The 57,671-nt window shown below is 42.1% G+C and carries 60 protein-coding genes (1 of these 60 running past the window's edge); 23 read left to right on the top strand and 37 right to left on the bottom strand.

Going from position 1 to position 57,671, the window contains the following annotated elements; genetic code table 11:
• Nucleotides 1–168, bottom strand: the start of a protein-coding gene (locus tag PPBDW_RS01260; RefSeq protein ID WP_036789360.1) for a CDP-glycerol--glycerophosphate glycerophosphotransferase. The gene continues 897 nt to the left of window position 1, outside the view; 168 of the gene's 1,065 nt are visible here — the first part of the coding sequence; its start codon is at nucleotides 166–168; the stop codon falls past the left edge of the window.
• A gap of 121 nt (nucleotides 169–289) precedes the next feature.
• Here PPBDW_RS01260 and waaA point away from each other — a divergent pair, with 121 nt between their 5' ends.
• Nucleotides 290–1,573: a lipid IV(A) 3-deoxy-D-manno-octulosonic acid transferase gene (waaA, locus tag PPBDW_RS01255; RefSeq protein WP_036789358.1), complete on the top strand. Its 1,284-nt coding sequence runs from the start codon at nucleotides 290–292 to the stop codon at nucleotides 1,571–1,573.
• Here the strand turns inward: waaA and PPBDW_RS01250 are convergent.
• Nucleotides 1,570–2,298, bottom strand: a complete 729-nt coding sequence (locus PPBDW_RS01250) for a 3-deoxy-D-manno-octulosonic acid kinase (RefSeq protein ID WP_036789670.1) — start codon at nucleotides 2,296–2,298, stop codon at nucleotides 1,570–1,572. The genes waaA and PPBDW_RS01250 overlap by 4 nt on opposite strands.
• Before the next feature lie 89 nt (nucleotides 2,299–2,387).
• Between PPBDW_RS01250 and PPBDW_RS01245 the strand changes: the two genes are divergently transcribed.
• The 3 genes from PPBDW_RS01245 to PPBDW_RS01235 are packed head-to-tail and all read left to right on the top strand — an operon-like array spanning nucleotide 2,388 to nucleotide 4,648.
• Nucleotides 2,388–3,455, top strand: a complete 1,068-nt coding sequence (locus PPBDW_RS01245) for a glycosyltransferase family 9 protein (protein ID WP_036789355.1) — start codon at nucleotides 2,388–2,390, stop codon at nucleotides 3,453–3,455.
• A gap of 10 nt (nucleotides 3,456–3,465) precedes the next feature.
• Nucleotides 3,466–3,948 (top strand): pantetheine-phosphate adenylyltransferase, encoded by a 483-nt coding sequence (coaD, locus tag PPBDW_RS01240; protein WP_036789352.1) that lies wholly within the window; start codon nucleotides 3,466–3,468, stop codon nucleotides 3,946–3,948.
• Nucleotides 3,949–3,961: 13 nt separating this feature from the next.
• Nucleotides 3,962–4,648 (top strand): acyltransferase, encoded by a 687-nt coding sequence (locus PPBDW_RS01235; protein ID WP_036789348.1) that lies wholly within the window; start codon nucleotides 3,962–3,964, stop codon nucleotides 4,646–4,648.
• 43 nt (nucleotides 4,649–4,691) lie between these two features.
• On the opposite strand, the gene PPBDW_RS01230 is transcribed toward PPBDW_RS01235, so the two are convergent.
• From PPBDW_RS01230 to radC, 6 genes are all read right to left on the bottom strand, one after another.
• Complete coding sequence (locus PPBDW_RS01230) at nucleotides 4,692–5,696, bottom strand: NAD-dependent epimerase (RefSeq protein WP_036789346.1); 1,005 nt, start codon at nucleotides 5,694–5,696, stop codon at nucleotides 4,692–4,694.
• Between the two features lie 134 nt (nucleotides 5,697–5,830).
• The gene (gene mutM / locus PPBDW_RS01225) at nucleotides 5,831–6,640 is read right to left on the bottom strand and encodes a bifunctional DNA-formamidopyrimidine glycosylase/DNA-(apurinic or apyrimidinic site) lyase (RefSeq protein ID WP_036789343.1); all 810 of its coding nucleotides are present in this window, start codon (nucleotides 6,638–6,640) and stop codon (nucleotides 5,831–5,833) included.
• 22 nt (nucleotides 6,641–6,662) lie between these two features.
• A complete protein-coding gene (locus tag PPBDW_RS01220; protein WP_036789341.1) occupies nucleotides 6,663–7,160 on the bottom strand; it encodes a hypothetical protein in 498 nt (165 codons plus the stop codon).
• 277 nt (nucleotides 7,161–7,437) lie between these two features.
• Nucleotides 7,438–7,605 (bottom strand): 50S ribosomal protein L33, encoded by a 168-nt coding sequence (rpmG, locus tag PPBDW_RS01215; RefSeq protein ID WP_005371942.1) that lies wholly within the window; start codon nucleotides 7,603–7,605, stop codon nucleotides 7,438–7,440.
• Between the two features lie 13 nt (nucleotides 7,606–7,618).
• On the bottom strand, nucleotides 7,619–7,855 hold the full coding sequence (rpmB, locus tag PPBDW_RS01210; RefSeq protein ID WP_036789338.1) for a 50S ribosomal protein L28: 237 nt from the start codon (nucleotides 7,853–7,855) through the stop codon (nucleotides 7,619–7,621).
• A 171-nt stretch (nucleotides 7,856–8,026) separates the two neighbouring features.
• Nucleotides 8,027–8,701 (bottom strand): RadC family protein, encoded by a 675-nt coding sequence (radC, locus tag PPBDW_RS01205; protein WP_036789337.1) that lies wholly within the window; start codon nucleotides 8,699–8,701, stop codon nucleotides 8,027–8,029.
• A 237-nt stretch (nucleotides 8,702–8,938) separates the two neighbouring features.
• On the opposite strand from radC, the gene coaBC reads away from it, so the two are divergent.
• From coaBC to slmA, 3 genes are all read left to right on the top strand, one after another.
• Nucleotides 8,939–10,153 (top strand): bifunctional phosphopantothenoylcysteine decarboxylase/phosphopantothenate--cysteine ligase CoaBC, encoded by a 1,215-nt coding sequence (gene coaBC / locus PPBDW_RS01200; protein WP_036789335.1) that lies wholly within the window; start codon nucleotides 8,939–8,941, stop codon nucleotides 10,151–10,153.
• A gap of 9 nt (nucleotides 10,154–10,162) precedes the next feature.
• Nucleotides 10,163–10,621 (top strand): dUTP diphosphatase, encoded by a 459-nt coding sequence (gene dut, locus PPBDW_RS01195; RefSeq protein WP_036789333.1) that lies wholly within the window; start codon nucleotides 10,163–10,165, stop codon nucleotides 10,619–10,621.
• Between the two features lie 233 nt (nucleotides 10,622–10,854).
• A complete protein-coding gene (gene slmA, locus PPBDW_RS01190) occupies nucleotides 10,855–11,445 on the top strand; it encodes a nucleoid occlusion factor SlmA (protein ID WP_036789332.1) in 591 nt (196 codons plus the stop codon).
• A 94-nt stretch (nucleotides 11,446–11,539) separates the two neighbouring features.
• On the opposite strand, the gene pyrE is transcribed toward slmA, so the two are convergent.
• The gene (gene pyrE, locus PPBDW_RS01185) at nucleotides 11,540–12,181 is read right to left on the bottom strand and encodes an orotate phosphoribosyltransferase (protein WP_036789331.1); all 642 of its coding nucleotides are present in this window, start codon (nucleotides 12,179–12,181) and stop codon (nucleotides 11,540–11,542) included.
• Between the two features lie 157 nt (nucleotides 12,182–12,338).
• Nucleotides 12,339–13,055, bottom strand: coding sequence for a ribonuclease PH (gene rph / locus PPBDW_RS01180; RefSeq protein WP_036789329.1), 717 nt, complete (start codon nucleotides 13,053–13,055; stop codon nucleotides 12,339–12,341).
• Nucleotides 13,056–13,312: 257 nt separating this feature from the next.
• Here rph and PPBDW_RS01175 point away from each other — a divergent pair, with 257 nt between their 5' ends.
• The 7 genes from PPBDW_RS01175 to PPBDW_RS01145 all read left to right on the top strand — a co-directional run bounded on the left by PPBDW_RS01175 (nucleotide 13,313) and on the right by PPBDW_RS01145 (nucleotide 22,085).
• A complete protein-coding gene (locus PPBDW_RS01175) occupies nucleotides 13,313–14,176 on the top strand; it encodes a YicC/YloC family endoribonuclease (RefSeq protein ID WP_036789327.1) in 864 nt (287 codons plus the stop codon).
• 211 nt (nucleotides 14,177–14,387) lie between these two features.
• The gene (gene gmk / locus PPBDW_RS01170) at nucleotides 14,388–15,014 is read left to right on the top strand and encodes a guanylate kinase (protein WP_036789325.1); all 627 of its coding nucleotides are present in this window, start codon (nucleotides 14,388–14,390) and stop codon (nucleotides 15,012–15,014) included.
• Between the two features lie 51 nt (nucleotides 15,015–15,065).
• A complete protein-coding gene (gene rpoZ, locus PPBDW_RS01165) occupies nucleotides 15,066–15,344 on the top strand; it encodes a DNA-directed RNA polymerase subunit omega (RefSeq protein ID WP_036789323.1) in 279 nt (92 codons plus the stop codon).
• A gap of 17 nt (nucleotides 15,345–15,361) precedes the next feature.
• Complete coding sequence (gene spoT, locus PPBDW_RS01160) at nucleotides 15,362–17,464, top strand: bifunctional GTP diphosphokinase/guanosine-3',5'-bis pyrophosphate 3'-pyrophosphohydrolase (RefSeq protein ID WP_036789321.1); 2,103 nt, start codon at nucleotides 15,362–15,364, stop codon at nucleotides 17,462–17,464.
• A gap of 124 nt (nucleotides 17,465–17,588) precedes the next feature.
• The gene (trmH, locus tag PPBDW_RS01155; RefSeq protein WP_036789319.1) at nucleotides 17,589–18,317 is read left to right on the top strand and encodes a tRNA (guanosine(18)-2'-O)-methyltransferase TrmH; all 729 of its coding nucleotides are present in this window, start codon (nucleotides 17,589–17,591) and stop codon (nucleotides 18,315–18,317) included.
• A 2-nt stretch (nucleotides 18,318–18,319) separates the two neighbouring features.
• Nucleotides 18,320–20,401, top strand: coding sequence for an ATP-dependent DNA helicase RecG (recG, locus tag PPBDW_RS01150; RefSeq protein WP_036789317.1), 2,082 nt, complete (start codon nucleotides 18,320–18,322; stop codon nucleotides 20,399–20,401).
• Nucleotides 20,402–20,675: 274 nt separating this feature from the next.
• On the top strand, nucleotides 20,676–22,085 hold the full coding sequence (locus PPBDW_RS01145; protein ID WP_036789315.1) for a uracil-xanthine permease family protein: 1,410 nt from the start codon (nucleotides 20,676–20,678) through the stop codon (nucleotides 22,083–22,085).
• An 80-nt stretch (nucleotides 22,086–22,165) separates the two neighbouring features.
• Here PPBDW_RS01145 and envZ read toward each other — a convergent pair whose 3' ends face one another.
• Nucleotides 22,166–23,500, bottom strand: coding sequence for a two-component system sensor histidine kinase EnvZ (gene envZ / locus PPBDW_RS01140; protein WP_036789313.1), 1,335 nt, complete (start codon nucleotides 23,498–23,500; stop codon nucleotides 22,166–22,168).
• Between the two features lie 3 nt (nucleotides 23,501–23,503).
• Nucleotides 23,504–24,223: an osmolarity response regulator transcription factor OmpR gene (gene ompR, locus PPBDW_RS01135; RefSeq protein ID WP_036789310.1), complete on the bottom strand. Its 720-nt coding sequence runs from the start codon at nucleotides 24,221–24,223 to the stop codon at nucleotides 23,504–23,506.
• Nucleotides 24,224–24,730: 507 nt separating this feature from the next.
• Between ompR and greB the strand changes: the two genes are divergently transcribed.
• Together greB and PPBDW_RS01125 are read left to right on the top strand one after the other, a co-directional pair.
• The gene (gene greB, locus PPBDW_RS01130) at nucleotides 24,731–25,204 is read left to right on the top strand and encodes a transcription elongation factor GreB (protein ID WP_036789308.1); all 474 of its coding nucleotides are present in this window, start codon (nucleotides 24,731–24,733) and stop codon (nucleotides 25,202–25,204) included.
• A 147-nt stretch (nucleotides 25,205–25,351) separates the two neighbouring features.
• Nucleotides 25,352–27,688 carry a Tex family protein gene (locus PPBDW_RS01125; RefSeq protein WP_036789306.1) on the top strand — a complete coding sequence of 779 codons (2,337 nt, stop codon included), beginning with the start codon at nucleotides 25,352–25,354 and terminating at the stop codon, nucleotides 27,686–27,688.
• 53 nt (nucleotides 27,689–27,741) lie between these two features.
• On the opposite strand, the gene PPBDW_RS01120 is transcribed toward PPBDW_RS01125, so the two are convergent.
• Entirely contained in the window at nucleotides 27,742–28,203 is a 462-nt protein-coding gene (locus tag PPBDW_RS01120; protein WP_237043417.1) for an ATP-dependent Lon protease, read from the bottom strand.
• A gap of 113 nt (nucleotides 28,204–28,316) precedes the next feature.
• Entirely contained in the window at nucleotides 28,317–29,081 is a 765-nt protein-coding gene (gene bioH / locus PPBDW_RS01115; protein ID WP_036789304.1) for a pimeloyl-ACP methyl ester esterase BioH, read from the bottom strand.
• A 35-nt stretch (nucleotides 29,082–29,116) separates the two neighbouring features.
• On the opposite strand from bioH, the gene PPBDW_RS01110 reads away from it, so the two are divergent.
• Both PPBDW_RS01110 and nfuA read left to right on the top strand, forming a co-directional pair.
• Entirely contained in the window at nucleotides 29,117–29,827 is a 711-nt protein-coding gene (locus PPBDW_RS01110) for a ComF family protein (RefSeq protein ID WP_036789302.1), read from the top strand.
• 129 nt (nucleotides 29,828–29,956) lie between these two features.
• Nucleotides 29,957–30,541 (top strand): Fe-S biogenesis protein NfuA, encoded by a 585-nt coding sequence (gene nfuA / locus PPBDW_RS01105; RefSeq protein ID WP_107174181.1) that lies wholly within the window; start codon nucleotides 29,957–29,959, stop codon nucleotides 30,539–30,541.
• A gap of 68 nt (nucleotides 30,542–30,609) precedes the next feature.
• Here nfuA and PPBDW_RS01100 read toward each other — a convergent pair whose 3' ends face one another.
• From PPBDW_RS01100 to PPBDW_RS01075, 6 genes are all read right to left on the bottom strand, one after another.
• A complete protein-coding gene (locus tag PPBDW_RS01100; protein ID WP_036789298.1) occupies nucleotides 30,610–30,999 on the bottom strand; it encodes a 3D domain-containing protein in 390 nt (129 codons plus the stop codon).
• Between the two features lie 115 nt (nucleotides 31,000–31,114).
• A complete protein-coding gene (gene dinF, locus PPBDW_RS01095) occupies nucleotides 31,115–32,452 on the bottom strand; it encodes an MATE family efflux transporter DinF (RefSeq protein WP_036789296.1) in 1,338 nt (445 codons plus the stop codon).
• 83 nt (nucleotides 32,453–32,535) lie between these two features.
• Nucleotides 32,536–33,465: a heme o synthase gene (gene cyoE / locus PPBDW_RS01090; RefSeq protein WP_036789294.1), complete on the bottom strand. Its 930-nt coding sequence runs from the start codon at nucleotides 33,463–33,465 to the stop codon at nucleotides 32,536–32,538.
• On the bottom strand, nucleotides 33,458–34,513 hold the full coding sequence (locus PPBDW_RS01085) for a COX15/CtaA family protein (RefSeq protein ID WP_036789292.1): 1,056 nt from the start codon (nucleotides 34,511–34,513) through the stop codon (nucleotides 33,458–33,460). Before PPBDW_RS01085 ends, cyoE begins: the two co-directional genes overlap by 8 nt.
• 29 nt (nucleotides 34,514–34,542) lie before the next feature.
• A complete protein-coding gene (locus PPBDW_RS01080) occupies nucleotides 34,543–35,076 on the bottom strand; it encodes a hypothetical protein (protein WP_036789290.1) in 534 nt (177 codons plus the stop codon).
• The gene (locus PPBDW_RS01075; protein ID WP_230850440.1) at nucleotides 35,073–35,756 is read right to left on the bottom strand and encodes an SURF1 family protein; all 684 of its coding nucleotides are present in this window, start codon (nucleotides 35,754–35,756) and stop codon (nucleotides 35,073–35,075) included. The genes PPBDW_RS01080 and PPBDW_RS01075 overlap by 4 nt, the downstream gene beginning before the upstream one ends.
• A gap of 70 nt (nucleotides 35,757–35,826) precedes the next feature.
• On the opposite strand from PPBDW_RS01075, the gene PPBDW_RS01070 reads away from it, so the two are divergent.
• A complete protein-coding gene (locus tag PPBDW_RS01070) occupies nucleotides 35,827–36,039 on the top strand; it encodes a DUF2909 family protein (RefSeq protein WP_036789288.1) in 213 nt (70 codons plus the stop codon).
• An 11-nt stretch (nucleotides 36,040–36,050) separates the two neighbouring features.
• On the opposite strand, the gene PPBDW_RS01065 is transcribed toward PPBDW_RS01070, so the two are convergent.
• From PPBDW_RS01065 to lexA, 5 genes are all read right to left on the bottom strand, one after another.
• The gene (locus PPBDW_RS01065) at nucleotides 36,051–36,953 is read right to left on the bottom strand and encodes a cytochrome c oxidase subunit 3 (protein ID WP_036789286.1); all 903 of its coding nucleotides are present in this window, start codon (nucleotides 36,951–36,953) and stop codon (nucleotides 36,051–36,053) included.
• A complete protein-coding gene (locus PPBDW_RS01060; protein WP_036789284.1) occupies nucleotides 36,937–37,515 on the bottom strand; it encodes a cytochrome c oxidase assembly protein in 579 nt (192 codons plus the stop codon). Before PPBDW_RS01060 ends, PPBDW_RS01065 begins: the two co-directional genes overlap by 17 nt.
• A gap of 11 nt (nucleotides 37,516–37,526) precedes the next feature.
• Nucleotides 37,527–39,116 (bottom strand): cytochrome c oxidase subunit I, encoded by a 1,590-nt coding sequence (ctaD, locus tag PPBDW_RS01055; protein WP_036789282.1) that lies wholly within the window; start codon nucleotides 39,114–39,116, stop codon nucleotides 37,527–37,529.
• An 18-nt stretch (nucleotides 39,117–39,134) separates the two neighbouring features.
• On the bottom strand, nucleotides 39,135–40,271 hold the full coding sequence (gene coxB / locus PPBDW_RS01050) for a cytochrome c oxidase subunit II (protein WP_036789280.1): 1,137 nt from the start codon (nucleotides 40,269–40,271) through the stop codon (nucleotides 39,135–39,137).
• Between the two features lie 282 nt (nucleotides 40,272–40,553).
• Entirely contained in the window at nucleotides 40,554–41,174 is a 621-nt protein-coding gene (lexA, locus tag PPBDW_RS01045; protein WP_036789278.1) for a transcriptional repressor LexA, read from the bottom strand.
• 350 nt (nucleotides 41,175–41,524) lie between these two features.
• Here lexA and plsB point away from each other — a divergent pair, with 350 nt between their 5' ends.
• A complete protein-coding gene (gene plsB / locus PPBDW_RS01040) occupies nucleotides 41,525–43,963 on the top strand; it encodes a glycerol-3-phosphate 1-O-acyltransferase PlsB (RefSeq protein WP_036789277.1) in 2,439 nt (812 codons plus the stop codon).
• 54 nt (nucleotides 43,964–44,017) lie between these two features.
• Here plsB and ubiA read toward each other — a convergent pair whose 3' ends face one another.
• Together ubiA and PPBDW_RS01030 are read right to left on the bottom strand one after the other, a co-directional pair.
• A complete protein-coding gene (ubiA, locus tag PPBDW_RS01035) occupies nucleotides 44,018–44,881 on the bottom strand; it encodes a 4-hydroxybenzoate octaprenyltransferase (protein ID WP_036789275.1) in 864 nt (287 codons plus the stop codon).
• Nucleotides 44,875–45,417 (bottom strand): chorismate--pyruvate lyase family protein, encoded by a 543-nt coding sequence (locus PPBDW_RS01030; protein ID WP_036789273.1) that lies wholly within the window; start codon nucleotides 45,415–45,417, stop codon nucleotides 44,875–44,877. The genes ubiA and PPBDW_RS01030 overlap by 7 nt, the downstream gene beginning before the upstream one ends.
• A gap of 172 nt (nucleotides 45,418–45,589) precedes the next feature.
• On the opposite strand from PPBDW_RS01030, the gene PPBDW_RS01025 reads away from it, so the two are divergent.
• Entirely contained in the window at nucleotides 45,590–46,009 is a 420-nt protein-coding gene (locus PPBDW_RS01025; RefSeq protein ID WP_230850441.1) for a flagellar basal body-associated protein FliL, read from the top strand.
• 59 nt (nucleotides 46,010–46,068) lie between these two features.
• Here the strand turns inward: PPBDW_RS01025 and glpD are convergent, their stop codons facing one another.
• The 9 genes from glpD to ftsY form a co-directional block, all read right to left on the bottom strand.
• Nucleotides 46,069–47,601: a glycerol-3-phosphate dehydrogenase gene (glpD, locus tag PPBDW_RS01020; RefSeq protein ID WP_036789269.1), complete on the bottom strand. Its 1,533-nt coding sequence runs from the start codon at nucleotides 47,599–47,601 to the stop codon at nucleotides 46,069–46,071.
• A gap of 230 nt (nucleotides 47,602–47,831) precedes the next feature.
• On the bottom strand, nucleotides 47,832–48,593 hold the full coding sequence (locus PPBDW_RS01015; protein ID WP_036789267.1) for a DeoR/GlpR family transcriptional regulator: 762 nt from the start codon (nucleotides 48,591–48,593) through the stop codon (nucleotides 47,832–47,834).
• Nucleotides 48,594–48,712: 119 nt separating this feature from the next.
• On the bottom strand, nucleotides 48,713–50,083 hold the full coding sequence (glpT, locus tag PPBDW_RS01010; RefSeq protein ID WP_036789265.1) for a glycerol-3-phosphate transporter: 1,371 nt from the start codon (nucleotides 50,081–50,083) through the stop codon (nucleotides 48,713–48,715).
• A 354-nt stretch (nucleotides 50,084–50,437) separates the two neighbouring features.
• Nucleotides 50,438–51,277, bottom strand: a complete 840-nt coding sequence (glpG, locus tag PPBDW_RS01005; RefSeq protein ID WP_036789263.1) for a rhomboid family intramembrane serine protease GlpG — start codon at nucleotides 51,275–51,277, stop codon at nucleotides 50,438–50,440.
• Nucleotides 51,278–51,387: 110 nt separating this feature from the next.
• Nucleotides 51,388–51,708: a thiosulfate sulfurtransferase GlpE gene (glpE, locus tag PPBDW_RS01000; RefSeq protein ID WP_036789261.1), complete on the bottom strand. Its 321-nt coding sequence runs from the start codon at nucleotides 51,706–51,708 to the stop codon at nucleotides 51,388–51,390.
• A gap of 545 nt (nucleotides 51,709–52,253) precedes the next feature.
• On the bottom strand, nucleotides 52,254–53,114 hold the full coding sequence (gene rpoH, locus PPBDW_RS00995) for an RNA polymerase sigma factor RpoH (RefSeq protein ID WP_036789664.1): 861 nt from the start codon (nucleotides 53,112–53,114) through the stop codon (nucleotides 52,254–52,256).
• Nucleotides 53,115–53,292: 178 nt separating this feature from the next.
• Entirely contained in the window at nucleotides 53,293–54,225 is a 933-nt protein-coding gene (gene ftsX, locus PPBDW_RS00990; protein ID WP_036789259.1) for a permease-like cell division protein FtsX, read from the bottom strand.
• Entirely contained in the window at nucleotides 54,215–54,883 is a 669-nt protein-coding gene (ftsE, locus tag PPBDW_RS00985; RefSeq protein ID WP_036789257.1) for a cell division ATP-binding protein FtsE, read from the bottom strand. Before ftsE ends, ftsX begins: the two co-directional genes overlap by 11 nt.
• A gap of 4 nt (nucleotides 54,884–54,887) precedes the next feature.
• Nucleotides 54,888–56,294 carry a signal recognition particle-docking protein FtsY gene (gene ftsY / locus PPBDW_RS00980; RefSeq protein WP_036789255.1) on the bottom strand — a complete coding sequence of 469 codons (1,407 nt, stop codon included), beginning with the start codon at nucleotides 56,292–56,294 and terminating at the stop codon, nucleotides 54,888–54,890.
• A gap of 84 nt (nucleotides 56,295–56,378) precedes the next feature.
• Here ftsY and rsmD point away from each other — a divergent pair, with 84 nt between their 5' ends.
• Both rsmD and PPBDW_RS00970 read left to right on the top strand, forming a co-directional pair.
• Entirely contained in the window at nucleotides 56,379–56,984 is a 606-nt protein-coding gene (gene rsmD, locus PPBDW_RS00975) for a 16S rRNA (guanine(966)-N(2))-methyltransferase RsmD (RefSeq protein WP_036789253.1), read from the top strand.
• The gene (locus tag PPBDW_RS00970) at nucleotides 56,981–57,247 is read left to right on the top strand and encodes a DUF1145 domain-containing protein (protein WP_036789251.1); all 267 of its coding nucleotides are present in this window, start codon (nucleotides 56,981–56,983) and stop codon (nucleotides 57,245–57,247) included. The genes rsmD and PPBDW_RS00970 overlap by 4 nt, the downstream gene beginning before the upstream one ends.
• A gap of 59 nt (nucleotides 57,248–57,306) precedes the next feature.
• On the opposite strand, the gene PPBDW_RS00965 is transcribed toward PPBDW_RS00970, so the two are convergent.
• Nucleotides 57,307–57,624 (bottom strand): putative signal transducing protein, encoded by a 318-nt coding sequence (locus tag PPBDW_RS00965; protein WP_181316360.1) that lies wholly within the window; start codon nucleotides 57,622–57,624, stop codon nucleotides 57,307–57,309.
• Nucleotides 57,625–57,671 lie beyond the last annotated feature (47 nt).

Raw genomic sequence — 57,671 nt, 5'->3', positions numbered from 1 at the left:
TAATCGTTGCTCTTCAGCATGTAAAAAATCGCCATCAACATCATTCCCCTCAAAAAACCAACACACTTGCCCACCTTGTTTCAAGATCGCTTGTTGTAAAGGCCGTAAAATAGCAAAAGAATAATTTTGAGCAATATACATTAAGTACCGCTGAGGTGAATGAGTCATCGTTGTGCTCTTTGTCTATAAAAGATAAAACATTCTACCTGAATTATTCGCTGAATCATCAAGCTGTAAGATTTTTGATTGCTGGTTATAATAGAACTTTATTGTTACAGGTAGAGCAACCATGCTAGTTCGCATTTGTTACACCCTACTATTAGCTTTAGCTGCTCCTATATTATTATGGGGGCTTTACCGCACCAAACCTGGAAAACCCGCCTTTGGTACTCGTTGGAAAGAGCATTTTGGTTTTACACCACCATTACTTACAGCAGAACAACCTATTTGGATTCATGCCGCGTCAGTCGGTGAAGCAATTGCTATTGTACCGGTAATAAAGGCACTCAAAAAAGCTCACCCTAAGCAAACGATTGTAGTAACTACCACTACCAGCACCGGTGCTGAACAAGTAGCAAAATTAGGCGATTTAGTTGAACACCGCTACATGCCAATTGATTTTGCGTGGTGTGTACGTGGATTTCTAAAAGCTATCAAGCCAAAATTATTTCTTATCGTTGAAAAAGAATTATGGCTCAATACCTTAAGCTGTGCTCATCATCAAAAAATTCCAACGATCATTGTTAATGCACGCTTATCAGAACGCTCTGCAAAGCGCTACCAATCGTTTGGCTTTTTCACTCATAAATTGTTAACCAAAATAGATAAAATCTTATGTTTACATGATGATGACGCCCAACGGTTTATTGCCATTGGCGCTAATAAAAATCAAGTCGCAGTGACAGGTTCAATCAAATATGACATCAGTATTACTGACAGTGTTTTTGAACAAGCCCATGATCTTCGTCAGCAACTTGGCGCCCAACGGCCTATTTTCGTTGCTGCGAGCACCCATCAAGGTGAAGATCAACAAGTACTTGATGCTTACCAAATAGTGCAACAACAATATCCTGATGCGATGGTGATTATTGTGCCGCGTCATCCTGAAAGATTTGATACTGTTGCTCAATTAGCTGCAGAGCAATATGGGTTAACGGTTCATCGTCGTACAGATAACACACCAATTTCAGTCACCACTCAGCTCTACCTCGCTGATACTATGGGAGAAATGTTGGTAATGTTAGCCACTGCCGATGTAACGTTTATGGGGGGGAGTTTAGTGGGTGAAAAGGTCGGCGGGCATAATCTATTAGAGCCAGCTGCTGTCGCTAAACCCGCAATAACAGGCCCAAGTTTTTATAATTTTGAAGATATCACCCAGCAATTATTAGCCACTGGCGCGATTGAAATCTGTCAAAATAGTCACCAACTTGCAGAGCAACTGATCATTTTATTTAATGACCCGCAACGCCAACAACAAATGGGCGCACAGGGCCAAAAAATAGTGATTGAAAACCAAGGCGCGGTTAAGAAAACCATCACGAATATTAATCATTACTTAGATGATAATTAACCAATAGTTATACGAAGATTACTTTTATGGGCATAACCATCACACAATGCTGTCCAATTATCTTCATGCCATTTAATCGCACGTTTATCGACTTCTTTCATAAAAGAGCGCTTTAAACGTGCGAGATTATCCACCTTCCAATCATCACCGTCGCGACAACCACATTTATCAAAATCAATCAGCCATGGTTGCTGCTGAGCATCAACTAAAATATTGTGGGCATTCAAATCAGTGTGACAGACTTGCAAATCATGCATTTTACCAATCATTTCACCAATATCACGCCACACTGCCGTGGCTAATGGTTGGGTTTGAAGTAATGCGACTAAATCATTGCTGTTGGCAATTTTCTCAACCAAAATATCTGCTTTATAAACCACGCCTTTTTTAACCGCACGAGCAGCAATTGGTCGCGGTACATTTACGCCACCATCGCGTAATAATTTTAATAATGCTAACTCAGCCCCACTACGGGTTTTATTCCACTCTGTAAACCAATAACTGTCATTATTCACTTTAGCAAACAGCCCGCCACGGTGATAATGTCGTAATGCCATCTCTAATTTTTCATCGGCAACAAACCAAGTCGTACCACGCCCTTCTGCTGAGCCGATAACTGCATCACGCTGACGCCAATACTCAATATCAAAGCAACCATGCGGATCTGCGCTTAGATAATCGCTATCAAACCAAATGGCCTGGTTGTTACTGATAATTTCCTGCACTACAGCCTCTCTCGCATTTATTGTTGAATATTTTACAATTTCAATGGCTAGCGGCATAATTCACTAACCACTTTTAATAAGGTAACTCCATGGCTCTGTTCTCAACGCCACCACGTTCAATTTGTATCTTACGTTTGTCTGCTATTGGTGATGTTTGCCATGCGATTGCTGTTGTTCAAGCTATCCAACGCCACTGGCCAACGACTGAAATCACTTGGGTTGTTGGCAAGGTTGAAGCACAATTAGTGAATGCGTTACCCAATATTAACGTGATCAGTTTTGATAAAAAAGCTGGCTGGCATGGCATTAAATCTGTTTGGCAACAACTTAAATCACACCGTTTTGATGCGCTATTGGATATGCAAGTTGCCTTACGTGCAAGTGTACTATCTTTAGGTATTAAAGCTAAGTATCGTGTTGGATTTAGTAAAAACAGAACCAAAGAAGGGCAATGGCTGTTTACTAATAAACATTTACCCAATACTGACAGCATACATGTACTTGATAATATGGCTGATTTTGCACGTTACATTGGCGTGCCATTTACAACCCCTGTATGGGATATTCCGCTTACGGCGGAAGATAATAGTATCGCTGAACAATATATCCACCAGCCAACATTAGTCATATCACCAGCAGCCAGTAAAGACGAACGTAACTGGTTAGCTGAACATTATGCTGCAATGGCTGATTACGCTGCGACTAAAGGTTTAGCGGTAATATTATGTGGTTCGCCAAGTAAGCGTGAACAACAATTAGGTCAACAAATTAGCAGCTATAGTCAAACGCCGATCACCAACTTGATCGGTAAGACAACCCTATTACAGCTCACCGCATTATTACGTGCGGCGACAGTGGTCATTGCGCCAGATTCAGGGCCAGCACATCTAGCCACGACCCAAAACACGCCAGTGATTGGATTATATGGCCACAGTAATCCAGCCCGTACAGGACCTTATTTATCACAGCCCTATACCGTTAGTGTTTATCAACAAGTCGCCGAACAGCATTATGGTAAATCATTAGGTGAGTTACCATGGGGAGCACGCGTAAAAGGTAGCGATATCATGCCGCAAATTAGTGTTGCCATGGTAAAGGAAAAACTTGATAGTGTACTTAAATCATCGCCTGTAATATCAAACTCACAACCAAAATAAGTAACCCATTATGACAACACGCGTTATCTATCCTGGCACTTTTGATCCAATCACGAATGGCCACCTTGATTTAATCGAGCGAGCGGCAGCTATGTTTGATCATGTGATTGTTGGGGTTGCTTTCAATCCTAGCAAGAAGCCTTTGTTCTCTTTAGAAGAACGGGTTGATCTTGCTCAGCAGATCACCGCCCATTTAACCAATGTTGAGATTGTTGGTTTCTCTGGACTGTTAGTGAATTTTGCCAAAGAACACAATGCCAATGTATTAGTACGTGGCTTACGAGCGGTGTCCGATTTTGAATATGAATTTCAACTTGCGAATATGAATCGCCGTTTAATGCCCGAACTCGAAACGGTCTTTTTAACGCCAGCAGAAGAGAATTCATTTATTTCTTCTACGATAGTCAAAGAAGTCGCGCTGCATAAAGGCGATGTAAGTCAATTTGTTGATCCGATTATACGATCTGCATTAATAATCAAATTTAAACCCTAGAAATCGTAGATAAATGCATACTTATATAAAATTTATCCAATCACTATTTTGTTCATCCATTGTTTTAATATCTAAGTTTAAAAATAATACGGTTATTTTAGGTAAACATAAAAAATCAGTTATTAAAATTCGCTTTAAAGGCAATAAAAACAATCGAGTTCAAATTGCAGATGGCTTTAGAGGAAAACTGACTATTAATTTTAGTGGTAGTCATAATAATGTAACTATTGGAAAAAATGTCACACTTGGTGGTTCATCAATTAATATTACTCAAAACAATAGCCAATTAATAATTGGAAATGACGTAACTATTGGACATAGTAATAAAATTAGCATTAATGACTGTATGGGTACCCCTAACATAAAAATTAATAACGACTGTATGATTTCATCCAATGTTGAAATTCGAACTTATGACTCTCATCCTATTTATAGCCTCAATAATAAAATTATTAATGCTAATAATAGAGATATTGTTATTAACCAACATGTCTGGATAGGACAAGACGCTAAGATAATGAAGAATGTAACAATTGGGCAAGGATCTATCATAGGTGCTGGCAGTATTGTAACGAAAATCATACCTCGTAACAGTGTGGCTGTCGGCATACCAGCAAAAGTAGTTAGAAAAAATGATTTTTATTGGTCAAGAGAACCAGAAGAAAAGCATAGAAAAAAAGCAAGAGAATTATCCTATTAAAGTCAGTCACATTGAACCATAAGCAACTGACTTTAAATTATTTTTACTTATTGTAATACTCACGGTACCAATCAACAAAAGCCTGCACACCCTCTTTGACTTTAACTTCAGGCTTATAACCCGTTGCAGCAAATAAATCATCGGTATCAGCATAAGTCATATACACATCACCCGGCTGCATTGGCATAAAGTTCTTCTTGGCTTCAACGCCTAATGATGCTTCTAGAGCTTCAACATAATCCATTAATTTAACTGGGCTGCCATGGCCAATGTTATAAATACGATACGGTGCAGAGCTGGTTGCGGGTGAGCCAGTTTCGACAGTCCAATCAGGATTAGGCAGTGGAATCACATCCTGAATTCGAATAACACCTTCAACAATATCATCGATATAGGTGAAATCACGGCTCATATCACCATTGTTATAAATATCAATTTCTTTGCCTTCCATAATCGCATTGGTAAATTTAAACAATGCCATGTCTGGACGACCCCACGGGCCATAAACAGTAAAGAAACGTAGGCCTGTAGTGGGAACACCGTAAAGATGCGAATAACTGTGGGCCATGAGTTCATTGGCTTTTTTAGCCGCCGCATACAATGACACCGGATGATCAACACTATCTTCGGTATCAAACGGCATTTTTTGATTTAAGCCATAAACTGAACTTGAAGAGGCATACACTAAATGCTCAACGTTGGTATGGCGGCAACCTTCAAGAATAGTCAAATAGCCAATTAAATTACTATCACCATATGCCATTGGATTATCAATTGAATAGCGCACACCAGCTTGACCCGCTAAATGGATCACTCGATTAAATTTTTGCTCAGCAAACAAATTGGCAATCGCTTCTCGATCCGCAAGATCCATTTCAATAAAACTAAAGTTTTTATGCTCAATACGATCTAAACGCGCATGTTTAAGTGCCACTTCATAATAATCATTAAGATTATCAATACCAACCACTTGATGACCTTGTGCGCATAAACGTTCTGTGACAGCACTACCAATAAAACCAGCTACGCCAGTCACTAAGTATTTCATTATTCAGCCCTTAATATGTTTATAAAACACTATCTATCTTTTATAAATTATCTCAGCATGGTATCAACATTTATGACTCTTGTTGCTCAAAAAAAATGAACCCATGATTAATAAAAATCGAATAAACAACTCACTCAATGCTGACAATTAGCACAAAAAACTGTAGCTCGTTGACCAAGTTTAATTTCAATTAAAACTTCACCACAGCGAGGACATGGTTGACCGCCCTTGCCGTATACCTGTAATTCTTGCGCAAAATAGCCGGGTTTACCGTCAGCATTTTTAAAATCTTTTAATGTGGTGCCGCCTTGAGCAATCGCTTTTTTAAGCACCGCTTTAATTTCACTGACTAACAACTGTAATTTTTGGAACGAGACTTTTCCAGCGGGACATTGAGGATCAATACCAGCGGCAAATAACGATTCATTGGCATAAATATTACCCACACCAACCACAACATGATTATCCATAATCAGTAATTTAATCGCTTTACGTTTGCCCGTCGCTTTCGCCACTAAATAATCACTATTAAAATCGTCGCTAAGCGGCTCTGGACCCATTTTATCAAGCACACTATGGTTCTCACCAGCCTGTTGCCATAACCACGCTCCAAAGCGGCGAGGATCGTTATAACGTAAGATTTCACCACTGGCTAACACCACATCAACATGATCATGTTTTTCAACCACCGCACCTGCGGGTAAAATACGTAAACTACCAGACATACCAAGATGAACAATTGCGTAACCGATATCAGTTTCTAATAATAAATATTTTGCACGGCGAACAACGTTGCGAATCACCTGCCCTTCAATATTTTTAATCGCATCTGGAATTGGCCAGCGTAATCTTGAATTACGAATAACAATTTTAGTCACCGTTTGCCCGACGACATGTGGCGTGATCCCCATTCTAGTCACTTCAACTTCAGGTAATTCAGGCATTTTTATCTTACTCCAATAACGATTATAATTTTGCAACTAATGATGGAAATAAAAAATCACTCGCTACCGTCACGGCCAACCACTCTCCAGCACCATTATTAAACAACCAAAAATGAGATAATTGATAAACAGTGATCCGTTGCGGTTGAGAATGACCAACAAACCACGCCTCAACCGTGTTTGGAACAAGTAATTGGTTTTTTAATCCTAACAACTGCTGTTCAGTAACTTTTGTGCCCTTCAATGTTTGCCAACGAGCAATAAAAGTTGCGATATCAAACGCCACCGACGGTTGGCTATTCCATCCCGTTAGTGAGTGCTGAAAAGTCATCTTAGGTAACAACAACTGCTGAATCACACGATCAGGGGCGAATAATGGTATGACGGTCGACGACGGTGCTACTGACGTTGTTGTCGTTGCTAAACGAGCTCGAAGAAGCTCTGGTAGCTGTATCACAGCGATAAAAGCCAAAACCCCAATGATGATTACGTTATTCCATCCTCGTCGCGTTAACCGCATTCTCAGGCGCTCCTATGCGCATTTATTAATACTGATTAAGATAGCACTGCTACGATCAACAGCAATAGCCAATTACACCCTTGCGCAATGACAACCAATCACTTAACCAAGTTACAGAATATTTAGAAAGCAAAAAAGCAGGAAAGCAGGAAAGCAGGAAAGCAGGAAAGCAGGAAAGCAGGAAAGCAGGAAAGCAGGAAAGCAGGAAAATAATGCGGAATTTTGAATATAAAAAAACCCAGCTAGGCTGGGTTTTTATCAAAGAGTTAAAAATCAATTACTTGATTTTAGCTTCTTTGTAAAGCACGTGCTGGCGAACTACTGGATCAAATTTCTTGATCTCAAATTTGCCTGGCATGTTGCGCTTGTTCTTGTCGGTAGTGTAGAAGTGGCCTGTACCAGCTGATGATACTAGACGGATCTTCTCACGAATGCCTTTAGCCATTGTTCAAATTCCTCTAAACGTTCTCGCCGCGGACACGCATCTCTGCAAGAACGACATCAATGCCTTTCTTATCAATGATACGCATACCTTTAGCAGTAAGACGTAGTTTAACGAAGCGTTTTTCGCTTTCTACCCAGAAACGATGAGTTTGCAGGTTCGGCAGAAAACGACGCTTGGTGGCATTACGTGCATGTGAACGGTTGTTACCCGTTACAGGACGCTTACCAGTTACTTGGCATACTCGGGACATTACTGTCTTCTCCAAATCGTTTCGCTCGATATCTACCATGGAAATTTAATGTAAAATTCAATTTTACATATAACCACAGCTATCAAAGGTCGCGCATTATACTAAGTCAAAACCAGTTGCTCAAGTCCCGAGCAGATCCTTTCTCACTTTTTTTACCGAAAATTGTCTATTTTATAGCCAACCGCGCTCGGCAAAGGAAATAACATCCCCTTCACCGACAACAAAATGATCCAGAACACGAATACCCACTAAAGCCAGCGAATCACTGATCTTGCGGGTTATTCGATGGTCAGCTTGACTAGGTTCAGCAACGCCTGATGGGTGATTATGCGCTAAAATTAACGCCGCTGCATTAAGTTCTAACGATCTTTTTACAACTTCACGTGGATAAACGCTCGCACAATCAAGTGTTCCTTCAAATAATATCTCCCCGGTAATGACTCGGTGCTGATTGTCTAGGAATAGGATATAAAAGGCTTCGCGCTGTTTATGACGCAATTTTTTGACTAGATATTGACGAGTATTTTGTGGGTTTGTGAGCGCGCTATCTTTTTTTAAAATTTCTTCTAAATATCGCTCTCCCATGGCTAAAACAGCCTGTAAAAGTGCAAATTTTGCCGGACCTAAACCTTTTACCTGACAAAATGTTTCTTTATCTGCCCCAAGCAAGGCACGCAATGAACCAAATTCTTGTAATAAATACGTCGCCAGTTCCAACGCATTCATTCCTTTAATCCCAGTACGTAAAAAAATGGCTAATAATTCAGCATCAGTGAGTGCTTCACTACCATGAGAGAGTAACTTTTCTCGCGGACGCGATGCTAATGGCAATTGCTTAAGCGACATATTGTCTCCTTGTTTGTATACCACTAGCAAAACAGTCGTCACTTTTTACACAACCAACACGAGGTTATTTTTTGAAAACATCGACATTTTTTGTGTTTGAAATTGCTGTTTACAATAATAAAACCTCGACACGATCACTGATAAATGCCCTTAACATTCATTGCAGCCAATGACCGTTTATACGTTTGATGCTATCGTGTCAGCAAAATTTATTGGCTTCTAGACACAGGCAAAACCATGCAAACACTGGCAGGAAAAAAAATCCTTCTCGGCATTAGTGGCGGTATCGCTGCCTATAAATGCGCAGAACTTACTCGTCGTTTAATTGAACGCGGCGCACAAGTCCAAGTCGTAATGACCACAGCAGCACAAGAATTTATTACGCCATTAACCATGCAGGCTGTATCAGGCAATCCCGTTTCAAGTAGCCTATTAGACCCTTCTGCAGAAGCATCAATGGGTCATATTGAATTAGCTAAATGGGCAGATCTGGTTTTATTAGCCCCAGCAACGGCAGATTTAATTGCCCGTATCAGTGCAGGAATGGGGAATGATTTACTTACGACACTGTGTTTAGCTACTAATGCACCAATTGCCGTCGCGCCAGCAATGAATCAACAGATGTACCGCAATATTGCGACTCAAGAAAACCTTGCCACTCTACAACGTCGAGGATTCACCTTATGGGGACCGGCAAGCGGTGAGCAAGCATGTGGCGATGTTGGTCCAGGACGAATGCTGGAACCAATGCAGTTAGTCCACCATTGTGAAGATTTTTTTCAAACGCCAGATCTTAGTAATCTAAATATTATGGTCACCGCCGGACCTACCCGTGAGGCAATTGATCCTGTGCGCTATTTAAGTAATTACAGCTCAGGAAAAATGGGCTTTGCGATTGCAGCAGCGGCGGCTAAACGTGGCGCTAAGGTGACTTTAATCAGTGGTCCGGTTAATCTTGCCACTCCTGCAGGCGTGACCCGAATTGATATAAATAGTGCTATCGAAATGCAACAAGCAGCGTTAACTCACGCGGTAAAGAATCAGATATTTATCGCTTGTGCCGCAGTGGCTGATTTTCGTCCAGCACAAATCGCTGCACAAAAAATGAAAAAACAGCCCGGTAATGAAGAGATGGCAATTCAATTGGTAAAAAACCCTGATATTGTCGCCAATGTTGCGGCACTAACCAATAAGCGCCCATTCACGGTTGGCTTTGCTGCTGAAACTCAAAACGTAGAGCATTATGCACGTGGTAAACTCGCCGCTAAAAATCTTGACCTTATTTGTGCTAATGACGTCTCAGTACAAGGGCAAGGCTTTAATAGCGACACTAACGCACTGCATTTATACTGGCCTAATGGTGATAAAGCATTACCATTAACCACTAAAGCCGATCTTGGTCAGCAGTTAGTTACCGAAATTGTTGCCCTTTATCAACATGCCACGCACTAGAGCATTATTATGAATACTATCGATCTTAAAATTCTTGACCCCCGTGTTGGAACAGAGTTCCCATTACCCGCTTATGCAACCACAGGTTCGGCAGGGCTTGATTTACGTGCGTGTCTTGATCAAGCATTAACCGTTGCGCCGGGGGAAACTCATCTCATACCCACAGGGTTAGCAATTCATATTGGTGATCCTAATCTGGCAGCAACTATTTTACCGCGCTCAGGTCTTGGTCATAAACATGGGATTGTCTTAGGTAACCTTGTCGGTTTAATCGATTCAGATTATCAAGGACAATTGATGGTATCAGTATGGAACCGGGGCAATAGCACCTTTACTATCGAACCGGGTGATCGTATTGCCCAGTTAGTTTTCTTACCTGTGGTACAAGCGCAATTTAATATTGTGACTGATTTTGATAATGCTAGTCATCGTGGTGAAGGTGGTTTTGGCCACTCAGGTCGTCAATAAGTTTATTATTATTGATAAATACAGTTTATGCTTTTGGCGTATGAATTTATTTTGATGCTAAAATAGCCGATAACGATCAAACACAAAGCGCAACTATTAAGGGTTGCGCTTTTTTTACTGATAAACTGCATACATTTATCATCCAGCGCTTTTCACGACGCAATGGCATCGCTAAGATAAGCGGGTTTCATGCTGTCCATGGACAGTCTCATTTTGCAAAGGAACGATAATTCATGGCTGGCACCAAAAAAAGCAATCGCCGCGAAGAGATACTCCAGTGTCTTGCTCATATGTTGGAATCAAATCAAGGAAGCCAACGTATTACCACCAAAATGCTGGCGGCTAATGTTGGGGTCTCGGAAGCCGCACTCTATCGCCACTTCCCAAGTAAAGCACGGATGTTTGAAGGCCTGATTGAATTTATCGAAGATTCAATTACTACCCGTATTAACCGTATTCTTGATGATGAAAAAGATACCCTTACACGCCTGCGGATGGTGCTACAGCTCATTTTAATGTTTGGTGAACGTAATCCTGGTCTGAGTCGCATCATGACAGGTCATGCGCTAATGTTTGAACAAGATCGCTTACAGTCTCGCATTAATCAGTTATTTGAGCGTATCGAATCGCAATTACGTCAAATCCTTAAAGAGCGAAAATTGCGTGAAGGTAAAGGCTTTCCTGTTGATGAATCTATTTTAGCCGCGCAATTACTCGGTCAAGTTGAAGGCAGCTTAAGCCGTTATGTTCGCTCAAGCTTTAAATATAAGCCTACTGAAAACTTTGATGATTATTGGCAACTGCTTAGCGGTCAGTTAGGTTAACCACACCGATACCCAAAGCAGCATAAAAAAGACCCAAAAAAGCGAGTGTCAATTGACGCTCGCTTTTTATTATCACTTACTCATTAAACGACAATTACACGCCGTATTGAGCACGATACGCAGTTACAGCCACTAAATGTTGTTCCATATCGGCTTGCTCGCTTAAATAGGTCACAACATCACCTAGCGAGACAATTGAAATCACTGCACAACCAAAATCACGTTCAACTTCTTGAATTGCTGATAACTCACTTTGGCCTTTTTCTTGACGATCAATTGCCACTAATACGCCCGCTAAATCGGCACCGTTAGCTTTAATGATTTCCATTGACTCACGAATTGCCGTGCCAGCGGTGATCACATCATCAACCAACATGATGCGTCCTTCAAGTTCACTACCAACTAAGTTGCCACCCTCACCGTGATTTTTAGCTTCTTTACGGTTAAAGCAGTATGGCGTATCAATATCATGGTGATCAGCCAGTGCTACTGCGGTCGTGGTTGCAATAGGAATCCCTTTATATGCTGGGCCAAACAACACATCAAACTCAATCTTAGCGTCTACCAATGCAGCAGCATAAAAGCGGCCTAGACGCGCAAGATCGCGACCAGTATTAAATAATCCCGCGTTAAAGAAATACGGGCTGATACGGCCAGATTTCAATGTAAACTCACCAAATTTCAAAACGCCTTTCTCTAGGGCAAATTCGATGAACTGACGCTGATATGCTTTCATTGTGGCTCCTTAAACGACTATCGTGTTTTACAATGTTGAAATGGAAGCAACCTTTACCATAACGTCGGTAAAACTGTTGCTGCTGAAATTAATGATTATCCCTCTAACCAATAAATTTCAGATAAAAAAAAGCGGCTCCAATAGGAACCGCTAACAATTAATTTTCTAAAGCTTGTTTCTGCATCGAAATAATATCGGTTATACCGTCTTTCGCCAGCGCTAGCATTGCTAACAACTCTTCATGACTGAATGCCTCACCTTCGGCAGTACCTTGAATCTCAATCATCTTGCCGTCTTCGGTCATCACTACATTCATATCGGTTTCAGCGGCTGAATCTTCAAGATACTCGAGATCGCAAATTGGCTCGCCTTTATAGATACCAACAGATACTGCAGCAACCATGCCTTTAAGCGGGCTTTTCTTAATCATACCTTTTTCAAGCATATAATTAATCGCATCGACCAATGCCACCATTGCACCCGTGATAGACGCTGTACGTGTGCCGCCGTCGGCTTGAATAACATCACAGTCAACCGTGATCATTTGCTCACCAAGCACTTTCAAATCAACTGCTGCGCGTAAACTACGGGCAATCAGACGTTGAATTTCCATGGTACGGCCGCCTTGCTTACCACTGGCAGCTTCACGACGATTGCGAGTATGCGTTGCACGTGGCAACATGCCATATTCTGCAGTCACCCAACCTTGGCCTTTACCTTTAAGCCAACGCGGCACATTTTCTTCAACACTAGCAGTACAAATTACTTTGGTGTTGCCAAATTCAACCAATACTGAACCTTCAGCGTGGGCTGTATAGTTACGAGTAATAGTGATTGGACGTACCTGAGTGGCACTTCTTCCGCTTGGACGCATCGGGATTTCCCTTTGGCTGGATGATATTAACCGGCGATTATAACGACATCTCAATCCCAGTGCACGAGAAAACCTGCGTTTAAACGATAGATTCAACCTTGTTTTGCATTTACAGCAGTAGCCCACAATGCGTGATCTCGCATATAATGATAGAACTCGGTTACGACGCACCTCTATCGTTATTAAAAGACCAGACTTACCGTTGAATACGCTAAGTTTAGCCGTCGCAACCATCATAACAAAAGGGCCACAAGCCAATGATCCATAGTATGACTGCTTATGCCCGTCGCGAAATAAAAGGCGACTGGGGCACTGCTGTGTGGGAAATCCGCTCAGTAAACCAACGTTATCTTGAAACTTATATTCGTATGCCAGAGCAATTCCGTAGCCTTGAGCCGGTATTGCGTGAGCGTTTCCGTAAACGTCTAGCACGCGGTAAAGTCGAATGTAATCTTCGCTATGAAGCTAACATTGCTGGCAATACTGAATTAACCATCAATGAAGCATTAGCAAAACAAGTCATTCATGCAGCACGCTGGGTAACAGAAACTGCCGGTGAAGGTAATATTGGTCCATTCCAAGTGCTTAACTGGCCTGGCGTAATGGAAGCACCCGAACAAGATTTAGATGTGATAAATAAAGATCTATTAACTGGCTTTGAGCTGGCAATGGATGATTTTATTGCGGCACGTGCTAGCGAAGGCGACAACATGAAACAGTTGATCGACCAGCGTTTAGCGGCAATTTCAACAGAAGCCATCAAAGTACGTACCCTAATGCCACAAATTATGGTTTGGCAACGTGAGCGCATCATGTCACGTCTTGATGAAGCAAAAGTTGATCTTGATAACAACCGTCTTGAGCAAGAGCTGATCATGTTGGCACAAAAAAGTGATGTTGCCGAAGAACTTGATCGCCTAGATTCTCATGTAAAAGAAACCAATAAGATTCTAGCTAAAGGTGGCGCATGTGGTCGTCGTCTTGATTTTATGATGCAAGAATTTAACCGTGAATCAAATACATTAGCATCAAAATCAATCAATACTGAAGTCACTGCATCAGCGGTTGAACTGAAAGTATTAATTGAACAAATGCGTGAACAGATTCAAAACATCGAGTAAATAATCTTTACTTAATCTTTCCAAGGTGACGTTATTCACCTTGGAAAATTGTTTGCAAATTTAACCTTATTATGAAATATCATCAAAGCCAACTAGGCTTAAGTTATATTGACTCCGTAAAAAAGATGAATTTTCAAGCAATCAGCTAATTTCAATTATGCGCAGATCGTGATAATCTTCGCGCCCTTCTATCACTGAGTGAAAATAGGCAATGAGCAAAGGTACTCTATACATCGTGTCGGCCCCAAGTGGTGCTGGTAAATCAAGTTTGATTAATGCCCTTCTTGAAACTAACCCGACCTATGACATGAAAGTATCCGTGTCCCATACGACTCGTGGCATGCGCCCGGGCGAGGAAAACGGCGTTCATTACAATTTCGTTAGCGTGGAAGAATTTACCGACTTGGTAGAACAAGGTGCATTCCTTGAGCATGCCGAAGTGTTTAGCAATTACTATGGTACTTCTCGTCCTTGGATTGAGCAGCAATTGAATAAAGGCATTGATGTCTTTTTAGATATCGATTGGCAAGGTGCGCGTCAAATTCGCAAACTGATGCCAGCCGCCAAAAGCTTATTTATCCTACCTCCGTCAAAAGAGGAACTGGAGCGTCGACTTAATACCCGTGGTCAAGACAGCGAAGCCGTTATTGCCCGTCGTATGGAAGAAGCACGTTCAGAGATCTCACACTATAACGAATACGATTATGTAATCGTTAATGACGATTTTGATGTCGCATTAATTGACTTTAAAGCAATTATTCGCGCAGAACGATTGAAGCAAGACAAGCAAACTGCTAAATATAGAAGCATGTTGACTGCGCTACTAGCAGATCAGTAAGTTATTTTGTACAATTTTCTATTCCTAATTTAATAACCACTGGAGTCCTCCATGGCACGCGTAACCGTTCAAGACGCTGTTGATAAAATTGGCAACCGTTTCGATCTGATCCAAATTGCTGCTCGCCGCGCACGTCAAATGCAAACCGGCGGTAAGGATCCATTGGTTCCTGAAGAAAACGACAAATACACAGTAATTGCACTTCGTGAAATCGAAGAAGGCCTAATTACTAAAGATATCCTAGATGCTCGTGAGCGTCAGGAACTGCAAGAGCAAGAAGCAGCTGAATTAGCTGCGGTAAGTGCTATTGCTGGCGACCATCACCGTTAATCAGGGAACCAGGCGAATTGTATCTTTTTGATAGCCTGAAAGAAGTCGCAACCAAGTACCTGTCGGAGCCTCAAATTGAGGTGCTTCGGCAGGCTTATCTTGTTGCTCGCGACGCCCATGAAGGCCAAACTCGTTCAACAGGCGAGCCTTATATAATCCATCCAGTTGCGGTTGCCCGTATTCTGGCAGAAATGCGTCTTGATATTGAAACACTGATGGCAGCACTGCTGCATGATGTGATTGAAGATACCGAGGTCACTAAAGAGGATTTAGCCTGCCGTTTTGGCGATACAGTTGCCGAATTGGTTGATGGCGTCTCTAAACTTGATAAACTGAAATTCCGCGATCGCAAAGAAGCCCAAGCCGAGAATTTCCGTAAAATGATCATGGCCATGGCGCACGATATTCGCGTTATCCTGATTAAACTTGCCGATCGTACTCACAACATGCGCACGTTAGGTGCTTTACGCCCTGATAAACGTCGCCGCATTGCGCGTGAAACCCTTGAAATATTCTCTCCGCTTGCCCACCGTCTTGGTATTCATAACATCAAATCTGAACTTGAAGAGCTTGGTTTTGAAGCGTTATATCCCAACCGCTACCGCGTCCTAAAACAAGTCGTCGCAGCAGCCCGTGGCAATCGCAAAGAAATGATTAATAAAATTCACGCTGAAATTGAGGGTCGCCTTAATGATGCGGGAATAACAGCAGAAGTATCTGGTCGCGAAAAGAATTTATACTCCATCTATAACAAGATGAAGAACAAAGAACAACGCTTCCATTCGATCATGGATATCTACGCTTTTCGCGTATTAGTTAATGATCTTGATACTTGCTACCGCGTATTGGGTCAGGTACATAACCTGTATAAACCCCGCCCAAGCCGTATGAAAGATTATATCGCTATTCCAAAAGCCAATGGCTATCAGTCGCTACATACTTCCCTAGTTGGCCCTCACGGGGTGCCTGTCGAAGTACAAATTCGCACTGAAGACATGGATCAAATGGCAGATAAAGGTGTCGCAGCCCATTGGACTTACAAAGACGGTGAAACCCCAGGGACCACCGCCCAAGTTAAAGCTCAACGTTGGATGCAAAGCCTATTAGAACTTCAACAAAGTGCCGGTAGCTCATTTGAGTTTATCGAAAACGTTAAATCTGATCTTTTCCCTGATGAAATTTACGTTTTCACCCCTAAAGGTCGTATTGTTGAACTGCCCGTTGGCGCTACCGCGGTTGATTTTGCCTATGCCGTTCATACGGATATCGGTAATACTTGTGTCGGTTCTCGTGTCGATCGCCAGCCTTACCCATTAAGTAAGCCACTGAAAAATGGACAAACTATCGACATTATCAGCGCCCCAGGTGCTCGACCTAATGCCGCATGGCTTAACTATGTAGTCACTTCACGCGCCCGTACTAAAATTCGTCAAGTATTAAAAACCATGCGCCGTGATGAATCGATTACCCTTGGCCGTCGGTTACTGAATCATGCCTTAGGCAGTGTCAGTATGCAGACCATCGCTGCCGAAAACATCGCTAAAGTACTCAGTGATCTTAAACTTGAAACCGTCGATGATTTACTGACGGAAATTGGTTTGGGTGAACTAATGAGTGTAGTTATTGCACGTCGATTATTAGGTAGCACTGACGAACTAACGACTAAAAACGGTGATCGCCGCTTACCGATTCAAGGTGCTGATGGTATTTTGCTAACCTTTGCTAATTGCTGTCATCCGATTCATGGTGATCCGATTGTGGCTCATGTCAGTCCGGGCAAAGGCTTAGTTATTCACCGTGAGGAATGTGCCAATATTCGTGGTTACCGTAAGGAGCCCGATAAGTACATGGCGGTTGAATGGAGTGAAGACATTGAGCAAGAGTTTGTGACTAATCTCAAAGTCGACATGCAAAATCACCAAGGCGCATTAGCTGATTTAACCAACACTATTGCTGCGACAGGCTCTAATATTCAAGGTTTAGCGACCGAAGAAAAAGATGGCCGTCTGTATACTATTACCGTACGCCTGACCACCAAGAGCCGTGTGCACTTGGCCAATATCATGCGTCGTATTCGTATCATGCCAGATGTAGTGCGGGTTGCTCGCCAGAAAAATTAACACTATTCGCTTAATGTAGTGCTAATAATCTTAATAAAACGCCCGCTTGCGGGCGTTTTGTGTATTTGGCTGCCAATCCATATTATTATGGGGTTATTCTTATTATCGCAAATAGCATAACAGTATGACTCCTGATCGCTTTCAACGTATTCATCAAGTATTAGCCACCCGCCAGCCCGATCTCACCGTCTGTATGGAAGAAGTTCACAAACCGAATAATGTCTCCGCTATTATTCGTACCGCAGATGCAGTTGGTGTCCATAAAGTGCATGCGGTGTGGCCCAAAGAGGCGATGAAAGTACTGAGTCATACTTCAGCTGGTGCCCGTAACTGGGTCGAACTTGAGACTCACGACACCATGGTTGAGGCTATCAGTGCCCTAAAAGCGCAAGGCATGCAGGTACTCGCAACTAATTTATCAGCCTCTGCGGTTGATTTTCGTGAGGTCGATTACACCAAACCAACGGCAATTATTCTCGGTGGTGAAAAAAATGGTATCACCGCTGAAGCATTAGCGCTCGCAGATCAAGATATCATTATTCCAATGGTTGGCATGGTGCAATCTCTCAATGTTTCTGTCGCCAGTGCATTAATTCTCTACGAAGCCCAACGCCAACGTCAAAATGCAGGTATGTATGATCGCACCACGACCTTACTTGATGATACTGTGGTAAATCGAATTCTATTTGAACGTGGGCATCCGGTATTAGCCAATGTAGCTAAACAAAAAAATTTACCGTACCCGCAATTAGATGATCAAGGCCAGATTGTTGCCGACGAGCAATGGTGGGCAGCGATGCAAGCTAAAAAAATCAAACGCCCTGTCGCGACTAGCGTAATTAACAAGGACTAACCATGAGCGGACAACTCCTCAACACTATCGCCCTCACTGAACTTGCCGGTGTTGGCGCCAAAATGGCAGAAAAATTGCATAAAATTGGACTTAATAACGTTCAAGATGTGCTGTTTCATTTGCCACTTCGTTATGAGGATCGCACCCGCATTTGGCCAATTAATCGCGTTGCTCCTGGTCAATTTCTAACGGTTCAAGGTGAAGTCAGCCATTGCAGCATTCAATTTGGCAAACGCAAAATGCTGACGGTAAAAATTGGTGATACCACCGGCTCAGTTACGCTGAAGTTTTTTAACTTTAATGCTGCCATGAAAAATAATTTCAGTAACGGCAAACAAGTAAAAGCCTATGGAGAGATCAAAGGCAGCCAATTTGGATTAGAAATTATTCATCCCGATTACCGCATTTTTTCTGAACCAACTGAACTTAGCGTTGAAGAAACACTGACCCCGGTTTACCCCACCACTGATGGTTTACGCCAAGCAACATTGCGTAATTTGACCGATCAGGCCTTAAACTTACTTGAAAAATCAGCCGTTACTGAGTTACTACCAACAGGGCTCTATGATCAACAAATGACCCTCGCGCAAGCCTTGCAAGTTATGCACCGTCCGACAGCCGATATTTCATTAGAACAATTTGACGCCGGTAAACATCCAGCCCAAAAACGCCTCATTTTAGAAGAATTATTAGCCCAAAATTTATCAATGCTGGCGCTACGCAGTAAAGGTCAACAGCACCAAAGTTGGTCATTAGCTCCCCAAGATAGTCTCAAGCTGCAACTCCTCGCAAGCTTACCGTTTACCCCTACTGGTGCTCAGCAACGGGTGGTAGCTGATATTGAAGCCGATCTTGCTAAATCGCAGCCTATGATGCGTTTAGTACAAGGGGATGTTGGCTCAGGTAAAACCTTAGTGGCAGCGCTTGCCGCCTTACGTGCAATTGAGCATGGTTATCAAGTGGCATTAATGGCACCTACAGAATTACTGGCGGAACAACATGCGCTTAACTTTGCTCAGTGGCTCAACCCAATGGGCATTGAGGTCGGCTGGATGGCAGGGAAACTTAAAGGTAAAGCGCGCGAAAAAGAACTGATCCGGATTGCTAATGGTGATGCCAAAATGGTGGTAGGCACTCATGCCTTGTTTCAAGACCAGGTGGTATTTAATAACCTTGCCCTGATTATTATCGACGAACAACACCGTTTTGGTGTTCATCAACGGCTTGATCTACGTGAAAAAGGGGCTGCTAGTGGCTATTATCCACATCAGTTAGTGATGACCGCAACCCCGATTCCTCGCACCTTAGCCATGACAGCTTATGCTGATATGGATACTTCAGTGATCGATGAACTACCACCAGGTCGAACACCCATTCAAACCGTTGCGCTACCTGATAGCCGTCGCCCACAAATTATTGAACGCATTCGTGCAGCATGTCAGCAAGAAGGTCGCCAAACCTATTGGGTATGTACACTGATTGATGAGTCAGAAGTGCTTGAAGCACAAGCTGCATCAGATACAGCTGATGAGTTAACGCGCTTATTACCAGAGCTTAGCGTTGGTTTAGTTCATGGCCGCATGAAGCCCAAAGAGAAACAAGCCATTATGGCAAGCTTCAAAGCCGGTGAAATTGACTTACTGGTAGCAACCACAGTAATTGAAGTCGGGGTTGATGTCCCCAATGCCAGTTTAATGGTGATTGAAAACCCAGAGCGGCTTGGATTGGCTCAATTACACCAGTTACGGGGTCGAGTCGGTCGTGGCGAAATCGCTAGTCATTGTGTATTGCTCTATCATGCGCCGCTAACTAAAACCGCCCAGAAACGCTTAGCGGTATTACGTGAAAGCAGCGATGGTTTTGTGATAGCCCAGCGGGATCTTGAGATTCGAGGTCCAGGTGAATTACTGGGTACTAAGCAAACCGGTATTGCTGATTTTAAAGTTGCTGATTTAATTCGCGATCAATACTTAATTCCTCAAGTCCAAAAATTAGCCCGTTATATTCACGATCAATATCCAGATAACGCAACCGCTATTATCGATCGCTGGATAGGCCAACGAGAAAATTACTCTAACGCCTAACTCTGGTTTGATTACGTTTATTGGCACCTAAGACAATAAACGTAATGGCTGCCGAGGTTAAATAAACCCCACGATCAATAAATACCTCAAAAATAAAGCAAACGATTGCTATTTATAAAAAGATAACTACAATAGCGGCAAATTTTCGCCACTTTAATCTCTGCCAGTGTTGATTTGGTTCTGAGTAACAGCAATCACAGAGCATCGCCAACCACACAATCATTCGCCCACTCAGCGCGAATAATGGATTCCAGAGAGTCGGTTAGGATCATCTATGACCCAGCATCACACTAACGCAACGCCAAAAAACTCTGATCTTATTTATCGCTTAGATGATAGACCACCACTACCACAAACCTTATTTGCAGCGACCCAACATTTATTGGCAATGTTTGTCGCGGTAATTACGCCATCACTGATTATTTGCCAATCACTGGGCTTACCCGCAAGTGATACTAATACCATTGTCAGTATGTCACTACTGGCATCTGGCATCGCTTCATTTATCCAAATTAGAACCTTTGGTCCAATTGGCTCAGGCTTACTGTCTATTCAAGGCACCAGTTTTAACTTCTTAGGCCCAATTATTGGTGCAGGCTTAGCCCTCAAAGCTGGCGGTGCTGATATTCAAACCATGATGGCGGCTATTTTTGGCACCATTATTTTTGCCGCTTTCACAGAAGTGTTTATTTCCCGTATTTTGCAACATGCTCAACGTATTATTACTCCACTAGTGTCAGGAATTGTGGTGACATTAATCGGTTTGACCTTAATTCAAATTGGCCTGACATCCATTGGCGGCGGCTATAGTGCGATTGCCGACGGTAGCTTTGGCAGCCTCGATAATTTGCTGCTTGCAGGTACTGTATTAGGGTTTATTGTATTGCTTAACCGCGTTAAAAATCCTTATTTACGAGTATCATCAATTGTTATCGCCATGGCAGCAGGTACATTGCTAGCATGGTTGCTAGGGATGCTAAATACCGACATTGCCCGCTCTAATACATTAATTGCGATTCCGATGCCTATGCAATATGGGCTGAGTTTTGATTGGGGCTTATTAGTGCCATTAATGATAGTGTTTGCTGTGACCTCATTGGAAGCTATTGGCGATATTACTGCGACCTCTGAGACCTCCGAACAACCCGTCAAAGGGCCGTTATACATGAAGCGCATTAAGGGGGGCGTGTTAGCAGATGGGCTTAACTCTGCAATGGCGGCAGTATTTAATAGCTTTCCCAACTCAACCTTTAGTCAAAACAACGGCATCATCCAACTAACAGGGGTTGCCAGCCGTTACATCGGTTATTTTGTGGCGGGTATGCTGGTGCTATTAGGCTTATTTCCTGATGTGGCAAATTTAGTACAGCTGATCCCTGAACCGGTATTAGGTGGCGCAACGATTGTCATGTTTGGCACCATTGCAGCTTCAGGTATTCGAATTATTTCTCGCTGTCATCTCGACCGCCGTGCAATTTTAATCATGGCACTGTCTTTTTCTATGGGTTTAGGCATTGCGCAAAAGCCAGAGATTCTGCAGTTCTTACCTGAGATTGTGAAAAGTATTTTATCTTCAGGCATGGCGGCCGGTGGTATCACTGCCATTTTATTAAATATCATTTTACCTGACGATAATGCAGCTGAACACGACCTAATTGATGATGCAAAGGTCGCTGAACACTAATTATTACGCCAATTAAAAAAGCCCGCCTCAAATGAGAGCGGGCTTTTTATTAGACGTTTTTTAAGCGTGCGCTTAAACCATTACTGTTTTAGTTTATGTAATGGCAAACTAATCTCAACTCTCAGGCCACCTTCACTGCGATTACGCACCGAAATTGCCCCTTCATTTTGATCAATAATTCGCTTCACAATCGCCAACCCAAGTCCTGTACCTTCGGTTTCATTACCTCGTGCAGAATCACCGCGAGTAAGAGGTTGAAACATCTTCGTGACTTGATCCGGTGCAATGCCTGGACCATCATCCTCAACACAAAACCATGCTGATTTACGATCAACCGATGCGCCACTGGATAATTTAACCCAGCCATTACCGTAACGTTGAGCATTAATCACCAAGTTGGCAACGGCGCGTTTAAGTGCCACAGCATTGGCTAACACTGTACCTGGAATCGGAGTGAATTGCTGTTCAATAACGTTGCCATAACTACCTTCAGTATGGGCGACATCTTCTAACAACAGATTAAGATCAATATCTTCTACATCTTGTTTTTTAGTCGATTTTAAATAATCCATAAACTGACTAATAATCGCGTTACATTCTTCAGTATCAATGATCATTGAATCGGCTAAATAACTGTCTTCAGGCGACATCATTTCAGTGGCTAATCGAATTCGCGTTAATGGGGTACGTAAGTCATGACTGACCCCCGCCATTAATAAAGCCCGATCATCTTCAAGCTGCTTAATACCTTGTGACATTTGATTAAATGCCTTGGTAACCGATCGAATCTCAGATGCCCCTTGTTCCGGTAACTGTGGTGGTGTTTCACCGCGTCCAACCTGCAAAGCCGCTTGTTCCAGCTCAACCAAAGGCCGATTTTGAATGCGAATAAACAACCAACCGCCAGCAATCACTAAAAAAGCAATAATTAAGCTATAACGAAATAATGGTGCAAAGTCATCTTCTTGCAGTTCTGATAACGGAATCCGCATTAGAAAGTTTGGCATCGCATCGGTTTTCATCCATAGCACGTAACTATGAGCGCCAAGCAATAACCGCACGTCTGTTGGTGAATGTAATTCACGCGACATTTCCTCACTCAAATAACTAATATGAGTGGCATCATTAAATTCTTCGGCTCCGGGAGAATTAGGAGCATGTAAGGTCACGCCTAACTCTTCAAGCAACTTACGTCGAATAGGTCGATTAAGATAAATAGTTTGGCCATCAGCCATTTTAATATCTTCTTTCAACATCAACTTTACTTCGTAAGCTAAAATTCGATTAAACTGCTGAATACTTGGAAGAAGCGCGTAATTCACTATTGTTAGATACGAAAAAATCTGGCTTGCGATTAACAAGCCAGCTAACAAGATCAGTGTTCGCGCAAAGGTACTTTTGGGCGATAACCGCATGACTTATGACTCACGACCATCGGGTACGAATACATAACCTAAACCCCATACCGTTTGAATATAACGCGGGCGGCTAGGATCTTCTTCTACCATACGGCGTAAGCGTGAAATCTGCACATCAATTGAACGTTCCATGGCTGAATATTCGCGGCCACGAGCCATATTCATTAGCTTGTCACGAGACATTGGTTCACGCGCATTGGTAACTAATGCTTTTAATACCGCAAACTCACCGGATGTTAGTGGCATAGGAGCATCACCGCGGAACATTTCACGAGTACCAAGATTTAGACGGAACTCACCAAACTCAATCACTTTACTAGAGACACTCGGTGCACCCGGTGCTTCAATCGTTTGACGACGTAATACCGCTCGAATACGCGCTAGTAATTCGCGAGGATTAAACGGTTTTGGCAAATAATCATCGGCGCCGACTTCAAGACCAACAATACGATCAACTTCATCGCCTTTGGCTGTTAGCATTAAAATAGGCAGCATGTTGTTAGCATTACGTAAGCGACGGCAGATAGACAAACCATCTTCACCAGGTAACATTAAATCCAATACCATCAGGTGAAAAGTTTCACGTGCAAGTAAACGATCCATTTGCTCGCCATTAGCAACACTACGTACCTGAAATCCTTGCTCAGAAAGATAACGCTCCAGCAACGCACGTAAACGCATGTCGTCATCGACCACTAATATCTTATAATTTTCCTGCATTTTTCACCTTCATCGATCACGATAGCGTATTGTTACTAAGTGTACGCGAGTCGTAAAAACTAACGCTTAATTTGACTGTGAGCGCCCTTTTCTAAATAGCCATTGGATAAAAATATCGCCAATTTACTACATCGAAATGATCGTTATCATCACCGCCGATATTGATTGTAGGGTAGCAATAATCACAACACACAATAATCACTGCAAGCTATAAATTATACCATGCTAATTACTATCATGATTGTGTTATTAAGATTCCAACAACATTCACTAACCACCCATTCAGTATGCCTTTATAGCATGGCGATTCATATCTGAACACCACTTTACCTGAGAGATTAATTTACCACGCGAACAAGATTACATTTCACATATTTTGCTATATTTTACCATTAATTCCCTTAGTGAATAATGACCGACTTAATCATCACAATTTATCGGAATGCTACTTTCTATTTTGTGCTGGCGATGATAGAACAATGCCAAACCTATCGTTTGAGAATAATGATGAGAACCAATTTAATTACCCGTGAAGGTTTTAATAAATTAGAACAAGAATTAAATTATTTATGGCGTGAAGAACGTCCAGAAGTCACTAAGAAAGTCACCTGGGCAGCAAGTTTAGGTGATCGCAGTGAAAACGCAGATTATCAGTATAATAAGAAACGGCTGCGTGAAATTGATCGACGGGTACGTTTTTTACGTAAACGGTTAGAAGCCGTTAAAGTCATTGATTATTCACCACAACAAGCTGGCAAAGTATTCTTTGGGGCTTGGGTCGATATTGAAAATGACGCTGGTGAGCAAAAAACGTTTCGAATCGTTGGCCCTGATGAAATTTATGGTCGTAACGATTACATCTCGATCGACTCCCCAATGGCGCGGGCTTTGTTGAGCAAACAAGTAGATGATGAGGCTATAGTGACGACCCCATTAGGTAAAAAAATGTGGTTTATTAATAATATTCGTTATCACGACTAAACAATTTATTATGTCTAAACCAGCATCTCGACCAACCAAAATCAACGGGTTAGATCTGGCCTGACACACTCTTCACCGCGGTTGACTTGCCAGACCAAGATTCGGCCGTAGAATGGAAGCTTAACGATCAACAAGAGATATCAACGGATGAGCAACGCTATCAACCAACAGATCGCCACCGAACTGAATGTGCGCACTGAACAAGTGAATGCGGCAGTCACCCTTCTTGATGACGGTAATACGGTGCCCTTTATTGCCCGTTACCGTAAAGAAGTCACTGGCGAACTGGATGACACCCAACTACGTAATTTAGAGTCACGCTTAGGCTACCTGCGTGAACTCGATAGCCGCCGTCAGGTGATTCTAAAATCAATCACAGACCAAGGTAAACTGACCCCAGCATTGGCCGCTGAAATTAATAGTGCTGACAGTAAAACCCGCCTTGAAGATCTCTACCTGCCTTATAAACAAAAACGCCGCACTAAAGGTCAAATTGCAATCGAAGCAGGGATTGAACCATTGGCTGAATTGTTATGGAGCCAACCTCAACATACGCCAGAGCTTGCTGCAGAACAATATCTTAACCCTGAGCAAGGTTTTGCCGATAGCAAAGCGGTACTTGATGGTGCACGAGCAATTCTAATGGAGCGCTTTGCAGAAGATGCAGCGTTACTAGAAAAAATCCGCCGTCAATTAAATACTCATGCTGAACTCACCTCACGCATCATTGAAGGCAAAGAGCATGACGGCGCAAAGTTTAAAGATTACTTTGACTATAATGAGCCTGTAAAAAACATTCCCTCCCATCGTGCATTAGCCTTATTCCGTGGTCGAAATGAAGGCTTTCTACAACTATCACTTAATGCTGATCCTAATAAGGATGAAGCAGTCCGTAGCTCATATTGTGAAGTCATTATTGCTGAACATTATAACGTTAGCTTAGGAACCCAAGCCGCTGACACATGGCGCAAGCAAGTAATAAGTTGGGCATGGCGTATTAAAATTTTAATGCACATGGAAACCGAACTAATGGGTATTTTACGTGAAAAAGCCGAAGACGGTGCGATTCAAGTTTTTGCCGATAATCTGCATGATTTATTAATGGCTGCCCCTGCAGGACCACGAGTAACGCTCGCACTAGATCCCGGCTTACGCACCGGTAGTAAGATTGCCGTCGTTGATGAAACAGGCAAGGTACTAGATACCGCGACTATCTACCCTCACCAACCACACAACAAAATTGCCGAATCAACCAAAACTGTTGTAGCACTGATTAACAAGCATAACGTTAATCTAATTGCGATTGGTAATGGCACTGCTTCACGTGAAACAGATGCGTTTGTAGCTAAACTTATCAAAGACAATCAGCTTAAAGTACAGAGCGTAATGGTCAGTGAAGCTGGTGCATCAGTTTACTCAGCATCAGAACTGGCTGCGAAAGAATTTCCAAACCTTGATGTATCTATTCGTGGTGCGGTTTCCATTGGACGTCGCTTGCAAGACCCATTGGCAGAGCTAGTTAAAATCGATCCAAAATCAATCGGTGTTGGCCAATACCAACATGATGTTAGCCAAAGCATGCTCGCTAAACGCTTGGATGTCGTCGTCGAAGACTGTGTAAACGCCGTTGGCGTAGATGTTAATACCGCTTCAGCCGCCTTACTAACGCGCGTTGCAGGGTTAAACACCACTATTGCGCACAACATTGTAAATTATCGCGATGAAAATGGCCGCTTTGATGCTCGCACTGCACTGAAGAAAGTGCCGCGTTTAGGGCCAAAAGCGTTTGAACAATGTGCCGGATTCTTACGGATCATGAATGGTAAAAACCCACTTGATGGCTCTGCTGTTCACCCTGAATCTTATGCGGTAGTTAAAGCTATCTCTACAGCAAACAACAAGCCAATTGATGCCATTATTGGTAACAGTGACTTTTTACGTAACCTTAAAGCTATTGATTATACCGATGCGCATTTTGGTTTACCGACAGTTAATGACATCATTAGCGAGCTAGATAAACCAGGTCGAGATCCTCGTCCAGAATTTAAAACTGCGACCTTTGCTGATGGTGTTAATGAAGTAAAAGATTTAATACCGGGCATGGTATTAGAAGGCGTGATCACTAACGTGACCAACTTCGGTGCTTTTGTTGATGTCGGTGTTCATCAAGATGGCTTGATCCATATCTCTGCCCTGTCTGATAAATTCATTTCAGACCCTCGTGAAGTCGTTAAAGCTGGAGATGTGGTAAAAGTTAAAGTGATGGAAGTTGATATTCAGCGGAAACGTATTGCAATGACGATGCGTTTAAGTGATGAGCCGGGCCAAGAAAAACCTAGTCGTCAATCCACTAGCTCTACAGCACCTCGTCAGCAACCGTCACATCAACAAACTCGTCAAAATAGCACCCCAGCACCGCAAAAAAACACCCCACCAATGGGGGGGGCTTTTGCCGCTGCATTTGCCAATGCTAAGAAAAAATAATCATTAGTAATCGGGTTATAAAGATCAACAGTCAGACTTCTGGTCTGACTGTTTTAAATGATTTCTAAATATTGAGCTGGAGGATTGGGTAATATTGCTTGCGCGTAATGATGACTCACCACCCCTTTAGTTCGCTCGCTGGCACTGATCAAAGCTAATTGCTCAAGTAATTCACGTGGTAATTCAATGTGCATTGAATAACCTAATTCGTGCTCAGGAGTGACGTAATTATCAAGCGATAATACGCGTACTATTTGTGCAAGTTGCTGTTGATAACTTTCAAAAAAATTAGCTTTTGATTGACTATACTCAGGGTGTTCACTCGGATCCCAACTGGGCTTATTACGTTGTTTCTCCTCTGCAGTAAGAGCATTTTCCGCAGCGGCGGCACGACTTTCAACAACAGGCACAATCTTGTCTCGAACACGATTATCCCGCGCAACTTGATCCGTTAATGGATTCATCGTTGTCGCAAATACTGCAGTATTTGATTGTAATGGAGCAATCACCATCATTAAAATCCGCCGTTGCTATGCCAAAATAGCGTTATAACGCCCTACTCACTATATCGACCACCAGCTACAATTATTTACCTAAAACTGCGGTTATTAATCCAGCCAAAAATAACTCAATCAATAAAATCAGTCACCACTGCAATAAAATCATCTAAGTGAGAAATAAACGGCGCATGGGATGCATTGGTAAAAACATAACTCTGTGATTGTGGATATAACGTACTTAATAGCGGTTCTGTTTTAATCGGTACTAATGCGTCCAAGCGACCATATACACGTAACCATGGTTGAGATAATGCAGCCAATGACGGTCGTAGATCGACATTTTCTAATAACTCTAACCCTAGTGTTAATGCTGCCAATTGAGGTTGTGACCTTGATAATACTGCCGCCTTTAATTGTCGAATATCCTCTTTAGCAGTCTTACTTCCTAAAGCTTGTAATGCCAAAAAACGTTCAATCGTCACTGCAAAATCAGCCACTAATTGAGTTTGAAAATGAGTCAATACCTGCGGTTGAATACCTGTCCAATCAGCGCGAGACATAAAACATGGCGAGCTCGCAACCGTAATTAACTGTGTCACCCGCTGTGGCGCAACCAAAGCGACTTTAGTTGCAATAACCCCGCCTAATGACCATCCGAGCCAGCTAGCGGCTGCCGGAGCTTGAGCTAATAACAGCTCCACGATGTCATCCAATGACATCGCAGTAACATTAGCGTTATCACCATAACCTGGAAGATCACACCAGTGAACACAATAGTTCTCACTCAGCATCGGGATCACATCTTGCCACACTCCCGCATTCATTCCCCATCCATGAATGAGAACCAGATCAGGTCCTTGGCCTTCACTATGCCAATTAAGCTGTGGTGTCATTTATGCTTCCTCTCATCAATTCTTCATGAGTAATAATGATGCCAAACAAAGTGCTATCATGGCGAGATAATTTATACCATCAACTGCTGTTTCGACATTGCTCGCTATGCCAACTTCCCTTGACTCAAATCGAACGCTATTGGTGCAGCCATTGTATAACCAACTTTCCAACGCCCCCTTATTGCCAACATTGCGGCACCACCACACTGAGTACTGTCGCTCATTGTGGTCGTTGTTTAAGTACCCCACCACTATGGCAGCGCCTCTATCGTTTAGGCGAATATCGTCCCCCTTTACAACAACTGGTACATCAGCTTAAGTTCTACGGTAAATTTTGGTTAGCTCAACCACTGGCACAACAACTAGCACGTCAAATTACCCAGCCGGCGCCACTATTATTGCCGGTTCCTTTACATTGGCGACGTTACTGCCAACGAGGTTTTAATCAAAGTCATCAACTCGCATTGGCACTCGCTACGATTTTTAATAGCCGTGTTAATCATTCTGCTTTTCAACGTCTACGTCATACTCCCTCTCAACAACAATTAACGAAGACTCAACGACGTCGCAATCTTCAGCAGGCTTTTACATTACGTCAACGGGTCCTACCAAACCATGTGGCAATTATTGACGATGTCGTCACTACTGGCGCAACCGTACATCAATTAACTCAACTATTGATTCATCACGGTGTTAAACATGTTGATATCTATACGCTATGTCATACTGAACAACCACTTAATTAATATTGAACAAAAAAGACGCGCATTAATTAATAAAACGTGGTCAAATAAAAAATGTCGCTTTAGAGATGCGACAATGACTCACAAAGAGTAGAATAAATAAAACTTACTAAATAAGTCAGGTATTACATCGTGTCCATGATCACTATTACTGAAAGCGCTCAGCAGCACTTCGGCAAACTTCTTGCCCAGCAGCCTGAGGGTACTAATATCCGTGTTTTTGTTGTAAACCCAGGCACTCAAAGTGCTGAATGTGGCGTATCCTACTGCCCACCAGAAGCGGTTGAAGCAAGTGATACGGAAATGAAGCTTGAGCTATTTTCTGCTTTTATCGACGAATTAAGTCTTCCTTTCCTTGATGATGCTGAAATTGATTTTGTCACTGATAAAATGGGTTCACAGCTAACATTAAAAGCACCTAACGCTAAAGTGCGTAAAGTGGCTGATGATGCATCATTGATTGAACGTGTTGATTACGTACTTCAAACTCAGATTAACCCACAACTTGCAGGCCATGGCGGTAATGTATCCCTGTCTGAAATCACTGAAGATGGCGTTGCTATTCTACAATTCGGTGGTGGTTGTAACGGTTGTTCAATGGTTGATGTGACGCTAAAAGAAGGCATTGAGAAAGAGCTACTAGCCCAATTTGAAGGCGAATTAACCGGTGCTCGTGATATTACTGATCACGCCCGTGGCGATCATTCTTACTATTAAGTATTGCGAGCCATTAGTACAAATAGCAAAAAGCCGCGTTCTAATGCGGCTTTTTTATTATGGTTCGCTTATGAATGAACAACGGTAATAGTTACCCGTCGTTTACCCCAATTCTTAGCAGCTCTAACATCTTTACCCATATAGATATCAATTTTACGACTCCAGCGATGATGCATTTTATCAAGCACAACATATTCGCCAGGTAAGCCTGAAATCTTCACTTTAGAGCCTCGCTTTAAACCCATTTTAAGTAAGTCACGGGAAACTGCGATAGCTTTCATCCCTGGTTTTAAACGATCTCCCCAGGCTGCAATATTTGGACTAGAATCTGTTTGCGCTCGAACTGAATTATATGCTGTTGCTGTTACATTCAATTTTTTAAAACTGCTGGCATAACTATGAACACTGAAGGTTAAACTCAGTACCAACAATAAATAACCAATAATCTTGTTTGTCATTCGCACCACCTGGATAAGAAGTGAACGCATTTAAGCAAATCACAATCATGATTGAAAGTGTTTTTTGTACAAAAAATCACCAATACTATTCAGTGCAATGATAAGTAGTTGTTTATTAAGTGTGCGGTAAAAATATATTTTTTCGCCATTGAGAAATAAAGATCAGCGCTAATATTCCCCCTCGCAAAGCCATAAAACCAATCATTGCCGCCCACAAAGCATGATTGCCATAACTGCTCATCAACCACCAAATAACAAAAAATCCGCTGGTTGCTAAGAACATACTATTACGCATATCTTTGCCTCGCGTGGCACCAATAAACACCCCATCTAACAAAAAACACCACATCGCCACTAAAGGCACCGCGGTTAACCATGGTAGATAAATATCAGCTTGTTGTTGCACTGCTGGTATATCTGAAATGATCCCAATAATCTGGGTGCCAAAGAAAGCAAATATTGCAGTCAAAGCTAGCGCAATCAATAAACTCCAAAACGTTGTACCCACTAAATAACGTTCTAATTGACCTTTATTTCTCGCACCAACGGCTTTCCCCACTAACGCTTCCATCGCATAAGCAAAGCCATCCATCGCATAAGATACCAGCATTAAGAAACTCATTAAGACGGCATTAGCTGCGACCACATTATCGCCTAAATGTGCTCCTTGAAAGGTCATAAAAGTAAATGTCGCTTGTAAACATAAACTGCGTAAAAATATATCGCGATTAAGCTTAAGTAGCCGTCCCATACCATGACGTACACTGCTCAATTTTTGTTTTAACGGCGGTAAACCTAACTGTAGCCATTGTTGAGCCACAAACCATAATCCCAGCATCATACCGCTGTAATCGGCAATCACTGACGCTGCAGCTGCACCTTGTACTTTCCAACCAAGACCGAGGACAAATATCAAATCAAGCGCTATATTGACGACGTTAGTCACAATTAATAACCACATCGGTAATTTGGCGTTTTGCATCCCGAGTAACCAACCCATGATCACAAAATTGGCTAAAGCCGCAGGTGCCCCCCAAATACGGATCGAGAAATATTGCGCTGCGTACAGTTTTACTTCATTACCTGCACTACTAAAGTGAAAAATAACTTGGCTCACAGGCTGGTGTAGTGCGACTAACACTGCCCCAAATAGCCACGCTAATGCCATGCCTTGAACAAAAATAAGAGCTTGAGCATCTTTGTTAGCACTTCCTTGCGCTTGGGCTGTGATGCCGGTGGTTGCCATCCGTAAAAATCCGAGTAACCAAAAGGTCACATTAATCATGGTGCCGCCAACAGCTACACCGCCTAAATACCATGATTGATCTAGATGACCGATAACGGCTGCATCAACCAACCCCAGTAATGGCACCGTAATATTAGATAACACCATCGGCAGTGCTAACGCGAAAACTTGATAATGTAGTGATTTATCTTTTAATGCGGCTAGCACACTTATCCCTTACCTAATGTATAAATAAGGCAACAGTTTACCATCAGAGGGAAAGACAATAGACTGATAGCTATAACAAAATATCAATCGATACCATTTAGGGCTGCTGTTAACCACCAGTGATCGACTAACAACACCACAAACAAAGCTAATAAATGCCAGATTGAATACCTAAATGTTGCCCATGCATGGCCAGTAGTATCAAAATATTTAAGCTTAATTGCATAACCAATAAAACCAAAATTCAACACGCTACTACCGATTAGATAAATGCCACCACTCATACCGGTTAACCACGGTAATAACCCGACCGCAAACAGCAATAAGGTATAAAACAACACCATGGTTTTTGTGTATTCAATACCATGAGTAACTGGCAACATCGGAATCCCCGCCTTCGCATAATCATCACGACGATGGATTGCTAATGCCCAAAAATGTGGTGGGGTCCACGCAAACACTAACATCACTAATAACAATGCATGTGGATCTACACTACCTGTCACCGCCGTCCACCCGAGTAATGGCGGCGCAGCCCCTGCTAAGCCTCCTATCACAATATTTTGTGGTGTCGCATGCTTGAGCCATACCGTATAAACCACGGCATAACCGACTAAACTCGCCATTGTCAGCCATGCGGTTAATGGATTCAACAGCCACAATAGACCAAAACCTAATACCATTAATAAACACGCAAACACTACTGCTTTTGAGGTTGGGATCCGCCCTTTTGCTAAGGGTCGATGATAGGTTCGCGCCATTTGAGCATCAAAGTGACGATCAAGTATATGATTAAAAACGGCGGCGGCAGCAGCTTGTAAACCAATCCCCGCTAATCCAAGTAGCATTACTCTCGCTGAAGGAATAGTGGGAACAGCAAGGCACATACCAACTAACGCAGTAAGCAATAACATCGCCACAACTTTAGGCTTGGTCATGGTTAAGTAATCTTGCCATACTGCCGTAGCGACGAGTGACACGCCGATACGATCAAGCCATTGTAATTTATCCATGTGGCTGCTCCTTCTTTAATGGTTGATATACCTCCCTCGGCAACCGCAAACCGACACCAACACGATAGCTAACCGTCACCATCGCAAGTAATAACCCTAGACCTGTGACGTTATGAGCTACCGCTACTGCTAATGGTAAACTGGCCACAACATTGGTCACACCCAATGCGATTTGAATAATCAGTAATAGTACTAACCCTAAGCTATAACGGCGTAATAATGGCTGTAACCAACATAACCATGCCAGTGCTAATACTGCTACCGTGGTTATCATCGCCCCGATTCTATGCACAACATGAATAGATACCCGTTGGCCATAATCAAGCACGCCATACTGGTAACTATCATGCTGAGGTTGCAGCAACAAAAAGGCTTTCGCATCAAACAACTGTCGCCAATCGGCCTCACAAATAGGTAATTGACTACAGACTAATGCTGCATAATTAGCCGCAGTCCAACCGCCTAATGCAATCTGGGAAATAACCACCACCACACTGAAAATTGCCGCTATTCGCAACCAATATAAGGTTTTTAGTGTCATATTAGTTATTATTGATAATGGTAATTGAAGCTGTAACCGTAACAGCCACAATAAACTCACAATACTAAAGCCACCCAATAAATGCGCCATCACGACGACAGGCATTAATACCAAGGTTACGGTCCACATACCTAATAAGGCTTGGATGAAGACCATAACTAATAACAATACAGGTAATAACTTAGGTCGTGATGGTTGTCGCCACGCCATAATATTAATAACAACAACAAATAAACCTAACATACCGGCAATATACCGATGCAGCATTTCATTCCATGCTTTTTGGGGCTCTAATGGGGTTTGAGGAAAAAATGCTGCTGCGGTTTGTTGTTCAAATTCAGTTTCGGGAACGGTTAAAAAACCATAGCAACCAGGCCAATCAGGACAACCAAGTCCCGCTTCAGTGAGACGAGTAAAAGCACCTAATGCCACGACGGCCAGTGACAACACAAAACTAAAACTGACTAAATAAAAGAAGTAGCGATCATTATTATTGATAGTAATCATTCGTTATCCTCCCTAATAGCAGTAATGAATTAGCCAATTTTTGAAACTTTCAACAATCGTTTCAAATCACGTAACACATCCTTACCTTGCATTAAAATAGCTTCTTCTCCAGCAACTAAGGGATAAGCCATCAACATATTACCGTGAGGATCGGCAATATATATCGTGGTTAAACCGTATTCTAATTGGGTTAACTGTTGCTGTAATGATGCATCCACCTTGCGCTGATCTAACCCTTGTAACAATGCCGCCGGAATCGTACTTTGATTAGCGACTAGCACTAAACTATGTAATCGTTGACTATCAGCACCAACAGCTTGAGGAACTTGACGCAAATTAAATAGCGCTCCTTGGCAACGTTCATCACAAGTTGGTGGTAGCCAATAAATTAATTGCCATGTTTGCGGCATCGCAAACTCAGTAACGGTTACTGCTGGCTGTAATAATTGGCCTCGATTAGTCACTCCGCCTTGATACCACTGCTGATGTAGCAGCAGTTTCGCAATGATGATAGGTAACGCAAACACTGCTGCGACCACTAACAATAATTGATATTTTTTCATGCTGTCCGCTCCCTGCGTAACCACCATAAACAAAGCAAAACTACCGCGATGGCTAATAAAAACCACTGCATCGCATAGCCATAATGTTTTTTAGGCCCCATAACTACTGGCTGCCATGTTTGAATTAATGCAATTGGACTTGATGCGGATATTTGAATAACCCACGGTAACAACGGCTGTTGTAGTTGTTGAGTAAGCCAATCTAAACCAATATTTTGTACTCGTAATGGCCACTGTCCGTCAGCAGCATCCGGCTTAAATTGTAATAATTGCTGCGCGGGAGCAATCACTCCGTGAATAATCTGGTGACCATTAAGTTGCGGTAAGGTCGGCAATATTTCACGGTATGGCGGTGCTGCAATCCAACCAATATTGACTAATACTCGCTGCTGCTGACTCATAAAAGGTAAGTAAAGGTGGTAACCCGGTCGCCCACGATAGAGCTGATTATCCAATAAGATCGGATGTTGATTATCAAACTCACCTTCAAGAGTAATGCTATGCCATAACGGCTCAATCGGCAGTTGGGCTAAATCAGTGATCACAGTTTGTTGACGATGGTGAATTTGTGATTGTAACCGTTGTTTTTCATCAGCACGGTTTATCTGCCACCAACTCAATTTGAGTAACAACGCCACCACTGCAATTGAAAAGATAATAAAAGCGACACTTCGCATCATTACATATCCTTTTTATCGCTCACCGTTAAAACCAGCTATGCTTTAAACAATCCCCAAAGGAGTACTTACCATGCTAATTAAGTCTTTATTTATCATATTATTACTATTAATGGTGATTAGCTTATTTCGCGCTTTACCCCCCATATTAAAAGGCCAATCATCATTACCTTTATCGCATTATTTTGGGCGCCGATTACTGATTGCGGTGATCTTATTTAGCCTATTAATCGTTGCTTTATTAACTGGGGTTATTCAACCAAATCCAACCCCTTATACTCTCTAGCCTAACGACCACTATAAAATATAAACAAACACAAATAAGCATAACCACACCACATCCACAAAATGCCAATACCAAGCACCAGCCTGAAACGCGAAATGATGCTCGGGAGTAAAATGGCCGATTAAAACTCGGCACCACACCACCAATAATAAAATCGCGCCTAACGTGACATGCACGCCATGAAACCCAGTTAACATAAAGAACGTATTACCATAAACACCGCTGTCCAAACGGAGGTTTAACTCATGATAAGCATGGATATATTCCACTGCTTGGAGATACACAAATATGCCACCAAGTAACACAGTAACTAATAAAAATAAGCTTAATCGGCGTCGTTGATTATTTTCTAATGCAAGATGGGCAATATGGAGTGTTACGGACGAGGTCAGAAGAATAATGGTGTTATATAAAGGTAATCCAATCGGCCCCATTGCTTGAGTTTCAGTACCATCAGGGGTTAATACTAATGGCCAATCAGCAACAAAATCAGGCCATAACACAATATTAGTCATTGCATTATTACTTGCCCCTCCCAACCACGGCACCGCAATCATTCGAATATAAAATAACGCGCCAAAAAACGCCCCAAAGAACATCACTTCAGAAAAAATAAACCAGCTCATTCCTTGCCGAAATGAACGATCCATCTGGGTACTGTATAACCCCCCCATAGACTCGGTGATCACATCTCGAAACCACCCTGTCAGCATCAATAAGATTAATCCCACCCCAGTTAATAAAATCCACGGCCCCTGTCCCGCAAGTAAATTACCCACCGTAGCTCCAGCACCTAAGGCAATTAAAAATAATGCTATCGCTCCTAAAATAGGCCAACCGCTAGCCGCTGGAACATAATATTCATCAGAATTCGCTACTGCTGGTTGGTTAGGGTCATCATAAGAGTTCGACATTTTTCACCTCATTATCTAGCTCATCAGGTTGAGTAAGGGGCGTTAAATCAGGCGTCACGTCATAAAGGGTATATGCCAATGTGAGTACCTTAATATCACGTGGCAAATCAGGATCGACATAAAACACCAAGGGTAATTCGGCTTGCTGACCCGCCGCTAATGGTTGATGGTTAAAGCAAAAACATTCAATTTTATTAAAGTATTGTGCCGCTATCCCTGGGGTTACCGAAGGGACGGCTTGTCCAATAGATGCTTGATGATGAAGATTTTTAGCATCATATTTGATTATTTTCGTCTCCCCAGGGTGAACATCTACTTGCGTCACCTGGGGGGTAAATTGCCACTTCACATCAGGGTTAATATAAGCAACAAATTCGACGGTCACGGTACGACTACGATCAATCTTATCGCTAGCCGTGGTTGGCGTTGTTGCCGTTTTGCCATTGATACCGGTAAGGTCACAAAACACGTCATATAACGGCACTAACGCAAACGCAAATCCAAACATTGCTACGGCTGCAAACACCAATGCAATAACCGAGCGTCTTGATTGTGGCTCCATATCAACCTCCGCTAATCAATTTTAGGCGGAGTTGAAAAGGTGTGATATGGCGCAGGAGATGACACAGTCCATTCTAAACCCTCCGCCCCTTCCCAAGGTTTTGAGGCTGCTTTTTCGCCCCCTCGAATACATTTCACCACCACCACGACAAATAACAATTGTGATAAGCCAAATAAAAAGCCACCAATACTGACCACTGCATTAATGTCGGCAAACTGCAGTGCATAATCAGGGATTCGACGTGGCATACCCGCTAAGCCAAGAAAATGCATGGGGAAAAATAGAATATTGACTGAAATTAATGAACACCAAAAATGCCACTGTGCTAACCGTTCATTAAACATATGCCCGGTCCATTTAGGTAACCAGTAATAAGCCGCTGCCATAATTGAAAAAATAGCACCAGATACCAGTACATAATGAAAGTGTGCCACCACAAAATAGGTATCATGATATTGAAAATCAGCCGGCGTGATCGCCAACATCAATCCAGAAAATCCACCAATGGTAAATAGCACAATAAACGCAATCGCAAACAGCATTGGTACTTCAAAGGTCAGTGAACCCCGCCACATAGTTGCAACCCAATTAAACACTTTTACGCCTGTCGGCACCGAGATCAACATGGTGCAATACATAAAGAAAAGTTCAGCCGCAACAGGCATTCCAGTGGTAAACATATGGTGGGCCCAGACTAAGAAACTCAACCCTGCAATCGAGGCTGTGGCATACACCATCGAGCTATAGCCAAAGAGTCTCTTCCGTGAAAACGTAGGGATAATTGCCGAAATAATACCGAAACTCGGCAAAATCATAATATAAACTTCAGGATGTCCAAAAAACCAAAAGATATGTTGAAACATCACCGGATCACCACCACCAGCGGCATCAAAGAAACTGGTAGCAAAATATTTATCGGTTAGCACCATGGTTACTGCACCAGCCAAAACGGGCATTACCGCAATTAATAAGAAAGCAGTAATTAACCATGTCCATACAAATAATGGCATCTTCATATAAGTCATACCGGGGGCACGCATATTAATAATAGTGACCACGACATTAATCGCCCCCATGATCGAACTAATCCCCATTATATGAATCGCAAACACGAACAATCCGGTACTAGCAGGGCTATAAGTGGTCGACAATGGGGCATAGAATGTCCAGCCAAAATTAGGCCCACCACCTTCCATAAACAGCGATGCCAATAACAAACTGAAAGCGAATGGTAGAATCCAAAAGCTCCAATTATTCATTCGGGGCAATGCCATATCTGGCGCGCCAATCATTAATGGAATCATCCAATTAGCCAAACCAGTAAAAGCTGGCATCACCGCACCAAAAACCATGATCAAACCGTGAACCGTGGTCATTTGATTAAAGAAATTCGGTTCAACTAATTGTAAACCTGGCTGAAATAACTCTGCTCGAATCACCATCGCCATTGCGCCGCCAATAAAAAACATCGACAAACTAAACAACAAATACAACGTACCAATATCTTTATGATTAGTGGTAAATAGCCACCGCTTAATCCCTGCTGGCGGGTGATGGTCGTGGTGATCAATTGTTGGTTGTTGGCGCAATATATCCGTCATGCTTATCATTCCTTATAACTACTGGCCATTTTTAATAGCTGCTACATCCGCGGCTTGTACGGTTTCTCCGGTATTATTTCCCCAAGCATTACGCTCATAGGTAATTACGGCAGCTAATTCTTTAAGGCTTAATTGCGGACCAAAAGCTTGCATTGCGGTACCTGTATTACCATGTACCACAATCTTGATATGTTCATTTCGGCGTTGAGGATCAATCGAAACCCCTTCAGCAGCAAGTGCAGGAAAAGCACCAGGGATCCCTTTACCATTGGTCTGATGACACATAGCACAACGGTTGTTATAGGTTTTCTCGCCAAGAGTCATCAGTTCATCCATCGGCATCGTCATCGCTAACAGTTGTTGTTCTTGTTCACGTGCTTGGCGCTGACTCGCTTGGGTTTGTTGTAGCCATTGATCGTATTCAGCTTGCGGTTTAGCAATCACCACTATCGGCATAAAACCATGATCTTTGCCGCACAGTTCTGCACATTGGCCGCGGTAAATTCCGGGCTTATCAATACGCGTCCATGCTTCATTAATAAAACCAGGATTCGCATCTTTCTTAACCGCAAACGCAGGTACCCACCAAGAATGGATCACATCTTGCGAAGTAATTAAGAAACGGATTTTTTTGCCGATGGGCACCACTAATGGATAATCAACTTCTAATAAATAATTGGCTCTTTTAGGACGCTGGTTATCTATTTGAGCGGCACTGGTGGCAAGGTGTGAATAAAATTCAACCTCTTGATCAAAATAGCGATAATGCCATTTCCACTGTGAACCTGTGACTTGAATAGTAAGATCAGATTTAGACGGGTCTTCCATTGCCAGTAAGGTTTTAGTGGCTGGAATTGCCATCGCAATCAAAATAAGAAATGGGATCAGAGTCCAAATTATTTCAACTTTAGTGCTTTCATGAAAAGAAGCAGCAACAGCACCTTTAGACTTGCGATGATGAAAAATAGACCAAAACATGGCCCCAAAAACCACCACCCCGATAGCAATGCAGATATAAAGGATCGTCATATGTAGCCCAAATACATCTTGGCTTATTGCAGTAACGCCAGGCGTCATATTGAGTTGCATTGTCTCACCCACGAGTGGTGATGAAAATACGATTAATCCACTACTACCGATCAGTTTACGTATCATCGTTCTGACCTCCTTTGTCGGCTACATCTCGCCTTCCTTAGCATATGCAGCGACAAATTTCATCCACCCGCAGCAAAGCTAAAATAACATTCCTCTATGTTTAACTTAGGCACTAAATGGTAATAGCGCAAAAAAATACCAACAAAAAACTACTAACAACTCACTAGATAAGCTTATGATATACGAGATAAAATATTAAAAATCATTTTACGAGGCAAAAAAAAAGCGCAGCTTAGGCGCTACGCTTCTGTGGTGTCTACTCAATCTGTCGTTAGCTGATATTTACATCCAATCAGCGTTACGGATCACGCCAACAGCAATACCTTCAATGGTTAAATTCTGATGTTCTAAATCAACTTCAATTGGCGAAAATTCTTCATTTTCAGCATGAAGCAGGACTTTCACACCTTGCTTATCCAGTCGTTTAACCGTTACTTCGTCATCAACACGAGCAACAACAACTTGGCCATTGTGCACATCTTGAGTTTTATGTACCGCAAGTAAATCACCGTCCATAATGCCGATGTTCTTCATGCTCATACCATTAACGCGCAATAAGAAATCTGCTCGTGGTTTAAACAAGGTTGGATCAACCTCATAATGAGCTTCAACATGCTCTTGGGCTAAAATCGGCTCACCTGCGGCTACGCGGCCAATTAAAGGTAAGCCTTTTTCTTCTGTTGCATCATCCGCAATTAATAAGCGAATTCCACGTGATGCACCTGGAATAATTTCTAACACACCTTTACGGGCTAAGGCTTTTAAATGTTCTTCTGCAGCATTGGCTGAACGGAAACCAAGTTCACGGGCGATTTCTGCTCGTGTTGGTGGCATTCCACAGTCATCTATCTTTGCTTTGATTAAATCAAAGACTTGTTGTTGTCGCGGCGTTAACGGCTTCATGAGTCACCTGTCTTTTTATACAGTTGCTGTGAGTATATCCAGTGTTCAGAGACAATAAAAGCCAATTGTTTACGAAAACAGCAATTTGAGTAGGAATTCAAAGCCATTCAGTAACTTGGATTGAAAAAATATAATGCTATTGTTTATGGCAATAATTCCAACAGAATCAATCATCTTTCATTAACTGGTCATGCCAGATCGATTTTTAATCCAAAAGTTGTCATAAAAATAAACCATAACCTAGTCAAAAAAGTGGTATTTTAACGTTTATTTACCGCATATCTCCTGCATGAAAGTTGCATTTTTCTGCAACTGTGCGGCGTATTAAGATTCAGAGGCTAATTATATCTATGTCAAGTGGGCAGAAAATCTATCAACAATTATTAAAATTGCCACTTTCTTTGTTGGTAAAACCTCATTCGATTCCATCTGATCCAGTTGCTGACCTAGAACTCGATTTAGCACGCCCAATCGTCTATATATTGCCGTACCGTTCTAATACTGATCTATTAACTCTACGTAGCAGTGCACTAGCATCAGGATTACCTGATCCATTATCGACATTAGAAATTAATGGTAAATCATTTCCACGCTTTGTTTGTGTCGCAGAAAGCCCGAGTGTGTTCGGTAATAAGAATGGCCTGCCGCAAGATTCAATCACGCTATTTAGTGAACTGTTAGAGTTACATAAACAAGACAGCGAATTAAATATTCAATTGATCCCTGCTTCTATTTTATGGGGTCGAGCGCCGGGTAAAGAGTCAAAAACTAAGCCTATTTTACGTCCTTTAAATGGCCCCAAAAAAACCTGGGCTATTTTAGGTCATGGTCGAGATTGCTTAGTGCGTTTGAGTACCCCGGTGTCTTTACGCTATATGGCGGATAATCACGGCACTGATGATGCAATTGCACAAAAGTTAGCGCGAGTGGCTAAGATTCACTTTTCGCGTCAATTATTAGCAACCTCTGGCCCTCGATTACCTGATCGCAAACTATTATTCAAACGCCTGTTAGCGTCAAAAGCAATTGATAAAGTAGTACAAGAGGAAGCATTAAGCCGTCAAGTGCCGGTTGAAAAAGTCCGCCGTGAAGCGATTGCAATGATGGAAGAGATCGCCGCTGATTTCTCTTACCCACTGATTAAACATGGTGAGCGTTTCTTAGGTTGGTTGTGGAATAAGCTCTATCAAGGACTTAATATTACCAATGCGCAACGTATCCGTCGGTTAGCACAAGATGGGCATGAAATTGTCTATGTTCCTTGCCATCGCAGTCATATGGACTATTTATTACTGTCTTATGTGCTGTATCAAGAAGGCTTAGTACCACCGCATATTGCCGCCGGTATTAACCTAAATTTCTTTCCTGCCGGACCTATATTCCGCCGAGGTGGCGCGTTCTTTATTCGCCGCAGCTTTAAAGGTGATCGTCTTTATTCGACGGTTTTCCGTGAATACTTAGCAGAATTGTTTGCTAAAGGCTATTCAGTTGAATACTTCAGTGAAGGTGGACGTTCTCGTACCGGGCGCTTACTGCCAGCCAAAACAGGCATGTTATCCATGACCATCCAAGCAATGTTACGTGGCTTAAATCGCCCAGTAACTTTAGTGCCGGTTTACATTGGTTATGAGCACGTGATGGAAGTGGGCACCTATGCCAAAGAGCTTCAAGGTAAACGTAAAGAAAAAGAAAATGTCGGCCAAGTACTGCGTACATTGCGTAAATTACGTAATTTCGGCAAAGGTTACGTTAACTTTGGTGAGCCATTATCACTCAATCAATATTTAAATGATAACGTACCGGGTTGGCACAAAGATATCAATCCGATAGAGCCACAGCGTCCGAATTGGCTCTCTCCGACGGTGAATGATTTAGCGGTTAAGATGATGACTCACATTAATGATGCCGCCGCGACTAACGCCCTAACCTTATGTGCATTGGCGCTATTATCATCACGTCAACGGGCATTAAGCCGTAGTTCATTAGAACAACAAATTGAATGTTACCTTGAACTACTGCGTAATGTGCCATATTCAAACCATTGTACGACACCAAAAGACAATGCTACCCAAATGGTCGATCATGCAATTACGATGGATAAATTCTTGGTTGAACGTGACGTATTAGGTGAAATCATTTCCCTTGATCGTCAACAATCAATCTTAATGACCTACTACCGTAACAACATTATTCACTTGTTTGCGTTGCCGTCATTAATTGCTCATATTGTGGTACAACAACAGTGCTTAACTCGCACTGATATTCATCAACAAGTCGAGTTACTGTATCCGTTCTTAAAAGCTGAGTTGTTCTTACGCTTTGATGACCAACAGTTACCGCTAGAAATAGATCGCTTAATTGCCGAGCTAGTACGTCAACGATTATTGCTCATTAATGATGACACCATTGCGATTAATAATGCCCGTATTGGTCCATTGCAGTTATTAGCACGTACCATTACTGAAACACTGCAACGTTATGCGATTGCACTGACACTACTTAATGCAGAGCCGCAATTACCTAAAACTGACTTGGAACAACAAAGCCAAGTCCTTGCTCAACGTTTAAGTCGATTACATGGCATTAATGCACCAGAGTTTTTCGATAAAGGGGTGTTTAGTACGCTGGTAAAAACCCTTCGTAGTGAAGGCTATCTCAATGATGAATGCCATGCAGTCACTCATCCAGTCGAGAAACTGGCAAGCTTATTAACCTCATTAATTTCACCTGAAGTGAGATTAACTATTCAAGCGGTGATGCACCCTGATGAAGAATTAGGCAACGACTAATTATTAATCATAAAAAAAGCGCCAATAGGCGCTTTTTTTATCATTCAATAACAGTTATTGCCACAACACACTCAAGCTGATGCCAATAAAGATCACCATGCCAACGTAATTATTATTTAAAAACGCTTTAAAACATTGCTCACGCTGACGACCTTGAATGAGCATTTGTTGATACACAAACAATGCTGACGCCAACAATAACGCCCAATAATACCACTGGTTAAGCTGTAAAATACCACCAATAGCAATCAATAACATAATCGTTGCTAACTGCAATATTCCAATAATTAATTTATCAAACCTACCAAAAAGAATCGCCGTCGATTTAATTCCTACTTTAAGATCATCATCGCGATCAACCATCGCATACAAAGTATCGTAAGCTATAGTCCACAAAATATTAGCCACAAATAATAACCATGCCACCATAGGTAACGTACCTGATTGGGCGGCATAAGCCATTGGAATTGACCACCCAAATGCGGCACCCAATACCAATTGTGGTAGATGGGTATAACGCTTCATAAATGGATAAGCTGCAGCAAGAATCACCGCCACCACAGACAGCATAATGGTGAGATTATTCATGGTTAGTACCAGTAAAAAAGACACTAATACCAATAAACTAAATAACCCTAATGCTTCACGTTCTGATACTTTTCCTGATGGCATGGGCCGATTAGCGGTGCGTTTGACATGACCATCGACGTTGCGATCCGCAAAATCATTGATCACACACCCCGCAGCACGCATAAATACCACTCCGAGCACGAACACGAGTAAGACGTCTAATTTAGGTAGACCATCCCCAGCTAAAAATAACGCCCATAAAGTTGGCCACAATAATAACAAACTGCCAATCGGGCGATCAAAGCGGGCTAACTGCCAAAAAGCTCTGGCCTTGGTTATTTCTAACATCCTTTTTCCTTAGCATATACTGGTGATTGGCTTAAAAACAACTCTGCCACCAGCATTGGCTTGTCATTGATCCATAATCGCGACCGACGCGCCCATCGAGGTTGCTGCTGAGTACCAAGATTAGCAACTTCTAATGCATCTCGACGCGAATTTTTATCATTAAAAACACGATAACCTAACGGACTATTGCCAAGATCAACGAGGTCTTGTTCCTTACCACTGAGGGTTGTCATTGGAATTAATGTTCGTGCAAAGACCCATGGCTGTTGATCACCATAAAGTATCACTTCTCGTTCTAAACAATCACTATCACCTACACGTTGCCGTTCCATTACTGACAAATTATCGTTACTGATAATAGTCTGCGCTAACACCGCCACTGTAAAATGTTGGCAATATTGTGCTAAGCGACGCGACAGCGATTCGGACTCTAGCAACCAGGCTCCATGTGATGTTTGCTCTAATGCCCATGACTGTACCGAGTACCATTTAGCACTCTGAAGCATAGGACTATACAACTGCTTGAATTCCGACATTTTTTATACTACAAAATTAACAAACACGTGATTAAAACACTTGGTTGAAAGCGGTTAATTTATTACCATATTGATCTGCTATTGTAGCAAGAGGTAACGAGTTCGAATATCGTTAACCATGGTAGATTACACCTTGTTAAGCCTAAATGTCCCTAACTGCATGAGTATAATGATGAAAAAAACTGTTTTTGTAGCGAGTTTATTGATGGCGATAACATTAATCTCGCCAACCACTTATGCAAAACAGCCACCCAGTACCCCTACCCCGTCAAATATTACCTATTACACCTTAGCACCTGATATCACCACCAACTATGTTACCACCAGTAACCGACTGGGATATATTCGGCTTCAAGTCGACTTAATGATCACCGATAACAGTCAGCTCATCAATATTGAACATCATGCGCCATTGATCCGCGATACCATTATTAGCATCATCAGCCAACAATCAGAACAACAGATAAAATCATTAGCTGGCCGTGAAAAAATTCGCCAATTAAGCAAACAAAAAATCAATCAGCTGTTACTCACCGAAACGGGCCACCCTGCGGTCAATGAGCTGTTATTTACTAAATATCTGTATCAATAATTACAGTCATAAAAAAAGCGCCCATCGGCGCTTTTTAGTAAATAGGGTTATCATCAATATTATGCTGCAGCAATTTCTTGTGCTTGATGATCTGTAATATAGTCACCAATTAGCTGTTGCTGTGCAGCCGTTAAATATAAGCCTAGCTTACTTCGACGCCATAAAGCATCAGTCGCTGTTTGCACAAATTCATGGCTAATTAAGTAATCAAGCTCACACTGATACACCCCTTCACCAAAGTGCTGTCCCATATCAGTTTCACTATTAATATCAGCAAATAGTATTTCTACACATGAGCCATAATTATGTGCCATACGCTGACAACTAAATGGGGTTAGCCATGGATATTGTTGCTGTAACTGCGCCGCTAACTTATCACCATCAAAATTAGCACTACCGCCAGGTAAGTAACTATCCTTGGTCCAAGTTGGCCCCATCTTGGCATAAAATGGCGCCAGTTTTGCCAATGCTGATTCTGCTAGCTTACGGTATGTGGTTAACTTACCCCCAAAGACGGATAGTAATGGCGCTTCATCCGCTTGTTGTTCTAACTCTAAGGTATAATCACGGGTTACAGCTTGCGGCGAATCTGATTCATCATCGCATAAAGGCCTCACACCACTCCAATTCCACACTACATCTTCACGCTGACATTGATGGATAAAATGGCTGTTATAGACCTTAAGTAAATAATCAATTTCCTGATCATCAATTGCCACATCACGCGGATCGCCATGATATTCAACATCTGTAGTGCCAATAACGGAGAAACGATCTAAATAAGGGATCACAAACACAATTCGATTATCTTCATTCTGAAGGATATAAGCTTGAGGTTGATCGTGTACTCGTGGCACTACAATATGTGAGCCTTTAATTAACCGAATATTACGTGGTGAGACTAAATCAGTACTGTGATCATAAAATGATTTTACCCATGGACCAGTCGCATTTACGAGCCCGTGAGCACAGCGTTGGAATGTTATTCCAGTTAGCATATCTTTAATCGTCACTCGCCAAATATCGCCTTCACGAACCGCTTTCTCAACCCGGCAACGATTACGAACTTCTGCGCCATGTTTTACCGCTTCCATGGCATTTAAAATCACTAACCGCGCATCATCGACCCAGCAATCAGAATATTCAAAGCCTTTTTTAATCGTTGGTACCAGTACTGAATCAGCGCCAAACGACAATCCTTGGCTAGCGGGTAAAGTAGTACGTTTACCGAGGTGATCATACAAAAACAATCCCGCACGAATCATCCATGCTGGACGTAAATGTGGCTGATGCGGCAGACGAAAACGCATCGGCTTAGCAATATGAGGCGCTTTTTTTAGTAACACTTCACGCTCTGCCAAAGCTTCGGCTACTAATCGAAACTCATAATGCTCAAGATAACGCAAACCACCATGAATTAATTTTGAGCTCGCTGATGAAGTCGCAGATGCAAAGTCGTCAGCCTCATAAAGACCAACACTCAATCCTCGACCTGCTGCATCTGCCGCAATACCAGTACCATTAATGCCGCCCCCAATCACAATGAGATCCAGCAGTTGATTATTTTCGAGGCCGCTTAATGCTACTGTCATAATGTTCACACCCATCCGTATAAATATAACAAAACGAACCAATAATGCTCGTTCGAAACCAATTGAATGATAATAGCGTATATATTGATCTAATCCAGCATTGGTTGATATTGTTGTGACATAAGTTTGATCATTAGCGCAAATTGGGTTTTTATCACGATTACCAATAAAAAAAACGGGCTTCTTATAAAGAAGCCCGTTATTTGAAATCTAGCTCTCGCGATAATGGCTTACACCACCACCTCAAAATGAATCTCGTTTTCTTGCAACCGCTTCATCAAGCTTGAGGGCGGCAACTGATCAGTAAACAGCATATCAACTTGACTAATATCGCCTAAATTCACCATCGCATTACGGCCAAATTTAGTATGATCCACCCCCAACATTACACAGCGACTATTTTCAATAATCGCCTGTTTAACTCGAACTTCATGATAGTCAAAATCAAGTAATGAACCATCAAGATCAATACCACTGATCCCTAAAATACCAAAATCTAATCGAAACTGTGACACAAAATCGAGAGTGGCTTCACCGACAATACCACCATCACGATTACGTACCTCACCACCGGCTAAAATAACTCGAAAGTCTTCTTTAGCCATTAGCAAGCTCGCAACATTGAGGTTATTAGTCACAATGCGTAAATCGTTATGATTCATTAATGCGCGCGCAACCGCTTCTGGAGTGGTACCGATATCAATAAATAATGTTGCACCATCGGGAATATGGCTCACCAATGCTTGGGCTATACGATCTTTTTGCTCTAATTGTAATACTTGGCGAGTGGTATAAGCGGTATTAACCGAACTGGAAGGAATCGTTGCACCACCATGATGACGACGAATTTTATTTTCATCCGCCAGCTCATTCAGATCTCGACGAATAGTTTGTGGGCTAACGTTAAACCGCGCCACAAGATCGTCAGTACTGACGTATCCCTGGCTCATAACTAAATCAATAATTTCTTGATGACGTTTACTTTGCTTCACGGCTGGAAAGCTCCTATCTATACCTGCCATATTCAGCAATGAAAGGTAATAAAAACAAGGCTTCGCCAATGCGAAGCCTTTTTATATTACTCACAGCGCTACTAAGAAGCCAAACTTAATCAACCATTTTGTTGTTGTATCTCAAGTTGCTGCTGTCGATAGGCCTTCTTTTCACCAACCATAGTGATAATAAAAAAGAAAATAGCTAATACACAAGAACCAGTTAAAACAATAAAACCACCATCCCAACCAAAGTGATCAACGGTGTAGCCTAACAATGCGTTGGCAGCCACTGCCCCACCTAAATAGCCAAAAAGACCGGTTAAGCCTGCCGCTGTACCAGCCGCTTTTTTAGGCGCTAACTCTAACGCATATAAACCAATTAACATCACTGGGCCATAAATTAGAAAACCAATCGCCACCAGCGCCATCATATCGATACTCGGATTACCAGGAGGGTTAAGCCAATACACTAATACCGCGACCGTCACTAATGCCATAAACAAAATACCAGCAGGAGCACGACGACCTTTAAACAACTTATCGGATATCCAACCACATAATAACGTACCTGGAATACCCGCCCACTCATAAAGGAAATATGCCCACGATGATTTATCAACCGTAAACCCTTTCGCTTCCCCTAAATACACCGGTGCCCAGTCTAATACGCCATAACGAATCAAATAAACAAACGCATTCGCAATCGCAATAAACCACAATAATTTATTATTAAAAATGTACTTAAAGAAAATTTCTTTGGCGGTCATTTCGGTTTCAAAAGACTTATCATAGCTTTCAGGATAATCATCTTTGTATTCTTCAATCGGTGGTAAACCACAAGATTGTGGCGTATCACGCATTACCAATAGAGTAAAACCTGCAACTAATAACGCAAAAAAAGCGGGCACATAAAATGCCGAACGCCAATCATCATTAAACGCCCACAAACCAAATAAGAACAATGGCCCAATTAAACCACCGCCAACGTTATGCGCAACATTCCATACTGAAACCAAGCCACCCCGTTCTTTATGCGACCACCAATGCACCATGGTGCGCCCACAAGCAGGCCACCCCATGCCTTGAAACCAACCGTTTAAAAATAACAGCACAAACATCGCGGTAATGCTGCCTGTCGCCCATGGCATAAAACCAAAGCACAACATGACTATTGATGAAAGTATCAATCCAGAGGCTAAAAAGAAGCGAGGATTAGATCGATCCGATACATTCCCCATTAAAAATTTAGATAAGCCATAAGCAATTGATACTGCAGCTAGTGCAACCCCTAACTCCCCTCGACTATAACCATACTCTTCAATCAAATAGGGCATCGCTAAGGAAAAGTTTTTTCTAACTAGATAGTAGCCAGCATAACCAAAAAAAATACCGACAAACAATTGCCACCGCAACCGCTTATAAACCGGATCGATACTTCCATCTGGTAAGCGCTGTTTATGCGCTACTGGGGTAAATAAACCAAACATAGATGTTCCTTTCTGTTATCTCGTTACTGTAGTGCCATTACCGTATAACAATACGTTGATAGCATCTTATTAATGATGATTGTTAATATTCCACTCAATAAATAACCATATTGTTTTCGAAGTCGCTCAAAACGATGCGAATTATTGCGCGAATGATTAATTAAAAATGTGAAAACAGTCAAAGACAGACAGATAAATATGAATAGATATGAAAATTAGCAGGATTTATATCAACTATGGACTCACTATCAACTAATCAACAGATTTAGTTAATATCAATAGCGTGTTCACTACCGTAATAATGCCGTCAAGCTAAACATCATTACGGTAGTTCACCAATAAACAGCGGGGAGATTAATGTTTCGGGGTCAGTAATTTGGCATCAACTAACGCGATACCACAACCCGTTAATAAACCAAATAGGTGGGCCATATTCGCAATTGAAAGGCCAGCAGGTTCAGCAAAACCAATGATCAACCACACCAGCATAAAGATTACATAAGAGCGCGCAATCACTAATCCACGTTGGGGGGCAAGCCAGCCCATCCACCAAATATAACCAAGTAATGCATAAACCACCCCAGATAAGCCGCCAAAATTAGGCCCGTCGAGCCAAAATTGGCCAAAACCTGAAATCAAGGACGAAATAAGAAATAGCTGCACTAATTTGGCAGAACCACTATGACGTTCAATTTGTCCGCCTAATAACCACCACCATAGGCAGTTAAAAATTACATGTAAGGCAGAGAAATGAAGTAACGCATGACTAAAATAGCGCCATAACTGCCATTGATCGCCATTCATAAACGGGAAATGGAACCAATCAAATAGCAGTGATTCAAACCCTAGCAGCCACAACCCATAAATCACTAACGATGCGACCATCACCACTAATGTAAACGGCCCAGCTTGAGCTTTGACCATCGACACTAAACTCGGACTCGAATAATCAAATTTTGCGGTACGACTTTCAGCGACTCGCCATGATGCTTCTTGGTATTTGCTATTATTGGGGTCAGCAATAAATGCATTCAATTCAGCTTCGGCTTCAATAAGATACTGGCTATCTTGCAGCCATAACGCAAACTTACCTTCAGGCTCCGGTGCTAAAGTCAGTTCAATACCTCGTGAAGCCATATAATCAATAAATGCCTGAGCATGACGAGGGTTATAAAATTCAGCTAAGCGATGCATAGTTATCACTCTAATGGATTGGATATTATAAGTACTAAAGACCAAAGGTGGTTACATTCGCAGTGTGTAACGCGCCCTATTATTACTCATTTTATCAATGGCAAACTTAACTAAGCTTGTACCATAGGTAATGCTTCACGACGCCAAGCCTCAAAACCACCATCAATACTATACACTTGCTCATAACCTTGATTAACCAAGTACTGAGCGGCTCCTTGACTACTCACGCCGTGATAACACATGACTAATACTGGTTGCTCAAAATCCACCTCATCCATAAATGTCACCATGGTGTCATTAGTCAAGTGAAATGCAGTTTCAGCATGGGCAAGACGATAAGATTGAGGATCGCGAATATCCACTAATACCGTATCAGGTTGCTGTAATAACTGCTGAGCATCTAGTACTGAAAGATGTTGAAACTGTTCCATAATATTTCCTTCTAATTACACCAATAAAGACCTGGGCAAAAAACTATACGCCAGTAATAATCGGGATCAATAATCGCTTCGGATCGCCATCACATGATCCTGACACTGACTTCGCCTAAATAACGTATTAGTGATCATTGTACCTCAGCTTAACGCTGCTATCTCCCACCAAAAAATAAGGCTTTATCCACAATATAGAGACCACCAGCAACAGTAACTCTTCAATACCGACAAGGGCTTGTCGTTGATAACAGTTTCACAGTGAATACAAAGTAACCAGTTGTGGAAAAACCTGTGGATTGCGTTGATAATGTGGTTGCCAATAAAAAGATCCACTACATGTAGATTGGATCCCACTATAAGCTGTGGATAAGTTAACGAGAAACACACACAACTATTCACAAATGTGACTTATCACACATAAAATCAGCGAGATAAGCAGTTAACCGACATTAATGGTTATCCACTGTTGATTTAGCTGATCAGCGACCATAAAAAAACCGACACTGAGGTCGGTTTCTAGATCGTTAATGTCGAGCGGTGAATCAATAAAAATCACCCACGGCATCTTTAAGCTTTTTCATGGCATTTTTTTCTAACTGACGAATACGCTCAGCTGATACACCATAATTATCGGCTAAATCTTGCAAGGTTGATTTCTGATCATCTAACCAACGCGAACGGACAATATGTTGGCTACGCTCATCAAGACTCGCTAATGCTTGTGATAAGCGATTATTGGCATGACTTTCCCAATTACTTTCTTCATAACTCAAGGCAACATCTGAGCCTTTATCTTCAAGGAAATAAGCGGGAGCCATTGGCGTTGAATCACGTTCATCATCATCATTTTGCATTTCAAAAGTGGGATCTTGGGCAGCTAAACGTGATTCCATCTCGCGTACTTCAGCAGGTTCAACCCCTAACTGTTCAGCGACCATGTTAACTTCATCGTTATTAAACCAACCTAAACGCTTCTTTGATTTACGCAAATTAAAAAATAATTTCCGTTGAGCTTTGGTGGTTGCCACTTTCACTATTCGCCAGTTGCGTAAAACATACTCATGGATCTCTGCTTTGATCCAATGGACAGCAAAAGACACTAATCGCACGCCAACCTCAGGATTAAAGCGTTTGACCGCCTTCATCAAGCCGATATTACCTTCTTGAATTAAATCAGCAATCGGTAAGCCATAGCCAGAGTAACCACGAGCAATATGCACCACAAATCGCAAGTGAGACATCACTAATGCTTTAGCTGCATTAATATCATCATCATAGTGCAACGCTTCAGCAAGCTCTTTCTCACGCTCAGGCGTTAGCATTGGATAACGGTTTACAGTCTGAATATAACTTTCAAGACTATCCGCCGAAACTAGAACTAATTTCGACATCTCATTTGACATTCGAAAACCTCGTGTAATTTTTGTGCGATCACAACGGTTATTGAGCATATGCTAGCGTTGTGTGAACCGACAATGATGCCTGTAAACATAGTTCAAATGCAAGCCGAAGCGCAAATATATATGGTTATAGGCATCACTTTTTCTTATCGTACTGTTTTAAAACTATTAACAATGATAGTTATACTGGGTTAATCTCACGCAAGTGACGCCCAGCAGCAAGACGGGCAGCCATCAAGCCAAGAAACGTTGCAATCATCACCATGATCAGACTTTCATCCCAACTTAAACCTAGCATTCTAAAGTGACTACCATAAAGATCCGACAATTTCGCAACAGCATCGCCCAACAACAGTGTTACACCTTGGGTTAAGCCCCATGCAATTAACGCTGCAATCAAGCCATACCACACTCCGACATAAAGATAAGGTCGAAGAATGTAACTGTTCGTCGCTCCGACCATCTTCATGACCTGAATTTCATCTTTATGACTTAACACTTGTAAACGTAAGGTGTTACCGACAATTAAGAACACCGCAAACAGCATTAAGCCTGACATCAATAACGCCAATGCTATCGCTAATTGCTGAATAGCCGCTAAACGTTGTAACCAATCACTGTCTAAGCGCACTTCAGCAACCTGATCTTGCTGACCCAATTTTTGAGCTAATTCATTGGCTTTCGCCGTCGTTTGCCAATCACTATTCGGCTCAACAATGACCACTGCTGGCAAAGGATTATTTTGTTCATCAAACAAACTCAGTGCTTTTTCAAAGCCACCGTTTTGACGAAGCTGCTCTAAACCTTGAGCTGCTGTAATATATTGGACACTATTAACTTGTGACCAATTTTTAATTTTATCTGCTAATGCCTGACCATCATCATTACTAACATCATGCTTCAAATACAACGTAATTTGGCTCGGGTTCTGCCATGCATCAGCCACTGCGGTAATATTTTTGGCCATTAAATAAAAGGTACATGGCAAAGTTAACGCAACAGCCAATACAGCTAAGGTTAAAAAATTACCTAATGGGCGACGAAACATGTCTTTTAGTGCAAAACTTGCTTGCTGGCGATGAATTGCGAAAAAACCAATAGATTTACGCGCCATGTGCCAGCTCCCTTAAATTGCCTTTATGTAGATCTAAACGACGATAATTACGACTAGCAAGTAATGAAGTATCATGAGTTGCCATTAATACCGCGACCCCAACCCGATTAAACTCTTCAAACAACCGTAATACTTGCTGTGATAACTCAGCATCAAGATTACCGGTCGGTTCATCAGCCAACAGTAACATCGGTTTATTCACAATTGCGCGGGCAATGCCGACACGCTGTTGTTCACCGCCAGATAATTGGATAGGCAAACATTTTGCCTTATCCAATAATCCAACTTTATCCAAAGATGCGCTCACACGGCGTTTGATATCATGTTCAGTCATCTGTTCAACCCGCAATGGCAATGCAATATTATCGAAAACACTGCGATCCATTAGAAGCTTATGATCTTGAAAAATAATACCAATATTGCGGCGCAAGAATGGAATTTGCTTATTTGGTAAACGAGTAATATCGTGACCATTGAACCAAATCTTGCCGTCACTTGGACGTTCAAGGGCACAAATTAATTTCAGCAGTGTGCTTTTACCGGCCCCAGAGTGACCTGTTAGAAAAGCCATATCCGCTGGTTTCAAGTGAAAATCTACTTTTTGTAGGGCTTGCCTACCACCCCGATAAGCTTTACTTACCTGCTGAAATCGAATCACTTTATTATTCCTCGTTGCTAAATAATGCTTCTATAAACTCATCGGCCGCAAACGGTCGTAAATCATCAATGCCTTCACCAACACCAATATAACGAATTGGAATATTGAATTGATCAGCAATTGCAAAAATAACACCACCTTTCGCGGTACCATCTAATTTAGTAATGGTGATCCCCGATACTGGTGCCACTTCACTAAATAGTTTTGCCTGACTAATGGCATTTTGGCCCGTACCGGCATCCACTGTTAACATAATTTCATGCGGCGCTTCAATATCTACCTTCTGCATCACCCGCACGATTTTACGCAACTCTTCCATTAAGTTACCTTTGTTTTGCAAACGCCCTGCGGTATCAGCAATAACAACATCAACATTTTTGGCTTTAGCTGATTCAATCGCATCAAAAATGACTGATGCGCTATCAGCACCTGTATGTTGAGCAATCACTGGGACATTATTACGCTCACCCCATACTTGTAATTGTTCAACAGCTGCGGCACGGAAGGTATCACCCGCAGCCAGCATCACTGATTTACCTTCAGCTTGAAATTGCTTAGCTAATTTACCAATGGTGGTCGTTTTACCAACACCATTAACGCCTACCATTAAAATAACATAAGGCTTTTTAGTCATATCAACCACTAATGGCTGTTCAACTTTAGCCAGCATCTCACCCAGTTCTTCTTTTAATAAACCATAGAGAGCTTCACCATCATTTAAATCTCGACGTGATGCTTTATCGGTAAGGTTATTAATGATTTTCAATGTGGTATCCATCCCCACATCGGCTATCAAAAGTTGTTCTTCCAACTCTTCAAATAATTCATCATCAATTTGCTTGCCACGAAACAAACCGAAGAAACCAGCGCCAAAGTTGGTTTTAGTGCGTTTTAAACCACGCATTAAACGGCTAAAAAAGCCTTCTGATTTTGGTTTTTCCTGTTCAACAGCTGCAGTTACCACTGGGGTATTGATGTCATCATCAGTAGCTATTGTACCACTGACAGCCGCCTCAACCTCAGTATCAGCACTAGATGTTAGTGATAACTCACTTTCATCACTAAGCTTATCAACTAACGGTTGTTGGCTATTGTCTACTGCTACATTTTGTTCATCAACCACACTGTCGGTTACGATAGTCTGTTTTTGATGATCATTCTCTTGCAACGTTGCAGCCAATTGGCGATCATTAGTTTTAGCTATTAATTCTGGTTCGATGGGTGTTTCTAGCTCAGAGTCATGATTATGACTGGCTTTCAGCCCCTCATCGTCAGAGGAATGTGTTGATTTTGGGCTATCAACCGAGCCATCAACTACTGATTGATCAGTAGCTTGTTCCTTTGATGCGTCGTTATCTTCAGAGCTAAATCCTAGCCATGAAAATAATCCGCGTTTCTTTTTTTCTGCCATTGGCAAATCCTAGCGCTTGATTGGTACAATTTACGGCCTAAAAACAGGTGTATACTATCATTTTCTTAACGGTCAAAAAAATCTATGACGCAGCGAAGACAGCAAACAACTCGCAAAACACAAAATAATCGTCCTGGTGGGTTCGTTAGAATCATCAGCGGACAATGGCGTGGACGCAAATTACCCGTTCATGATGTCGAAGGACTCCGCCCAACCACTGACCGTGTCAAAGAAACACTTTTCAACTGGTTAGCGCAAGACATTTATCAATCTAAATGCCTTGACCTCTTTACTGGTAGTGGCGGCTTAAGTTTTGAGGCACTTTCACGTGGTGCAGAAAGTGTCACAATGCTTGAACTTGATAAAAAAGCAGCCGCACAACTAGAATTAAACCTCAACACAGTAAAAGCAACCAATGCCACTGTGATCAACAGCGATAGTTTACGCTTTTTGTCACAAACAGGTACGCCACACGATATTGTTTTTATCGATCCTCCATTTCGCAAAGATCTTATTCAAGATGTTATCACAGCGTTAGAAAATAATGGCTGGTTAACACCACATGCAATGATTTATATTGAAGCAGAAAAGGAATTAGGTCAGTTGGCAATCCCTAGCCACTGGCATTTACATCGCGAAAAAAGCGCTGGCCAAGTGTGCTACCGTTTATTTGCCAGAGAGGAACCATGAAAGCACTGATCATTACTGCCAAAATAGCGATAGCCCTAGTATGGCTAATATTGTTCATTAATATCGTCCACCCTTTCCCAGGAGTTTCTGCAATAGCGCTTTATATCATGACCGCATTTTTGTTCATGATGCACGGCTTACAGATGCTCATTTTCGTTGGCGCTTTTGGTGATAAAATCAATATGTCGCGTTGGGAGCATTGGTCAATTTTAATTTTTGGTATCTTCGCGCTGCTTGATATTCGTCGCAAGCACATGATGTAACACCAACCAAGCGGGCAACATCATTGATGCTCGCTTTTTCAACTTATTACGAACACACGCTACTCGTCTCTATCCTGCTGACACTGCCAGCATAACTCAAATTGTCCCTGATTAAGCTCACCACAATGACTGCAATACCAATCACGATAATCGTTACGTAAATAACCATCAATAATCACCAACGCTTGTTGTCGCTGGAGCTCAGTTACCCATAACTGCACTTCCACCACACTCATTGGTAATTCACCAGCAGCAGCAGCTAATGCCTCTCCTGTTAAGCGTACCGATATCCCCATATTCTCTAATAACCCCTTGAGACTATGAGCTTCTAAACTATTACTGGCACGATACACGCTTTGCCATTGCAACTCTGTCATCCACCTTCCCCATCACGTGAATTATCATTAATTAAAGATAGCAACCG

Origin of the sequence: Photobacterium kishitanii (genome assembly GCF_000613045.3) — a bacterium.
Lineage (GTDB): Bacteria > Pseudomonadota > Gammaproteobacteria > Enterobacterales > Vibrionaceae > Photobacterium > Photobacterium kishitanii.
This window is presented reverse-complemented; position numbering and strand designations above follow the sequence as displayed.

Coding starts and splice junctions, on each gene's coding strand:
- waaA (WP_036789358.1), top strand. CDS start 290: ATGCTAGTTCGCATTTGTTACACCCTACTATTAGCTTTAGCTGCTCCT.
- PPBDW_RS01245 (WP_036789355.1), top strand. CDS start 2,388: ATGGCTCTGTTCTCAACGCCACCACGTTCAATTTGTATCTTACGTTTG.
- coaD (WP_036789352.1), top strand. CDS start 3,466: ATGACAACACGCGTTATCTATCCTGGCACTTTTGATCCAATCACGAAT.
- PPBDW_RS01235 (WP_036789348.1), top strand. CDS start 3,962: ATGCATACTTATATAAAATTTATCCAATCACTATTTTGTTCATCCATT.
- PPBDW_RS01230 (WP_036789346.1), bottom strand. CDS start 5,696: ATGAAATACTTAGTGACTGGCGTAGCTGGTTTTATTGGTAGTGCTGTC.
- mutM (WP_036789343.1), bottom strand. CDS start 6,640: ATGCCTGAATTACCTGAAGTTGAAGTGACTAGAATGGGGATCACGCCA.
- PPBDW_RS01220 (WP_036789341.1), bottom strand. CDS start 7,160: ATGCGGTTAACGCGACGAGGATGGAATAACGTAATCATCATTGGGGTT.
- rpmG (WP_005371942.1), bottom strand. CDS start 7,605: ATGGCTAAAGGCATTCGTGAGAAGATCCGTCTAGTATCATCAGCTGGT.
- rpmB (WP_036789338.1), bottom strand. CDS start 7,855: ATGTCCCGAGTATGCCAAGTAACTGGTAAGCGTCCTGTAACGGGTAAC.
- radC (WP_036789337.1), bottom strand. CDS start 8,701: ATGTCGCTTAAGCAATTGCCATTAGCATCGCGTCCGCGAGAAAAGTTA.
- coaBC (WP_036789335.1), top strand. CDS start 8,939: ATGCAAACACTGGCAGGAAAAAAAATCCTTCTCGGCATTAGTGGCGGT.
- dut (WP_036789333.1), top strand. CDS start 10,163: ATGAATACTATCGATCTTAAAATTCTTGACCCCCGTGTTGGAACAGAG.
- slmA (WP_036789332.1), top strand. CDS start 10,855: ATGGCTGGCACCAAAAAAAGCAATCGCCGCGAAGAGATACTCCAGTGT.
- pyrE (WP_036789331.1), bottom strand. CDS start 12,181: ATGAAAGCATATCAGCGTCAGTTCATCGAATTTGCCCTAGAGAAAGGC.
- rph (WP_036789329.1), bottom strand. CDS start 13,055: ATGCGTCCAAGCGGAAGAAGTGCCACTCAGGTACGTCCAATCACTATT.
- PPBDW_RS01175 (WP_036789327.1), top strand. CDS start 13,313: ATGATCCATAGTATGACTGCTTATGCCCGTCGCGAAATAAAAGGCGAC.
- gmk (WP_036789325.1), top strand. CDS start 14,388: ATGAGCAAAGGTACTCTATACATCGTGTCGGCCCCAAGTGGTGCTGGT.
- rpoZ (WP_036789323.1), top strand. CDS start 15,066: ATGGCACGCGTAACCGTTCAAGACGCTGTTGATAAAATTGGCAACCGT.
- trmH (WP_036789319.1), top strand. CDS start 17,589: ATGACTCCTGATCGCTTTCAACGTATTCATCAAGTATTAGCCACCCGC.
- recG (WP_036789317.1), top strand. CDS start 18,320: ATGAGCGGACAACTCCTCAACACTATCGCCCTCACTGAACTTGCCGGT.
- PPBDW_RS01145 (WP_036789315.1), top strand. CDS start 20,676: ATGACCCAGCATCACACTAACGCAACGCCAAAAAACTCTGATCTTATT.
- envZ (WP_036789313.1), bottom strand. CDS start 23,500: ATGCGGTTATCGCCCAAAAGTACCTTTGCGCGAACACTGATCTTGTTA.
- ompR (WP_036789310.1), bottom strand. CDS start 24,223: ATGCAGGAAAATTATAAGATATTAGTGGTCGATGACGACATGCGTTTA.
- greB (WP_036789308.1), top strand. CDS start 24,731: ATGAGAACCAATTTAATTACCCGTGAAGGTTTTAATAAATTAGAACAA.
- PPBDW_RS01125 (WP_036789306.1), top strand. CDS start 25,352: ATGAGCAACGCTATCAACCAACAGATCGCCACCGAACTGAATGTGCGC.
- PPBDW_RS01120 (WP_237043417.1), bottom strand. CDS start 28,203: ATGATGGTGATTGCTCCATTACAATCAAATACTGCAGTATTTGCGACA.
- bioH (WP_036789304.1), bottom strand. CDS start 29,081: ATGACACCACAGCTTAATTGGCATAGTGAAGGCCAAGGACCTGATCTG.
- PPBDW_RS01110 (WP_036789302.1), top strand. CDS start 29,117: ATGATGCCAAACAAAGTGCTATCATGGCGAGATAATTTATACCATCAA.
- PPBDW_RS01100 (WP_036789298.1), bottom strand. CDS start 30,999: ATGACAAACAAGATTATTGGTTATTTATTGTTGGTACTGAGTTTAACC.
- cyoE (WP_036789294.1), bottom strand. CDS start 33,465: ATGGATAAATTACAATGGCTTGATCGTATCGGCGTGTCACTCGTCGCT.
- PPBDW_RS01085 (WP_036789292.1), bottom strand. CDS start 34,513: ATGATTACTATCAATAATAATGATCGCTACTTCTTTTATTTAGTCAGT.
- PPBDW_RS01080 (WP_036789290.1), bottom strand. CDS start 35,076: ATGAAAAAATATCAATTATTGTTAGTGGTCGCAGCAGTGTTTGCGTTA.
- PPBDW_RS01075 (WP_230850440.1), bottom strand. CDS start 35,756: ATGATGCGAAGTGTCGCTTTTATTATCTTTTCAATTGCAGTGGTGGCG.
- PPBDW_RS01070 (WP_036789288.1), top strand. CDS start 35,827: ATGCTAATTAAGTCTTTATTTATCATATTATTACTATTAATGGTGATT.
- PPBDW_RS01065 (WP_036789286.1), bottom strand. CDS start 36,953: ATGTCGAACTCTTATGATGACCCTAACCAACCAGCAGTAGCGAATTCT.
- PPBDW_RS01060 (WP_036789284.1), bottom strand. CDS start 37,515: ATGGAGCCACAATCAAGACGCTCGGTTATTGCATTGGTGTTTGCAGCC.
- ctaD (WP_036789282.1), bottom strand. CDS start 39,116: ATGACGGATATATTGCGCCAACAACCAACAATTGATCACCACGACCAT.
- coxB (WP_036789280.1), bottom strand. CDS start 40,271: ATGATACGTAAACTGATCGGTAGTAGTGGATTAATCGTATTTTCATCA.
- lexA (WP_036789278.1), bottom strand. CDS start 41,174: ATGAAGCCGTTAACGCCGCGACAACAACAAGTCTTTGATTTAATCAAA.
- plsB (WP_036789277.1), top strand. CDS start 41,525: ATGTCAAGTGGGCAGAAAATCTATCAACAATTATTAAAATTGCCACTT.
- ubiA (WP_036789275.1), bottom strand. CDS start 44,881: ATGTTAGAAATAACCAAGGCCAGAGCTTTTTGGCAGTTAGCCCGCTTT.
- PPBDW_RS01030 (WP_036789273.1), bottom strand. CDS start 45,417: ATGTCGGAATTCAAGCAGTTGTATAGTCCTATGCTTCAGAGTGCTAAA.
- PPBDW_RS01025 (WP_230850441.1), top strand. CDS start 45,590: ATGAAAAAAACTGTTTTTGTAGCGAGTTTATTGATGGCGATAACATTA.
- glpD (WP_036789269.1), bottom strand. CDS start 47,601: ATGACAGTAGCATTAAGCGGCCTCGAAAATAATCAACTGCTGGATCTC.
- glpT (WP_036789265.1), bottom strand. CDS start 50,083: ATGTTTGGTTTATTTACCCCAGTAGCGCATAAACAGCGCTTACCAGAT.
- glpG (WP_036789263.1), bottom strand. CDS start 51,277: ATGCATCGCTTAGCTGAATTTTATAACCCTCGTCATGCTCAGGCATTT.
- glpE (WP_036789261.1), bottom strand. CDS start 51,708: ATGGAACAGTTTCAACATCTTTCAGTACTAGATGCTCAGCAGTTATTA.
- rpoH (WP_036789664.1), bottom strand. CDS start 53,114: ATGTCAAATGAGATGTCGAAATTAGTTCTAGTTTCGGCGGATAGTCTT.
- ftsX (WP_036789259.1), bottom strand. CDS start 54,225: ATGGCGCGTAAATCTATTGGTTTTTTCGCAATTCATCGCCAGCAAGCA.
- ftsY (WP_036789255.1), bottom strand. CDS start 56,294: ATGGCAGAAAAAAAGAAACGCGGATTATTTTCATGGCTAGGATTTAGC.
- rsmD (WP_036789253.1), top strand. CDS start 56,379: ATGACGCAGCGAAGACAGCAAACAACTCGCAAAACACAAAATAATCGT.
- PPBDW_RS00970 (WP_036789251.1), top strand. CDS start 56,981: ATGAAAGCACTGATCATTACTGCCAAAATAGCGATAGCCCTAGTATGG.
- PPBDW_RS00965 (WP_181316360.1), bottom strand. CDS start 57,624: ATGACAGAGTTGCAATGGCAAAGCGTGTATCGTGCCAGTAATAGTTTA.